Below are 55,449 nucleotides of genomic sequence, written 5' to 3'. Positions count from 1 at the left end.
CCGGCGGCGGGCAAACGCCGTCACGCAGCAATGCACGAACTTTCGTACCCGACAACGTCAGATGACTCTCTTTGTCATGCGGGCAAGTTTTGCTCGATGCCATATTGCCGCATTTCGTGCAGAAGAAGCTGTGCTCGAAATAAAGTGGAATAATGCCAAGTTCATCAGCAGTAAAGGAACGAAGCAGATCCTGCGCTTCATACGTGCCGTAGTAGTCGCCTACACCAGCGTGGTCACGCCCAACGATGAAGTGCGTACAGCCGTAGTTTTTGCGAACCATCGCATGGAAGATCGCTTCGCGGGGACCAGCATAACGCATAGCCGCAGGGAATACGCCAAGGAACGTGCGATCTGCCGGGTAGTAATTCTCCAACAGCGCGATGTAGCTCTTCATGCGCACGTTTGCAGGCACATCATCCGATTTGGTTTCGCCTACAAGGGGGTTCAAGAATAGCGCATCTACGATTTCCATCGCACACTTCTGAATATACTCATGTGCACGGTGTACCGGGTTACGCGTTTGGAAGCCGACAACTGTACGCCAGCCTTTCTCTGCGAAGATCCGTCTAGTCTCAGCCGGATCAAAATAAAATTCATTGAACTTCTCAGGAATCGGACGGTTAAGAACCGTAATCGGTCCACCAACATACGTATTTGGACGGCTGTAGGTTTTCGCTACACCCGGATGCTCGATGTCATCGGTCTTATATACATGAAAAGCTTCATGCTTCAGATCAACGCTGTAAATGCTTTCGATATCGATCACGCCATAAACGATACCATCTTCGCCTACAAGTGCTGCACGCTGCCCAGTGGACAGTTCAGAAGCTTTCGCCTCTTCTACTGCCAGTGTAATTGGGATACTCCATACTGTGCCATCTGCAAGGCGCATACGTTCAACTACGGAGCGATAGTCTTCTTCATTCAAGAATCCGTTAAGCGGCGAGAATGCGCCGACTCCAATCAGATCTAAATCCGAGATAGCCCAAGTGTTTACAATAATGACCGGTAATGCTGCCGCTTCTGCCAGCAGCGCATCGCGCTCAGCTCCGTTTGCGACTCGGTTGATGAGTACGCCGCCATGTGGCTTAATGCTGCTCATGCTCTAAAAGCCCCCTCTTATTTATGCAATCCGCATTCTGTTTTTTCTTGACCCGCCCAGCGGCCTGCACGTGGATCTTCACCAGGCATTACCTGACGTGTGCAGTGCTCGCACCCGATACTCGGATAGTGGTTGTCATGAAGCGGATTGTAGTACACATTGTTCGCACGGATATAATCCCAAACATCTTCAGAAGTCCAATTGGCAATTGGATTGAATTTCACGAGTCCAAACTTCGTATCATATTCAATCTTTTTCGCATTCGCACGTGTAGGTGCTTGGTCACGGCGAATACCTGTAATCCATGCTTCATATTTGGAAAGAATTTGGGTCAACGGCTGAACCTTACGGATATCGCAGCATTGGTTCGCATTGCTTTTCCAAAGCTCTTCGCCATATTGCGCTGCTTGCTCTTCGGGCGTAATCAACGGCTTCACTTCAACAAAATTAAGGTTGTAGATAGCTGCCATTTTGTCGCGGGTTTCGTAAGTTTCTTTAAAATGGAAATCCGTATCTAAGTAGAAAATATCTGTTTTCGGGCTGATTTTTTGCAGCATATCGACAAGTACGACATCTTCCGCACCAAAACTGCAGGCAAAGGTAATGTTCGGGAAAGTTTCAACCGCGAATTTAATAATCTCCTGCGGCGTTGCCGTTTCCAATTCTTCCGCTTTTTGCTTGATTAGTGCTTCCTTTTCAAACAAGTTCATGTTGATGACCTCCATATTCAAATTCCTAGTAAACTAATCTACATTAAATTATACGTCGATTACTCCATTTGTTCAATATTTTTAAATATTCGATGACATGAAAAAAAAGCCTCCTCTGCAAGCAGAGAAGGCTTTTCCTGAAATTCGATATTAACGTTTCGAGAATTGTGGCGCGCGACGTGCCGCTTTAAGACCGTATTTTTTACGCTCTTTCATACGTGGGTCACGAGTCAAGAATCCTGCACGTTTCAAAGCTGGACGGAATTCCGGATCTGCTTTAAGCAGAGCGCGGGAGATACCGTGACGGATAGCGCCGGCTTGACCGGAGATACCGCCGCCGTGTGCGATAACCAAGATATCGTATTTGCTTCCAGTCTCAGTAAGAGCAAGCGGTTGTTTAACGATCAGCTTCAGTGTTTCCAGACCGAAGTAATCATTCAAGTCACGTTTGTTAATAATGATTCGTCCTTCACCCGGCACGAGACGTACACGTGCTACAGAGTGTTTACGACGACCGGTTCCATAGTATTGAACTTGTGCCATGAAACTGTCCTCCCTCTATTTACCCGCGAAGTTCGTAAACTTCTGGATTTTGTGCTTGATGTGGATGTTCTGGTCCGGCATAAACTTTGAGCTTCATCTTCATTTTATCGCCAAGACGATTTTTTGGAAGCATGCCGTAGATAGCTTGCTCCAATACTAGCTCTGGTTTGTTCTTAATCATGTCCTGAGCAGGAGTTACTTTAAGTCCGCCTTGGTACATGGAGTGACGGTAGTACATTTTGTTTTGAAGTTTTTTACCAGTAAGGTGAATTTTCTCCGCGTTGATGACAACTACAAAGTCACCAGTATCAACGTGTGGAGTAAATGTTGGTTTGTGCTTGCCGCGGATCAGGCTAGCAGCTTCGCTCGCTAAGCGACCAAGCGTTTTGCCTTCTGCGTCAATGACAAACCATTTGCGATCAACTTCACTGGACTTTGCCATATAGGTAATGCGCATGGATGTTCCTCCTTGTTCATTCAAACATTGGTTCTAATTTATAATGTTACGGTACCGTTAGAGATGAATGGTGGATCGACCAAGGGTCTTCTCAAAGCCATCATCTGTAACCGGCTCGATTCCATTCAAAAATGCTACTGTTGGTTGGCGATCTCAGTCGGGGCTGTGGGAGAGCCACTAAGAAAGCACAAGTTATATTCTACAACATAGGATTAACAAGTGCAAGCTATTTGTTTAGGCTTTATGCTCTTTGAGCACTGGTAATACTCGTCAATCGTCGTAGGAAACTTCCCAAAGCATCAAACCGTGAGCCATCGCTGTAGGTCCGGCCGCAGTACGGTCCTTAGCCTCCAGAATTCGCTCAAAATCAGATACGGTCAGCTTCCCTTCCCCTACCCATAGTAAGGTGCCCACAATGATTCTCACCATGTTATAGAGAAAGCCATCACCAGTCACAAATAGATCCAATTTCCCTTCACTTTGTTCGATTCTCGCCTCAAGGATCGTTCGAACATGTGAACGCTTCGTAGAACGCTGCGAAGCGAAGGAAGTGAAATCATGCTTGCCTACCACTTTAGACAGAGCTTCCCTCATCTCGGACAAGCGAAGAGGCATGGGATAATGGAACCGGTAATCCCGTTCGAATACATCTGCAAACTTATTGGTGTCGATGGAATAGCGATACGTTTTGCGTTTCGCACTATAGCTTGAATGAAATTCAAGCGGCACTTCATCGGCCTTTAAGATGGCGATGTCATCCGGTAACCGAGAGTTCAAGGCGAGCGCCCAGCGTCCGATCGGAATTGGCGAGGAGGTGACGAAATTAAACACCTGCCCCCTCGCGTGGACACCTGCATCCGTTCTTCCGGATGCCACGATATGCACTTTCTCACCGGTCAACACATGAATCGCTTGCACAAGCACATCCTGCACCGTATTTCCGATGGGCTGCGTTTGAAAGCCATGGTAATGCGTTCCTACATAGCTGACAACCATCCGTATGTTCTTCATCCCATATGGTCCCCCTTAAGCACGGTATCAAGGGCAACAAAAAAAGGTGGCCGCAAGGTCCACCCTTTCCGAAAGAAACTTTCGCGGGCGCCAGTTATGTCGCCAGCCGTTTCTTCTTGCTACGCGCGATCCACCAGTTCCAAGTAAACCATAGGTGCCGCGTCACCGCGACGTGGTCCTAGTTTCAAAATACGCGTATATCCGCCCGGACGTTCCGAGTAACGGGTAGCCAGTTCGGAGAACAATTTTTGAATTGCATCTTGCTCACCAGCTACCAAAGACTCACGGCGAACGAAAGCTGCAACTTGACGACGAGCGTGCAAATCACCACGTTTTGCAAGTGTGATTAGCTTCTCAGCGATTGGACGAAGCTCTTTTGCTTTCGCCTCAGTCGTTTGAATGCGCTCATACAAGAACAAGTCAGTAACGAGATCACGGAACAATGCTTTCCGGGAGCTAGCGTCACGGCTCAATTTAGAATATGCCATCGAATTTCCCCTCCTTAAAACAGTCTAACGATCTTTAGTCTACGCTGCTTTTTATTCTTCCATGCGGAGGCCAAGACCCAGTTCTTCGAGCTTTTCTTGAACTTCTTCCAAAGACTTGCGTCCGAGGTTACGGACCTTCATCATGTCTTCTTCCGTTTTCGTGATCAGCTCTTGGACGGTGTTGATACCTGCACGTTTCAGACAGTTATAAGAACGTACCGAGAGATCGAGTTCTTCGATCGTCATCTCAAGTACTTTCTCTTTCTTGTCTTCTTCTTTTTCAACCATGATCTCAGCATCTTTCGCTTCGTCAGTCAGACCAACGAACAGATCCAGATGCTCAGTCAGAATTTTGGCGCCGAGGCTTACAGCCTCTTCCGGACGAATGCTTCCGTCGGTCCAAACTTCAAGTGTGAGCTTATCGTAGTTAGTCACTTGACCAACACGAGTATTCTCAACCGAGTAGTTTACACGAGTAATCGGTGTGTAGATCGAATCAACAGGAATGACGCCGATTGGTTGGTCTTCCCGTTTATTCCGATCTGCTTGCACATAACCGCGTCCGCGATTAGCAAATACCCGCATGTGGAGCCGTGCACCGGAGGCCAACGTCGCGATATGAAGATCAGGGCTTAAAATCTCGACATCGCTGTCTGCGCGAATATCGCCAGCCGTAACGTTGCCATCGCCTTCCGCGTCAATCTCCAATACCTTCTCTTCGTCGGAATGGATTTTCAGCGAGAGGCCTTTGAGATTCAGGATGATTTCGGTAACGTCCTCCATCACACCTGGAACCGTAGAGAACTCGTGAAGTACACCATCGATTTGAACAGAGGTTACCGCTGCACCAGGCAGCGACGACAACAGGATCCGGCGAAGGGAATTCCCGAGCGTTGCTCCGTATCCACGTTCAAGCGGTTCAACTACGAACCGTCCGTACGTGCCATCCTCGTTTAGTTCTACGGTTTCGATTTTCGGCTTTTCGATCTCAATCACAATAGTACCCTCCCTCAAAACGTCGCTCCGTTACCATTATCGCATAAGTAGTCAAATCATGTAGTATGGCAAACCTTCACAACCATTATTCACAAGTTGTAGTCATTTGATACCACAAAAATTGACTATACGCGACGACGTTTTGGCGGGCGGCATCCGTTGTGCGGAACTGGAGTAACGTCTTTAATAAGGTTAACTTCCAGACCTGCTGCTTGAAGCGAACGGATTGCTGCTTCACGGCCTGCGCCAGGACCTTTAACCATTACTTCGACAGTTTTCATGCCGTGTTCCATTGCCGCTTTTGCTGCAGATTCAGCAGCCATTTGAGCTGCGAACGGCGTGCTCTTACGGGAACCTTTAAAGCCGAGGTTACCCGAGCTTGCCCAAGAAATCGCGTTTCCGTGCGGATCAGTAATCGTAACGATCGTATTATTGAATGTCGAGCGGATATGCGCTACGCCAGTATCAATATTTTTACGGTCACGACGTTTCGTACGAACCACTTTTTTTGGTTTAGCCATTTCGGTTATCCCTCCTTCTTATTTCTTCTTGTTCGCTACAGTCCGGCGAGGACCTTTACGCGTACGAGCATTTGTTTTCGTCCGTTGACCACGAACCGGAAGACCACGACGGTGACGAACACCGCGATAGCAGCCGATCTCGATTAGACGTTTGATGTTAAGCGAAATTTCACGGCGAAGGTCGCCTTCTACTTTAACCGTTTTGTCGATTGTTTCGCGAAGTTGGCTGACTTCATCTTCAGTCAGATCACGAACGCGAGTATTTTCGCTAATACCGGTTGTGCTAAGAATTTTATTAGCAGTCGTTCTGCCAATACCGAAGATGTATGTCAGAGCGATGACAACGCGTTTATCACGCGGTAAGTCTACACCAGCAATACGTGCCATGTATCGTTATCCCTCCTTATCCTTGTTTTTGTTTGTGTTTCGGATTTTCACAAATCACCATAACATTGCCTTTGCGGCGAATGACTTTACATTTCTCGCAAATCGGCTTGACCGATGGTCTAACCTTCATTGTGATTACCTCCCGAATTCTTTCGTCGGCAGGCCTTTAAGGCCTACTTCCGATAGGTAATGCGTCCTCTAGATAAATCATAAGGCGACAATTGAATGACTACTTTATCTCCTGTCAGAATGCGGATAAAATGCATTCTGAGTTTGCCCGATACATGGGCCAGAATTTGGTGTCCATTCTCAAGTTCAACCTTGAACATGGCGTTAGGTAGTGGTTCGATGACCGTACCTTCGACTTCAATGACGTCTTCTTTGGCCATAGTCATTCTCCTTTCCCTTGCACAGCCTTCTGAATAGCATAACGCAGTTTTGCGTTAGTAACACGGCCGGTTTCCCGCATGCTGTCAGCCACTTCATGACTGACGACCGGTTGCATCAGAAGATGCAGTACGTTCTTCTTCTTCGATTGATCGAAGCGCCGCTTGTCTCCGTCAGCTACAAGGACGAAACGTTCATCCAGAACCTGAATGATGACGGCGTATGAGCCTCCGTCTTTTCCTTTAAGGACCTTAACTATACGACCGATCTCCGGCATATGTTCCAATGCACTCAACCTGCCTGCTCCCTGGATAGGGTTAAGATTTCGCAGCCATCCTCTGTGACGGCAACCGTGTGCTCGAAGTGAGCGCACCAGCTGTTATCCTGTGTAACGACTGTCCAATTATCCTCCAGTGTACGCACATATCGCTCACCGATGTTGACCATCGGTTCTATCGCCAGCACCATTCCTGGTTTTAGACGAGGTCCGCGATCGGGTAATCCGAAATTCGGGATTTGCGGTTCTTCGTGCAGATCTGCACCAATGCCATGCCCCACAAAGTCTCGAACAACAGAAAAACCAGCAGCTTCAATCACTTGTTGAATCGCATGCGAGATGGTTAACAAACGAACATCCGGTTTTACGAGCGCGAGTCCTGCAAAGAGCGATTGTTCTGTAATGTCGAGCAGTCGCTGGGACTCTTCACTAATATTGCCTACACCGTAGGTCCAAGCGGAATCGCCATGGTAGCCTTGATACTGTGCACCAATATCTATGCTGATGACGTCGCCATCATTCAGCTTACGTGAACCTGGAATACCGTGTACCAGCTCATTGTTTACAGAAGCGCAGATACTGGCAGGAAATTGATTGTACCCTTTAAAAGAAGGTATTGCGTCCTGACTGCGAATGTACGATTCAGCAATATCGTCCAATTCTTTGGTCGTAATGCCGGGACGAATAGCTTGTTTGAGCAAGCGATGCGTCTCCGATACAATTCGGCCAGCTATTCTCATTACTTGCAATTCCGATTCGGATTTGCAAATGATCATTCTGCTGTTCCCCGCAGGCAGCTAACGATGTCAGCTGTTACTTCGTCGATTTCTTTCTCGCCGTCTACTTCGCACAAAACGGCTTTACTTGTGTAGTACTCAAGTAATGGAGCTGTTTTGGAGATATATTCGTCGAGACGCGTGCCTACTTTTGCTTCCGTATCGTCTGACCGCTGATACAGCTCGCCGCCGCATTTATCACAAACGCCTTCTTGCTTCGGCGGGTTGAACATAACATGGTAAGTGGAGCCGCATGCTTTACAAATGCGACGACCGGTCAGACGCGCAAGCAGTAGACCGCGGTCAACCTTCAAGTTAACAACATGATCGATACTGCGTCCCATTTCAGCCAACATCCCGTCCAGCGCCTCAGCTTGTTGCAGCGTGCGAGGAAATCCATCCAGCAGGAAGCCGCCATTACAGTCCTCGAGTTGGAGACGTTCACGAACGATACCGTTCGTAATTTCATCCGGGACAAGAAGTCCTTGATCCACGAATTCTTTAGCCTTCAAACCAAGAGGTGTGCCTTGCTTCATTGCTAAACGGAAAGCATCGCCAGTGGAAATGTGCGGGACACTGAAAGTGTCCACGATACGTTCCGCCTGTGTGCCTTTGCCGGCGCCCGGAGGGCCCATGAATAAGATGTTCATTAGCGTGTTCCTCGCTTTAAACATAATAGGCTCGGCCGGGTCCCGCCACACAATTAGATGCGCGGAAGCCCGCTTGCGAACCTATTGTTATTTATTGATAAACCCTTTGTAGTGGCGCTTGATCAATTGCGTCTCGATTTGCTTCATCGTATCCAGTGCAACACCGATTACGATTAGCAGCGAGGTTCCGCCGAGCTTCACATCACGAGGCAAATCAGCGAGCGTGCCGAAGAGTACCGGCAAGATCGAGATGAGCGATAGGAAGATCGCTCCGCTGAGTGTGATCCGCGACATGACGCGCGTAATGTAGGAAGATGTCGGTTTACCAGGACGAATGCCCGGGATATAACCGCCATTTTTCTTCATTTGATCGGCCATCTGCACCGGATTGATTTGCACAAACGTGTAGAAGAACGTGAAAGCGATAATCAGTATTACGTACAACACCATGCCAAGCGGCTTGTCGTAGTACATATGAGTTTGAACCCAAGTTGCCCATGCATGCGTCGACCAGAAGTTCGCGATCGTAACCGGGAACATCAGAAGCGATACTGCAAAGATAACCGGGATAACACCTGCACCGTTAACTTTCAGCGGAATGTGGGTAGATTGCCCACCGTACATTTTCCGTCCAACAACGCGCTTAGCGTATTGAACCGGAATTTTGCGAATCCCTTGTTGTACAAAGATAACGCCGACGATAATTGCGATGATCGCAATTACAATCACCACTACCTTAATAATGCTAAGGAAGATGTTGCTTGCATCAACAAACTCCTGCGTGTAGATGGATCGAGCATGTGCAGGTATTCTTGCTACGATACCGGCAAAGATGAGGACCGAGATCCCGTTGCCGATGCCTCTCTCCGTAATCTGCTCACCGAGCCACATGAGGAAGGCTGTTCCTGCCGTTAGAATTATCGCAATCATAATATAATCCGTAACCGTTGCACCAGGAATCATATCGTACTGATATTGCCGGTTAAAACCAATTGCAGTACCAAAACCTTGGACTAGACCGAGGATAATCGTACCGTAACGAGTAATTTGAGCAAGTTTACGTTTCCCATTCTCGCCTTCCTTCGCCCATTCGGCGAATTTAGGGATAACGTCCATCGACAGAAGCTGTACGATGATCGATGAGGTAATGTAAGGCATGATCCCAATCGCGAAGATCGAGAACTGGAACAGTGCCCCACCGGAAAACGTATTAAGCAAACCAAACAATTCAGAACCGGCCTGATCAGTTTGTGTAAATACATCTTTGTTGACACCAGGAACCGGGATAAAAGAACCGATCCGGTAAACCAACAGGATGAACAGCGTGAACAGGATCCGCTTGCGAAGGTCTTCCACTTTCCAAATGTTGGACACGGTCTTGAACAATTAGATCACCTCGGTTTTACCGCCGGCAGCCTGGATTTTCTCTACCGCAGATTGAGAGAACTTGCTTGCTTTTACCGTAAGTTGAACTGTGATTTCGCCATTGCCCAAGATCTTGATTCCGCTCTGTGGGTTTTTAACGATACCTTGCTCAAGCAGAAGCTCAGGTGTTACCTCTGTGCCAGCTGCAAAGCTGTTCAACTCATCGATGTTCACAATCGCATACTCTTTACGGAACGGGTTGTTGAAGCCGCGTTTAGGCAAGCGACGGTACAATGGGTTTTGTCCGCCCTCGAACCCTGGGCGAACGCCACCACCGGAACGAGCATTTTGACCTTTATGACCACGACCGGCTGTCTTACCGTTGCCGCTACCGATACCACGGCCTTTACGGAAGCCTTCTTTACGAGAACCCGGTGCTGGTGAAAGTTCATGCAATTTCATCGTACGTTGCACCTCCTTAATGTTTTACGCTGCTTTCTGTACGAGTTTGCTTCATCAGCAAAACTCGTCTTTGAAAGCATACTGTTGAAGCGGTATATCTTTTACGCCATTAAAGACGATTTATGCTTGTACTTCTTCCACTTTGATCAAGTGGCTGACATGAGTAATCATGCCACGGATAGCCGGGCTGTCGCTGTGGACAACCGATTGACGAATCTTGCGAAGACCAAGCGTAGCAACAGTAGCACGCTGCTTCTCGTTACGACCGATCAGGCTGCGAACGAGGGTGATTTGCAATTTTGCCATCGTATTCTCCTCCTTAGCCCAAAAGCTCTTTCACGGTTTTGCCACGAAGTTTAGCAACGTCCTCGGCACGTTTCAGACGGGAAAGTCCTTCTAGTGTCGCGTTAACCATATTCATGGAGTTTGAAGAACCAAGCGATTTGGTTAGAATGTCGCCAACACCTGCAAGCTCAAGAACGGCACGAACCGGTCCGCCTGCAATTACTCCAGTACCTTCAGATGCTGGTTTAAGCAATACGCGGCCAGCGCCGAAGTGTCCGAGCACTTGATGTGGGATTGTTGTTTTCACAAGTGGTACATGGATCAGGTTTTTCTTAGCATCTTCGATACCTTTGCGGATTGCATCCGGTACCTCGCCAGCTTTACCGATCCCTGCGCCAACATATCCTTTACCGTCACCTACAACTACCAGTGCGCTGAAGCTGAAACGGCGTCCGCCTTTTACTACTTTCGCTACACGGTTGATTTGAACTACTTTTTCAGTTAGTTCCAACGTATTTGGATCGATACGCAAGTCGACTTACCTCCTTCATAAGTATTATCGATTAAAACTCAAGTCCTGCTTCGCGAGCTGCATCAGCCAGTGCTTGAATTCTTCCATGGTACAAGTAACCGCCGCGGTCGAAAACCACTTTGTCTACGCCTTTCGCTTTTGCGCGAGAAGCGATAACTTCACCGATTTTGCGAGCAGCCTCGATGTTACCACCATTTGTGAATTGTTCTGCGATTTCTTTATCAAGCGTGGACGCTGAAGCGACCGTTACGCCTTGAACATCATCAATCAATTGTGCATAGATGTGTTTGGAGGAACGGAATACAGAGAGACGCGGACGCTGCGTAGTTCCGTTGATTTTCTTACGCACACGCAGGTGACGTTTGAGACGTGCTTTGTTTTTATCGCCTTTTGTAATCATTCGTTGTACACTCCTTTCCTTGGGTCCTTATGAAGCTATCCGATTAAGCAGCGCTAAGCGGCTGCTTACTTCTTCTTACCAGCTTTACCTTCTTTACGAAGGATACGCTCGCCTTCATACTTGATACCTTTACCTTTATACGGCTCAGGCTCACGTACGGAGCGAATTTTCGCAGCAGTTGCACCAACGAGTTCTTTATCGATGCCTCTAACAGTGATTTTCGTGTTCGATGGAACATCGAACTCGATTCCGCTCTCAGGAGTGATTTCTACTGGGTGCGAGTAACCAACGTTAAGTACGATTTTCTCGCCAGTTTTGTTTGCACGGTAACCAACGCCTACTAGCTCAAGGTTTTTTGCAAAACCTTCAGTTACACCACTAACCATGTTAGCGATGACGCTGCGAGTTGTACCGTGTAGGGAACGATGCAATTTATTGTCAGAAGGACGCTCTACAGTAATTACGCTGTCAGCTACAACCACTTTCATATCCTTGTGGATTTCGCGGCTCAGTGTACCTTTAGGTCCTTTAACAGTGATCAAGCTGTTGTCCAAGTCGATGTTTACGCCACCTGGAACTTGGATCGGTTTACGGCCAATACGAGACATTGTTACACCTCCAATCGTTGTGACAGTTAATTACCAAACGTAGCAGACGACTTCGCCGCCGGATTTAACCTGACGAGCTTCTTTATCAGTCATAATTCCTTGGGACGTGGAAATGATCGCCATTCCCAGGCCGCCCAATACGCGAGGCACTTCAGTGCTTTTCGTGTAAACGCGTAGACCCGGTTTGCTGATACGTTTCAGCCCCGTAATTACACGCTCTTGGTTCGGGCCGTATTTAAGGAAAATACGGATCATCCCTTGTTTGTTATCTTCAATATACTCGGCATCGCGGATAAAGCCCTCGCGTTTCAAAATTTCAGCGATTTGCTTCTTTACTTTCGAAGCAGGCATTTCTACGGTCTCATGACGCACAACGTTTGCGTTGCGAATGCGTGTAAGCATATCTGCGATCGGATCAGACATAACCATTGTGTAAACCTCCTTCCCGAACTAGGCTGATTACCAGCTTGCTTTTTTAACGCCAGGAATCTGGCCTTTGTATGCTAATTCACGGAAACAAATCCGGCAAATTTTAAACTTTTGCAAAACGGAATGCGGACGGCCGCAACGTTCGCAGCGTGTATAAGCCTGCACTTTGAATTTAGGAGCACGTTGCTGCTTAACCTTCATCGAAGTTTTTGCCACTTGGTATTACACCTCCTGTGGATTACTTCGTAAACGGCATGCCCATTTGGGTCAGCAGTTCACGAGCTTCTTCGTCCGATTTTGCCGTCGTGACGATGACGACGTCCATACCGCGTACTTTGTCAACTTTATCATACTCGATCTCTGGGAAGATCAATTGCTCTTTCAGACCCAGAGTGTAGTTACCACGGCCATCAAACGCTTTGTTCGATACGCCGCGGAAGTCGCGTACGCGTGGAAGTGTGACATTGAACAGTTTATCAAGGAAATAGTACATGCGCTCGCCGCGCAATGTTACTTTAACCCCGATCGGCATGTTCTCGCGAAGTTTGAAACCAGCGATCGATTTCTTGGAGCGAGTTACTACAGGCTTTTGACCAGAGATCAAACGCATGTCTTCAACAGCAACATCGAGAACTTTGGAGTTGGAAACAGCTTCACCAACACCCATGTTGATTACAACTTTCTCGATTTTAGGCACTTGCATTACTGTTGTATAGTTGAACTTCTGCATAAGAGCAGGAGTGATTTCATTCAGGAAACGATCTTTCATTCTTGCTGCCATGTAACGTGGACCTCCTTTCCGTATAGGTCAATTAATCAATTACCTCGCCGGATTTCTTAGCGATCCGGACTTTTTTGCCGTTATCAAGCACTTTATATCCGATCCGAGTTACTTTACCGCTCTTAGGATCGATGTGCATAACATTGGAAACGTGAATCGCCGCTTCTTGCTCGATAATGCCGCCTTGCGGATTAGCTTGCGAAGGACGAGCATGTTTCTTCACCATATTGACGCCTTCGACGAGTACGCGGTTTTGACGCGGATACGCTGCAATAACGCGGCCTTTTTTGCCTTTGTCTTTGCCCGTAATGACCATTACCGTGTCGTCTTTCTTCACGTGCAATTTATTGTTATGAGATTCCAACACTTTCTTCAACCGTGGCATGAGTTACACCTCCTGCGTGCTTGCGCGGAATGCGCAAAGTACTTTTTAGATAACTTCCGGAGCAAGCGATACGATTTTCATGAAGTCGCGGTCGCGAAGTTCGCGAGCAACTGGTCCAAAAATACGTGTGCCGCGCGGGCTTTTGTCTTCTTTTACGATAACCGCTGCGTTCTCATCAAATGCGATGTATGAACCGTCTTTACGGCGAACCGCACGTTTCGTACGCACGATAACCGCTTTAACTACATCACCCTTTTTGACAACGCCACCGGGTGTTGCTTGTTTGACGGAGCAGACGATCAAATCGCCGATATGGCCAACACGACGTCCAGTACCACCGAGCACACGGATGCACATCAGTTCTTTCGCGCCAGAGTTGTCAGCGACAGCCAAACGTGTAAATGGTTGAATCATTTCAACGTCCTCCTTTCGGGAAAATGCTTACTAGGAAGCATTTCTTACAAAATAACAGCAGCTTCAACGATTTCGACTAAACGGAACCGTTTGTCTTTGGATAGCGGGCGAGTTTCCATGACTTTAACGATATCACCAATCTTAGCTTGGTTGTTCTCGTCGTGCGCCTTGAATTTTCTCGTGTATTTAATACGTTTGTGGTACAGATCGTGTTTTTTGTAAGTTTCAATGGCAACAACGATTGTTTTGTCCATTTTATCACTCACGACTTTACCTACTTGAACTTTGCGGGCATTACGTTCGCTCATGTTCATCCTCCTTCCATGCATTCGTTATCGCTCACGGACAATCGCAGTTTAGCTGCTGATTCCGAGTTCTCTTTCACGAAGAACGGTTTTGGCACGAGCTATATCCTTACGTACGTCGCGGATGCGAGTTGGGTTTTCCAGTTGGCCGGTAGCCAATTGAAAACGAAGGTTGAATAGCTCTTCTTTGAATCCAGCGACTTTTTGTTCGAGTTCAACAGAGGTTAGGTTGCGGAAATCATTAGCTTTCATTTGCTTCACCACCCACTTCTTCGCGTTTCACGAACTTCGTTTTAACTGGGAGTTTATGTGCTGCAAGACGCATTGCTTCACGTGCGATCTCTTCAGATACGCCAGCAAGCTCGAACATTATTTTGCCCGGTTTTACGACAGCAACCCATTTTTCTACGTTACCTTTACCGCTACCCATCCGGACTTCAAGAGGCTTTTGCGTAATTGGTTTCGCAGGGAAAATCTTGATCCATACTTTACCGCCACGTTTGATGTAACGAGTCATCGCAATACGCGCTGCTTCGATTTGACGGTTAGTGATCCATGAAGGCTCAAGTGCTTGTAGACCGTATTCGCCGAAGGCTACTTCAGTACCGCCTTTTGCGCGACCTTTCATATGACCACGTTGTTGCTTACGATGTTTGACACGTTTTGGGACCAACATGATTAGTTGCCTCCTTCCTGTGGAGCTTTCTTCTTAGTTGGAAGGATTTCACCGCGATAGATCCATACTTTAACGCCGATACGGCCGTATGTTGTCGCAGCTTCTGCTGTTCCATAGTCAATGTCTGCACGCAGCGTATGAAGTGGAACTGTACCTTCGCTATAACCTTCTTGACGAGCAATCTCAGCGCCGCCCAAACGACCGCTAACGGAAGTTTTGATACCTTTCGCGCCCGAACGGATTGTACGTTGGATGGATTGTTTCATTGCACGGCGGAACGAGATCCGACGCTCAAGTTGTTGTGCAATGCTCTCAGCTACGAGAATCGCATCAAGTTCTGGATGTTTGATCTCAGAGATGTTGATGTGCACTTTTTTGCCTTTAGCGATTTTCGACAGTTCGGAACGAAGGTTTTCAACTTCAGATCCGCCTTTACCGATAACCATACCAGGCTTAGCTGTATGAATTGTAACGTTAACGCGGTTAGCTGCACGCTCGATTTCGAACTTGGAGACAGCCGCATCTTTCAATTTGTTTTTGAGGTACTCACGGATTTTAACATCTTCCATGAGCAATTCGCCGAAGTCTTTGCCTGCGTACCATTTGGATTCCCAATCACGGATAATACCAACACGTAGACCGACCGGGTTTACTTTTTGTCCCACACGTTTTCCCTCCTTATTTTTCGGATACCACCAAAGTAATGTGGCTGGTTCTTTTGTTAATCCGGCTAGCACGACCCATTGCGCGCGGGCGGAAACGTTTCATTGTTGGCCCTTGGTTAACAAATACTTGTGTAATAACAAGTTTGTTCACGTCCAACTGGTAGTTGTGCTCCGCATTAGCAATTGCGGAATTCAGCAGCTTCTCAACGATTGGGGAAGCCGATTTTGGTGTGTGGCGCAGAATCGCGATTGCTTCGCCGACTTGCTTACCACGGATCAAATCAACAACCAGCTGAGCTTTACGAGGTGCAATGCGGACGTGGTTAGCGAACGCTTTAGCTTGTTGCATGGATGAACCTCCTCTCGACCTTTATAACGTAACTATTTAACGATTAACGGCGACCTGTTTTCTTGTCGTCATTACCGTGTCCTTTGTACGAACGCGTTGGCGCGAACTCACCGAGTTTGTGGCCAACCATATCTTCCGTCACATATACCGGCACGTGCTTTTTACCGTCATAAACAGCAAAAGTGTGACCAATGAATTGCGGGAAGATTGTAGAACGGCGAGACCAAGTCTTAACGACTGTCTTCTTCTCTTGCTCGTTCAGAACTTCAACCTTTTTCAGCAAGTAACCGTCAATAAACGGTCCTTTCTTCAAACTGCGACCCATGGATGATCCTCCCTTCACGCTAGCGTTACGCGACGCGGCGCGTCACGCTCATGACGCCGAGGCGCCTATTACTTCGTACGACGACGAATAATGTATTGGCTCGATGCTTTTTTCTTTTTGCGTGTTTTGAAACCGAGTGTCGGTTTGCCCCATGGAGACATTGGAGATTTACGTCCGATTGGCGCACGGCCTTCACCACCACCGTGTGGGTGATCGTTCGGGTTCATTACAACACCACGTACTTCAGGGCGTTTGCCCATCCAACGGGAACGGCCGGCTTTACCGATTTTCACGAGCTCGTGATCTTCGTTACCAACAGAACCGATTGTAGCACGGCATTTTTTCAGAATACGACGTACTTCGCCAGACGTCAAGCGAATTGTGACGTATTGCTCTTCTTTACCAAGAAGTTGAGCATCTGTTCCAGCAGCACGAACCAATTGTCCGCCTTTACCTGGTTTCAGCTCGATGTTGTGGATAACTGTACCTACCGGGATGTTCTCAAGTGGCAACGCGTTACCAATCTTGATGTCTGCATCTACTCCGGAAACGATTTTATCCCCAACTTTAAGACCTTTAGGTGCGATGATGTAGGCTTTCTCGCCATCCACGTAGTGGATAAGTGCGATGTTGGACGTACGGTTCGGATCGTATTCGATCGTCGCTACGTTACCTACGATACCGTCTTTGTTACGTTTGAAGTCGATGATCCGGTATTTACGTTTATGGCCGCCACCGTGATGACGAACCGTAATTTTACCTTGGTTATTACGACCAGCTTTTTTGAAAAGCGGCGCAAGAAGTGATTTCTCCGGTGTGCTTGTGGTGATCTCTTCGAATGTCGAGACGGACATACCACGTCGCGCTGGAGATGTCGGTTTATACTTCTTAACTGGCACTTCGATTCCCTCCTTAACCGATATCTAACGTTCTTTCACGAGAAGCCGGGGGCTTCTTCGCTACTTAAACTGTTTCGAAAAATTCTAGCTCGTTGCTATCTGCGCTCAATTGAACGATCGCTTTTTTCCACTCGGATGTGTATCCGCTGTGTTTACCGTAGCGTTTAGGCTTAGCCGGCATGCGAAGCGTGTTTACGCTCGATACTTTTACTTTAAAGATCGATTGGATCGCAAGTTTGATCTCAGTTTTGTTAGAACGGATATCAACTTCGAATACGTACTTCTTATTCGCCATGAAATCACTTGTTTGTTCAGTAATGATTGGGCGCTTGATAATATCGCGAGGATTTTTCATTACGCAAGCACCTCCTGTACTTTTTCAACTGCTTCTTTAGTGATAATCAGCTTGTCGTATTTCATAACGTCTAGAACATTGATGCCATCGGCTGCAACGAACTTCACATTAGGAATGTTACGAGCTGCAAGTGCTACATTATCTTCGTAGCTAGCTGTCACAACCAGTGCTTTACGAGCCACTTTCAGGTTGTTCAGAATCGCTGCGAATTCTTTAGTCTTCGGTTGCGCGAACGCCAGTTGATCCAGAACGATGATTTCGTTGTCGATCACTTTGGAAGACAAAGCAGATTTGATTGCTAAGCGACGAACTTTCTTAGGAAGTTTGAAGCTATAGCTGCGTGGAGTTGGTCCGAACACAGTACCACCGCCAACCCATTGTGGGGAGCGAATGCTACCTTGACGTGCACGGCCTGTACCTTTTTGTTTCCAAGGTTTACGACCGCCACCGCGTACTTCGGAGCGACCTTTTGTTTTGTGCGTACCTCTGCGTTCAGAAGCTTGCTGCAAAAGAACTGCGCTATGCAATACGTGAACGTTTGGTTCAATTCCGAAAACCGCTTCGGACAATTCAACCTCGCCAACTTGCGAGCCATTCACGCTATAAAGTGCTACTTTCGGCATTTCATGTTCCTCCTTTCTTAGGCGATTATTTCTTCACCGTAGATTTAACTTTTACAAAGCTATTTTTAGGACCCGGAATGGAGCCTTTAACGAGCAATACATTGCGTTCTGCATCGACGCGCACGATTTCAAGGTTTTGGATTGTAACGGTTTCGTTACCCATGTGACCTGGAAGGTGTTTGCCTTTTGGTACGCGGTTCGCTTGGATAGAACCCATCGAACCCGGACCACGGTGGTAACGCGAGCCGTGCGCCATAGGGCCGCGGCTTTGGTTCCAACGTTTGATGTTACCTTGGAAACCTTTACCTTTGGAAGTAGCTGTAACGTCAACGAACTCGCCAGCTGCGAACAGGTCAGCCTTCAATTCCTGGCCAACTTCATATTCAGCGATGTTAATGCCGCGGAATTCACGAACGTAGCGCTTAGGAGCCGTTTCCGCTTTTTTAGCGTGGCCGATTTCTGGCTTAGTAGCTCTCGATTCTTTCTTGTCGGAGAAACCAAGTTGTACGGATACATAACCGTCATTGTCTTGGTCCTTCTTCTGTAAAACAACACAAGGGCCTGCTTCGATAACCGTAACCGGAATTACGTTACCTTCAGGAGTAAACACTTGCGTCATTCCAAGTTTTTTACCTAAGATACCTTTCATGTTGACACCTCATTTCCTTTCCATTTTCAAATATGCATAACTTACAGTTTGATTTCGATATCTACACCGGATGGCAGATCTAAGCGCATCAATGCATCAACCGTTTGCGGCGTTGGGTTAACAATGTCGATCAAACGCTTATGAGTGCGCATTTCGAATTGCTCCCTAGAATCCTTGTACTTGTGTACCGCACGCAGAATGGTGATGATTTGCTTCTCAGTAGGAAGCGGAATCGGCCCAGACACGCCTGCACCGGAACGTTTCGCAGTTTCAACAATCTTCTCTGCGGATTGATCCAGAATTCTATGATCGTATGCTTTCAAGCGAATACGAATCTTTTGCTTAGCCATATAAGTCCCTCCTTCTATCGCCCAATTTAGTATCGGACATACTCCGCAAGAAAACCCGACACGCCCCTCATGGCAAAGGAGCCGTGTGTGTCGGCAACCTCTCGCATCATCGCAACGTCACAGACCAACGCTCACTATTATATCTGAAACGATGGGCGAATGCAACAAAAATGTTGATTTTGTTAAAATGAATCTTTTGGGATGTAAATTCCGTTACGCTGCATGAAATAAGGCTTTCGGCTGCTTTTGAAATTAAGTTTCTTCATTAATAAATAATTCAGCTGTGGAAACTTAATTTCAAAGGCAGCACGTAAACTCTACGGCTCCTATTTCACTCCGCTACACTTCCTGATACCCAGAGATGCATTTCCAAAACCCGTGGTGAAGACATAATAAAAATGGCTTGAATACTCAGAGCCATTTAGGATTAACTGCATTCACTTTGTTCTCTTTGTTTCTGCGCGTCTTTGTCTTCACTTATATTAATGAATATACGCGATTTGCGCAAACATCAAAATTTAGTAATAAAAAAGCCCCCACCGAAGTGAGGGCTTCATGAGCTGCAGCTTGCGCTGCAGTTTCATTATTTTTGGATGGAAGCTACAGCGCCGGCGCCTACAGTACGGCCACCTTCACGGATTGCGAAGCGAGTACCATCTTCCAGAGCGATTGGAGCGATAAGCTCAACCGTTACTGTGATGTTGTCGCCTGGCATAACCATCTCAGTACCTTCAGGCAAGCTGATGATACCAGTTACGTCAGTTGTACGGAAGTAGAACTGTGGACGGTAACCTGTGAAAAAAGGTTTGTGACGTCCGCCCTCTTCTTTAGTCAGAACGTAGATTTGAGCTGTAAAGTTCGTGTGTGGTTTAACGGAACCTGGCTTAGCAAGTACTTGACCACGCTCGATGTCTTTACGGTCTACACCACGAAGCAATGCGCCGATGTTGTCACCAGCTTGTGCGGAATCAAGCAATTTGCGGAACATCTCTACGCCTGTTACAACGCATTTGCGAGTTTCTTCAGCAATACCGATGATTTCAACTTCGTCAGATACTTTAACTACGCCACGCTCAACGCGTCCTGTAGCAACTGTACCACGACCTGTGATTGTGAACACGTCCTCAACTGGCATAAGGAACGGCTTGTCAGTATCACGTTGTGGAGTTGGGATGTAAGTATCAACGTGCTCGAACAGCTCGATGATTTTGTCAGCCCAAGGACCGTCTGGGTTTTGAAGAGCTTCACGAGCAGCGCCACGGATGATTGGAGTATCATCGCCTGGGAACTCATATTCGCTAAGAAGGTCGCGAACTTCCATCTCAACGAGTTCAAGCAACTCATCATCTTCAACCATGTCGCATTTGTTCAGGAATACGACGATGTAAGGTACGCCTACTTGGCGGGAAAGAAGGATGTGCTCACGCGTTTGCGGCATTGGGCCGTCAGCTGCGGATACAACCAGGATTGCTCCGTCCATTTGTGCAGCACCAGTGATCATGTTTTTAACATAGTCGGCGTGACCTGGGCAGTCAACGTGTGCATAGTGACGGTTAGGAGTTTCGTACTCAACGTGAGCTGTGGAGATTGTGATACCGCGCTCGCGCTCTTCTGGAGCTTTGTCGATTTGGTCGAATGCTACAGCAGCACCACCGTATCTTTTCGAAAGAACTGTAGTGATTGCAGCAGTCAAAGTTGTTTTACCATGATCGACGTGACCAATTGTACCAATGTTAACATGCGGTTTATTACGTTCAAATTTAGCCTTAGCCATTGAACTATTCCTCCTTAATAGATAGAAGATTATGTGATCGGCTGTGTGGGAGCTCATTGCCCCCAGCATTCAGCCAAAGTACAACTTATGAGATGCAAGTTGTTAAAGGACTACTAGTTAGCAGCACCTTTGGATTTGGAGATGATCTCTTCCGAGATCGAACGTGGTACTTCTTCATAGTGCGAAAGCTCCATGGAGAACACGCCGCGACCTTGTGTACCGGAACGAAGTGTAGTGGAATAACCGAACATCTCAGCCAGAGGCACCTTAGCACGAACGATCAACGCACCATGGCGTGTGTCCGAACCTTCGATACGACCGCGGCGGGAGCTCAACATACCCATTACGTCGCCCATGTACTCTTCAGGAACGCTAACTTCTACTTTCATGATTGGCTCAAGCAGAATTGGAGAACATTTCTCTTTCGCTGCTTTAAGCGCCATCGATCCAGCAATTTTGAACGCCATCTCCGAGGAGTCAACGTCATGGTAGGAACCGTCTACTACGACTGCTTTGATGTCAACAACCGGGAAGCCGGCAACGACACCATTTTTCATCGATTCTTCGATACCTGCTTGAATTGGAGCAATGAACTCACGTGGAATGGATCCACCCACGGTTTTGTTCTCAAACACAAAGCCTGAGCCTGGCTCAAGCGGGGAGAATTCAACCCAGCAATGTCCGAATTGACCGCGTCCGCCGGATTGACGAACGAATTTACCTTCGACCTTCGCAGCCGTTTTGAACGTCTCACGGTAAGCTACTTGTGGCTTACCAACGTTTGTTTCGACTTTGAACTCACGAAGCATACGGTCAACTAGAATTTCAAGGTGAAGCTCACCCATACCAGCGATGATCGTTTGGCCGGTCTCTTCGTCCGTGTGAGCACGGAACGTAGGATCTTCCTCAGACAGCTTTTGAAGAGCAATACCCATTTTGTCTTGGTCAGCTTTAGTCTTAGGCTCAACCGCGAGCTGGATAACCGGCTCAGGGAAGTTCATCGACTCAAGGATAACCGGATGCTTCTCATCACAAAGCGTATCGCCAGTAGTTGTATCTTTCAAACCTACAGCTGCTGCGATATCACCGGAGTAAACTTCGCTGATTTCTTGACGGCTGTTAGCGTGCATCTGAAGGATACGACCGATCCGCTCACGTTTGCCTTTCGTTGCATTCACAACGTATGAACCGGAGCTAAGTACGCCGGAATATACGCGGAAGAACGTCAGTTTACCTACGTAAGGGTCAGTCATGATTTTGAACGCCAATGCTGCGAAAGGCTGGTCGTCAGCAGACTTGCGGATCGTCTCAGTGCCATCTTCAAGGTGACCCTTGATATCTGGAACGTCGATTGGTGATGGCAAGTAGTCAACAACTGCATCAAGCATCAATTGAACGCCTTTGTTACGGTACGAGGAACCAACGATTACTGGGAAGATCTTAACTTCGCAAACACCTTTGCGAAGTGCGGATTTAATCTCAGCAACACTGATTTCTTCGCCTTCGAGATATTTCATTGTGAGCTCTTCATCAAGCTCAGCAACTTTCTCGATCATTTCCAAGCGAAGTTCTTCAACTTGGTCTTTGTATTCTGCAGGGATTTCAATTTTTTCCGGATCTTTACCAAGATCGTCTTTGTATTTGTAAGCAACTCGTTCAACCAAGTCGATTACACCTACGAAGTCGTTCTCTGCACCGATCGGCAATTGAATTGCCACTGCATTTGCGTTAAGACGCAGGCGCATATCTCTAACTACGTTAAGGAAGTCTGCACCGATAATATCCATTTTGTTGACGTAAGCGATCCGCGGTACGCCGTAACGGTCAGCTTGACGCCAAACAGTTTCGGATTGCGGCTCTACGCCTTCTTTAGCACTGAAAACACCAACGGCCCCGTCCAATACACGCAGGGAACGTTCAACTTCAACAGTGAAGTCAACGTGCCCCGGGGTGTCGATAATATTAATGCGGTGACCATTCCATTGAGCAGTTGTAGCAGCGGAAGTAATCGTGATTCCGCGCTCTTGTTCCTGCTCCATCCAGTCCATCGTTGCTGCACCTTCGTGCACCTCGCCGATTTTGTGGGTACGGCCTGTGTAGAACAGGATCCGCTCTGTAGTGGTAGTTTTACCTGCATCAATATGCGCCATGATCCCGATATTACGCGTATTTTTCAAGGAGAACTCTCTTGCCATAATTCAGTCTCCTTTCGATTGAGCGAATTCTACCAACGATAGTGAGCGAACGCTTTATTCGCTTCAGCCATTTTGTGTGTATCTTCGCGTTTTTTCACGGATGAACCAGTGTTATTGGAAGCATCGATGATTTCAGCCGCCAAACGTTCTTCCATCGTTTTCTCACCGCGGTTACGTGAATAGTTCACGAGCCAACGGAGACCAAGCGCTGTACGACGTTCAGGTTTAACTTCAATTGGTACCTGGTAGTTCGAACCGCCTACACGGCGTGCCTTAACTTCAAGTACTGGCATGATGTTCTTAATTGCTGCTTCAAAAACTTCCATCGGTTCTTTACCCGTACGCTCGTTGATAAGAGTGAACGCATCATACAAAATTGTTTGAGCGACACCGCGTTTACCATCGATCATGATACGGTTGATCAAGCGTGTTACAAGCTTGCTGCTGTACAACGGATCTGGCAATACATCACGTTTTGCTACTGGACCTTTGCGTGGCATGTGGAAGTCCCCCTTTCTTCTAGTTTTTCATTTTAGGATGAGGATAACCGTCACCGGCTATGCCTTATTTTTTAACTTTAGGACGTTTAGTTCCGTATTTGGAACGAGCTTGTTTACGGTTGTTAACACCCGCTGTATCAAGCGCACCGCGAACGATATGGTAACGAACACCCGGAAGATCTTTTACCCGGCCGCCGCGTACCAATACTACGCTATGCTCTTGTAGGTTGTGTCCAATACCGCCGATGTAAGCTGTAACCTCAACGCGGTTAGTCAAACGTACACGCGCATATTTCCGCAAAGCGGAGTTCGGTTTTTTCGGAGTCATCGTACCTACACGTGTACAAACCCCGCGTTTTTGTGGTGAACTCAGGTTTGTTTCTTCACGTTTCAGTGCGTTGAAGCCTCTTTGCAGGGCTGGCGATTTCGATTTAACGACTTTCGCTTCACGGCCTTTGCGAACGAGTTGGTTAATTGTTGGCATGTTGCATCCCCCTTCCTCACTTAGTAAAACATTTCAAGACATATTGGCTATTTAAGCCCACAGATCCAGGCGGTTCATAAAGAAACAAACGAAAGTTTCTACCTTGTTATTCACTCGGTAAAAACATTACTTCTTTATTCGATTTCCGGTATAACCGCTGCCATCGCTGCCCCAACTTCGATCCCGCAGGTTTCCCCAAGGCTTTTCATTGATTCAGACCAGATGATTGGCACTCCCGATGTTTCGCAAAGCCGAACAATACTGTTCTTCAGCCGCGGATCTGTATCTTGTGCTACATAGACTTGAGTGGCTAAGCCTTGCTCAACCATCTTCGTCGTTTGCTTGCTACCTATTACAAACCGCATCACAACCATCCTTCCAAGTCAGTCAAAACTAGAACGATCAAGTTTCGTTAATGACATGCGTAGAGGTTGTGCGATTTGGCACACTACGACATATTAGCATCTAGGCTTGGTGAATGTCAAGCATATCTCTACAAGAATTACAGGAGAAAATGGATTATCGTGACAAGGCATGACGGCGCAAAGAGCGGCAGGCTTACTTCCGTTTACAACGGCTGCAGCCCCGCTCGCTCTTTGTCCACATGCTGCCTTATATCACTTCCCGATTAAGACTCAACCGGTACGCTCTCTGCTTCAACTTGCAGTTCTACCATGCCTGGCTCATCATCCATACCAGCTACATGCACGCTGCGATAACGCTGCATACCTGTACCTGCCGGGATGAGCTTACCAATGATAACATTCTCTTTCAAACCAAGCAACTGGTCGACTTTACCTTTGATAGCGGCATCGGTCAAGACACGAGTTGTCTCTTGGAACGAAGCTGCTGACAAGAAGGAGTCAGTCTCCAGGGATGCTTTGGTAATACCCAGCAATACCGGTTTGGCAACCGCCGGCTCTTTGCCGGAGAGAATTGCTTCGCGGTTAGCCGCTTCGTACTCATGAATATCAACAAAAGCGCCTGGCAACAACGTAGTGTCGCCTGCTTCTACGATACGGATTTTGCGAAGCATTTGCTTCACCATTACCTCGATATGCTTATCGTTGATTTCTACCCCTTGGTTCCGGTAAACGCGTTGAACTTCCTGAAGGATATAGTTCTGTACGCCACGGATACCTTTAATACGGAGCATATCCTTCGGATCGATCGAACCGTCTGTGAGCTCATCGCCGGCTTCGATTTGCTTGCCTTTGACTACGCGGATACGCGAGCCATAGCTGACTGCGTACACTTTGGATTCTGCTTCACCTTGGACTTCGATTTCACGGCGGTCTTTCGTCTCGCGGATGTCTTTAATAACACCATCGATTTCGGAAATGATCGCTTGACCTTTCGGGTTACGTGCTTCGAAAAGCTCTTGGATACGCGGCAAACCTTGCGTAATATCGTCTCCGGCAACACCGCCGGTATGGAAAGTACGCATTGTAAGCTGTGTGCCCGGTTCCCCGATGGACTGAGCAGCGATAATACCAACCGCTTCACCGATCTCAACGAACTTGCCTGTTGCCAAGTTACGTCCGTAGCAAATTTTACATACGCCGTGACGAGCGCGGCAGCTAAGAACGGAACGGATTTGCAGGCTTTCTACTCCAGCAGCGATAACTTCTTCTGCTTTATTGGAATCGATCAACTGGCTGCGGTTAAGAATGACTTCGCCGGTTTGTGGATTACGTACAGTTTCAAAGGAGTAACGGCCTTCAATACGGTCGTAGAGATCTTCGATAACCTCTTTACCGTCTTGAATTTTGCTTACTCTAAAGCCTTTGTCTGTTCCGCAATCATCTTCACGAACGATTACATCTTGTGCAACGTCAACCAGACGACGAGTCAGGTATCCTGAGTCAGCTGTACGCAATGCTGTATCGGCAAGACCTTTACGAGCACCATGCGTCGAGATGAAGTACTCGAGTACGGTTAGGCCTTCACGGAAGTTGGATTTGATTGGCAATTCGATAATCCGACCGGATGGATTCGCCATCAAACCACGCATACCGCCAAGCTGTGTAATCTGCGATTTGTTACCCCGTGCTTTGGAATCCACCATGAGCATGATGGAGTTGTAACGATCCATCGATTTCATGAGAATTTCAGTAATTTGATCTTTGGTTTTGCTCCAAATTTCAATAACGCGGTCATAACGCTCTTCGTTTGTAATCAAACCACGACGGTATTGATTCGAAACGACTTTAACTTTCTCTTCGGACTCTCTCAAGATCTCAACCTTCTCAGGCGGAACAATGACGTCAGAAACCGCAACTGTAATACCCGCACGAGTCGAGTACGTAAAGCCGAGCTCCTTGATCTTATCGAGCATAACCGAAGTTCTAGTTGTATGGTATTGACGGAAGCACTCTGCAATAATCAAGCCGAGATACTCTTTACCTACGCCGCCAATTTGAGCCAAACCATCCATAAACTTAAGCAAATCCGCGCCCTTATCATGGACAAAATATTTATCCGGGGTTCCTTGCAGCAAGTTCACCTTAGTCGGTTCGTTGATGAAAGGGAAATCCGGCGGGTAAATTTCGTTGAAGATGACTTTACCAACCGTGGTGCAAATCAGCGTTTTCTGCTGTGCATCCGTGAAGGACGTTTTCTTCAGAACTTTAACCGGGATAAATATACGTGCATGCAGCGATACGATACCGCGTTGGTATGCAGAGATCGCTTCGTTTACAGTTGCGAATACGGAGCCGCTTCCTTTACCCTCTTTGTTATCCATTGTCAGGTAGAAGCTTCCGAGAACCATATCCTGTGAAGGTGTTACGACCGGTTTGCCGTCTTTCGGGTTCAAAATGTTACCCGAAGCTAGCATGAGCAAACGTGCTTCAGCTTGCGCCTCAGCAGAGAGCGGTACGTGAACAGCCATTTGGTCACCGTCAAAGTCCGCGTTATAAGCGGTACAAACGAGCGGGTGAAGCTTAATTGCGCGACCTTCAACCAAAATCGGTTCGAACGCTTGGATACCCAAACGGTGAAGGGTCGGGGCACGGTTCAGTAGAACCGGGTGCTCCTTGATTACTTCTTCAAGCACATCCCAAACTTCTGGGCTAACGCGTTCAACTTTACGTTTTGCACTCTTAATGTTGTGTGCAAGACCTTTGTTAACGAGTTCCTTCATAACGAACGGCTTGAAGAGCTCAAGCGCCATTTCTTTCGGTAATCCGCATTGGAACATTTTCAAGCTAGGACCTACGACGATAACGGAACGACCGGAATAGTCAACCCGTTTACCGAGCAAGTTCTGACGGAAACGTCCTTGCTTACCTTTAAGCATATGGCTGAGCGACTTAAGCGGACGGTTACCTGGACCCGTTACCGGGCGGCCACGGCGGCCGTTATCGATCAAAGCATCAACCGCTTCTTGAAGCATACGCTTCTCATTCTGCACGATAATATCCGGCGCACCGAGATCAAGCAGACGTTTCAGACGGTTGTTACGGTTAATTACACGACGGTACAAGTCATTAAGATCAGACGTTGCAAAACGTCCACCGTCCAGCTGTACCATTGGACGAAGTTCCGGTGGAATAACCGGCAGCACATCAAGAATCATCCATTCCGGCATATTGCCGGAGTTACGGAATGCTTCGATAACTTCAAGACGTTTGATCGCACGGTTACGACGTTGGCCTTGAGCGGTACGAAGATCTTCTTTCAATGTTTCAAGCTCACGCTCAACATCGATGTCTTGAAGCAATTTCTTAACTGCTTCTGCACCCATGCCTGCATGGAAGCCATAGCCGTATTTCTCACGGTAGCTGCGGTATTCTTTCTCGGACAACAGCTGCTTTTTCTCAAGCGGCGTATCGCCTGGATCCGTAACCACATATGATGCAAAATAGATGATCTCTTCAAGCGAACGAGGCGACATATCAAGCGCCAGCCCCATACGGCTTGGAATTCCTTTGAAGTACCAGATATGGGATACAGGAGCTGCTAGCTCGATATGTCCCATACGCTCACGACGAACTTTCGCACGCGTTACTTCAACACCACAGCGGTCACAAACGACGCCTTTATAACGAACACGTTTGTATTTACCGCAATGACATTCCCAGTCTTTCGTCGGTCCGAAAATCTTTTCGCAGAAAAGACCTTCTTTCTCCGGTTTTAAAGTCCTGTAGTTGATCGTTTCCGGTTTCTTTACTTCTCCGCGGGACCACGATCGGATTTTATCCGGAGATGCCAATCCAATCTTCATATACTCGAAGTTGTTCACGTCCAACAAGGAGCAACCCTCCTTCGTCATGGTTCACTAATATGCTGTATTTAACGCCGTTAACGGCTAAAGGAGCACTGTTCATGCAGCTCCTTTAACCTTACATCCGCCCGTGAAGTTGGATTCGGCATGCTTATGACTTCCGGCAGGAAAGCAACGATTACTCGACGCCTACTTCTGCACCTTCCAAGTTGAGGTTGAGCTTGTCAGTTGCTGCATCATCCTCATCGTCCATCTCTTTCATTTCGATCTCTTCTTCATTCTCAGATAGGATCTTAACGTCCATACCTAAGCTCTGAAGCTCTTTGATCAAAACTTTGAAGGATTCAGGTACGCCCGGTTCCGGAACGTTCTCGCCCTTCACGATAGACTCGTACGTTTTGACGCGGCCGACGACATCATCGGATTTCACGGTCAAAATCTCTTGCAATGTATATGCGGCGCCATAGGCTTCAAGCGCCCAAACTTCCATCTCCCCGAAACGCTGACCGCCGAACTGCGCTTTACCACCCAGCGGCTGCTGAGTAACGAGCGAGTAAGGACCAGTGGAACGAGCATGGATTTTATCATCAACCATGTGCGCCAGTTTAATCATGTACATGACGCCGACTGTTACTTCACGCTCGAACGGCTCACCGGAGCGTCCGTCGTACAGAACCGTCTTACCATTACGCTGCATGCCTGCTTCTTCCATGGAGTCAAACACGTCATACTCACGCGCTCCATCGAATACCGGCGTTGCAGCATGGATGCCAAGACGCTTACAAGCCATACCTAGATGGACTTCGAGCACTTGACCGATGTTCATACGCGAAGGTACACCCAGCGGGTTAAGAACAACCTCTACTGGTGTTCCGTCCGGTAGGAACGGCATATCTTCTTCCGGGAGGATACGGGCGATAACCCCTTTGTTACCATGGCGTCCCGCCATCTTATCCCCTTCAGAGATTTTACGTTTCTGCGCAATGTAGGCACGAACCAATTGGTTAACGCCTGGCGGCAATTCGTCGCCGTTCTCACGAGTAAACACTTTAACGTCTACGACGATACCATCAGTACCGTGAGGTACACGCAAGCTAGTATCACGAACTTCACGCGCTTTCTCACCGAAAATCGCATGCAGCAAACGCTCTTCAGCCGTCAGCTCCGTAACCCCTTTAGGCGTTACTTTACCAACGAGAATGTCTCCTGCGCTAATTTCAGCACCGACACGGATAATACCGCGCTCATCCAAGTTGCGGAGCGCTTCTTCGCCGACGTTCGGAATGTCGCGTGTAATTTCTTCCGGTCCAAGTTTCGTGTCACGCGCTTCTGACTCATATTCTTCAATATGAATGGAAGTGTACACATCCTCTTTAACCAGTTTCTCGCTTAGTAGGATCGCATCCTCATAGTTGTAGCCTTCCCACGTCATGAACGCAACAACAACGTTACGTCCGAGCGCCAATTCGCCCATTTCAGTGGAAGGACCATCCGCAAGGATATCACCTTTCTTCACGATATCGCCTTTACGACATATCGGACGCTGGTTGATACAAGTACCTTGGTTAGAGCGCATGAACTTATGCAGCTTCGATTTCACCAAGTCGCCTGTTACCGGCTTACCGTCAATCATCTCAACGCGGCGCAGCCAGATCTCATTGGCCGACACGCGTTCGATAACGCCATCGTATTTAGCAACGATACATACGCCTGAATCTTTAGCAGACTTATGCTCCATACCTGTTCCGACAAGTGGAGACTTCGGAATAAGAAGCGGAACAGCCTGCCGCTGCATGTTGGATCCCATGAGCGCACGGTTGGAGTCATCGTTCTCAAGGAACGGAATGAGCGCCGTAGCGACGGATACAACCTGTTTAGGCGATACGTCCATATAGTCAACACGTTCAGTAGGCATAGTCAAAATATTGTCAGCCTGCTTGTTGTAACGAACGATAACCGCATCTTCGAGGAACTTACCTTCGCCGGTAAGCTTCGCATTCGCTTGCGCGATAACGTAGTTATCTTCTTCGTCAGCAGTCAGGTAGGCAATTTGCTCCGTAACAATAGCCGTCTTAGGATCAACCCAGCGGTATGGAGCTTCGATAAAGCCATATTCGTTAATACGCGCGAAAGTCGACAAGGAGTTGATCAGACCGATGTTCGGTCCCTCCGGCGTCTCAATCGGACACATACGGCCATAGTGAGAGTTATGAACGTCACGAACCTCAAAGCCCGCGCGCTCACGCGTCAAACCGCCGGGTCCGAGTGCAGACAGACGACGTTTGTGCGTCAGCTCAGCAAGCGGATTGGTTTGGTCCATAAACTGCGAGAGTTGGGATGAACCAAAGAACTCTTTAATCGACGCAATAACAGGACGGATATTGATAAGCGCCTGCGGAGTAATCGCGTTAGCATCCTGGATGGACATACGCTCACGAACAACACGCTCCATACGGGACAAACCGATACGGAACTGGTTCTGAAGCAGCTCGCCAACCGAACGAAGACGACGGTTACCTAGGTGGTCAATATCATCCGTGCTTCCTACGCCGTGCAGCAAATCTATGAAATAATTGATGGAAGCGATTATATCAGCAGGTGTAATATGCTTAACAGCTTTGTCGATAATGCCGTTGGCAATGACCTTAATCACTTTAGTCTCATCAAGCGGGGAGAATACACTCACCGTTTGAAGCGGAATACTATCCGCATCAAGAACGCCATTTGCCACATTGTACGTTTTGAAGCCTACATTGTTCTCCAAATGAGGAATTAGCTCATCCAGCAAACGACGGTCGATCATTTGACCAGCTTCCGCCAGGATTTCCCCTGTCGAAGGATCAAATAACGTTTCCGCAAGCCGTGTGTTGAACAGACGGTTCTTAATGTGCAGCTTCTTATTGATTTTGTAACGACCTACGTTAGCCAAATCATAACGCTTTGGATCAAAGAAGCGCGCAACCAGCAAGCTCTTTGCATTATCAAGCGTAGGCGGCTCACCCGGACGGAGTCTTTCGTAAATCTCGATAAGAGCTTTTTCCGTGGAATCGGTGTTATCCTTATCCAGCGTGTTGCGAATATATTCGTCATGGCCCAGCAATTCTAAAATTTCAGCATCCGTGCCGAATCCAAGAGCGCGAAGAAGCACTGTGACAGGGATCTTCCGAGTGCGGTCAATACGAACATAAATAATGTCCTTCGCATCGGTCTCAAGCTCCAGCCAAGCACCGCGGTTTGGAATCACGGTAGCCGTATAATTTTTCTTGCCGTTTTTGTCCACTTTCGTGCTAAAGTAAACGCTAGGTGAACGAACCAATTGGCTGACGATAACGCGTTCCGCGCCATTAATAATAAATGTGCCCGTCTCGGTCATCAGCGGGAAATCGCCCATGAACACTTCTTGCTCTTTCACTTCGCCGGTTTCCTTGTTAATGAGTCGAACCTTCACACGCAGCGGTGCTGCATAGGTCACGTCGCGTTCTTTCGACTCATCGACAGAGTACTTAGGCTCGCCAAGTGAATAGTCGATGAACTCAAGCATCAAATTACCTGTAAAATCCTGAATCGGCGAAATGTCTTGGAAAAGCTCAAGCAAGTCCTTCTCCAAAAACTTCTCGTACGATTTTTGTTGGATTTCAATCAGGTTCGGAACTTCGAGCACCTCGCGGATGCGGGCATAGCTTCTACGCGTGCGACGCCCATACTGAACAAGTTGTCCTGCCAACTTAACCTCACCCCTCATGTCTGCTTCACAGAAAGTGAACAATGACCTTGTATAAACAAGCTTAAACAGTTCGCTAATCTTACCCGTAAATGTGCGAGCATGACCGCGAACGTTTATCACATTGTTAAAACCAGAATGTGCAGCAGGCAAATTCTGATTCAAATAAAGAAAAGCCCTTATCGAGAAATCGAAAAAAGAGCATGCTTCTGTCAGCCACAACTCTGTGGTACAATAAACCACAAAAGTCTCATATCAAGTAATTTTGACCCAAAATGTAAACATTATACGTCAAATTCGCTGTTTCTATTCATTTAAAATAGCGCTTGACATTTTAGTGGACTAAAGAGATTGTGCCCATTTTAATGCTGACATTTTATAATGATATCACATTAGGAAAGTCAAGTCAACAAAATGTTGTTCTTTTTCCTAGACTTCCTTTTGTGCCCTAAATATGCGATAACCCTTTTCTTTTGTCACTTCTTCCACATTCCCGAAAATCGCTTCGAGCTTTGCCGCCGCAGACGGTGCCCCTTGCTTCTTCTGAATGACCACCCACATCGCCCCGCCCGGCACTAACAGCTTAGCACCTTCTTCAAATATCCGATGGACAACCTCTTTGCCCGCCCGGATCGGCGGATTCGTTATGATGGTGTCGAAGGTTTGACCCATCACTCGTTCATAAATATCACTTTGGAGCGCGGTTGCGTTCAAGACGCCATTTAACTTTAAATTCTCAGTCGCCAGTGCAACTGCGCGCTCATTAATGTCGATCATCGTTACATGCCCCTGTTCAGCCAGCTTCGCTGCCGTAATGCCCATTGGCCCATAACCGCAGCCGACATCAAGCACTTTCGCTTGCTTATCCAGCTGAAGCGCTTCGACAAGAACTCTGCTGCCAAAGTCTATGCCTGTTTTCGAGAAAACGCCTGCATCCGTCATAAAACGCAGTTTATATCCGCGAAGCTCGGTTTCGAGAAGATGCCGATCATGCGCGATACCCGGTGTGCGTGTGTAATAATGGTCTGACATCATATCCCTCCCATCCGGAACAACCTTAAAATTAAGGAAACCCCTTGAAGCCGAAGCTTCAAGGGGTTTCCGCTATAAGCGGTTATTACTTCACTTCTACGGAAGCGCCTGCTTCTTCAAGCTTAGCTTTGATAGCGTCAGCGTCTTCTTTGGAGATTCTTTCTTTAACTGCTTTAGGAGCGCCGTCAACAAGGTCTTTCGCTTCTTTCAGGCCAAGACCTGTGATTTCGCGAACTGCTTTGATAACGTTGATTTTGGAAGCGCCAGCGTTGTTCAAGATTACGTCGAACTCAGTTTGCTCTTCAACTACAACAGCTGCTGCGCCTGCTGCTGCAACTGGTGCTGCAGCTGTTACGCCGAATTCTTCTTCGATTGCTTTAACCAGGTCGTTCAGTTCGAGAACGTTCATGCCTTTAATGGCTTCCAAGATTTGTTCTTTACTCATGAGAGAAACCTCCAATAGTTTTGTTTTTGTTTTATTTCCGAACGTTGTGTCAAGCTAAGCTTGCCACAAACCAATCATCTCTTAATGAATGCTGAGTCAGCCGCAGGCTGCCTCAAACCAATCATTATTAGATGAATGCTGAATCAAGCTAAGCTTGATTCAAGCCAATCATCTCTAAGCTTCTTGTTTCTCTGCAACAGCTTTAACTGCAAGAGCAAAGTTGCGCATTGGAGCTTGAAGCACGCTGAGAAGCATGGATAGCAAACCTTCTTTGGAAGGTAGGTCCGCCAGTGCTTTGATTTCTTCCGCGTTGAAGACTTGACCTTCAACTACTCCACCCTTAAGTTTAAGTGCGTCGTTTTTCTTAGCGAAATCAGCCAAAATCTTAGCTGGAGCAACTGCATCCTCTTTGCTGAAAGCGATAGCCGTAGGGCCAGCCAGAACAGCATCCAATTCAGTCAGTTCCGCTTGTGCAGTTGCACGACGAACTAGGGAGTTTTTCAATACTTGGAACTCGATGTTCGCTTCGCGCAATTGTTTGCGGAGCTCAGTTACTTGCTTCACGTTAAGTCCACGGTAATCAGCAACAACTGTGCAGGAACTCTCGCGAAGTTTAGTCGTGATGTCTGCAACAGCTAGCTCTTTACCTTGAATGATTTTTGCGTTTGCCATAATGTACACCTCCCGTTATGTTGTCAACATCCCGATTAATGCAGCGGAATCCTTCCACGCGATGCATGAGAAAGGCCCCCGCAGACGTAGCGAAGGCCATGATGGTCCGTAAATCACTTCCTGCCAATCGGCGAAAAGCGCACAAACACGTTTATCATAACACCTCGGTAGGAAATTAAGCCGAGCGGGCACCTACTGTCTTCGGTATGCATATTCGATTATCAAATTCTGTTTCTCTTAGCGGAACGAAGCAGCGTTCAAACGAGCGCCAGGACCCATTGTCGAGGAAACAGAAATACCTTTCAGGTAAACCCCTTTAGCTGCAGCCGGTTTTGCACGGTTCAGCGCATCGATCAGTGTTTTCAAGTTTTCGTTCAGCTTCTCGGAGTCGAACGATACTTTACCGATTGGTGCGTGGATTTGACCTGCTCTGTCAAGACGGTATTCAATCTTACCAGCCTTGATTTCTTGAACGGCTTTAGTAACGTCAAACGTTACTGTACCCGCTTTAGGGTTAGGCATAAGGCCTTTACCACCGAGGATACGGCCGAGCTTACCAACTTCAGCCATCATGTCCGGAGTTGCAACGCAAACGTCGAACTCAAACCAGCCTTGTTGGATTTTTGCGATTACGTCAGCATCGCCAACATAATCTGCGCCTGCTGCTTCTGCTTCTTTGGCTTTTTCGCCCTTAGCAAAAACGAGTACGCGTTTTGTTTTACCAGTACCGTGAGGAAGTACAACTACGCCACGAACTGCTTGGTCTTGTTTCTTAGGGTCTACACCCAAACGTACAGCAACTTCAACCGTTTCGTCGAATTTAGCTGTAGCGGCTTTCTTAACGAGTTCAATCGCTTCAGCAGCCTCGTATGTTGCTTCAACATCGATCAGCTTAACAGCTTCAAGATATTTTTTACCGTGTTTAGCCATTAGAATTCTCCTCCTTATGTGGTAGTAACGGAAAATCCTCCCTGCGAAAGGGAGATCCTCCCACCTGAACGAAGCAAAGCTCCGTCAGTCAGACAACGCCATCTGGTGTGTCTTCTGTCAGCCGTTAACGACTAGTCTTCAACTACAACGCCCATGCTGCGCGCAGTACCTTCAACCATGCGCATAGCTGCTTCTACAGAAGCTGCGTTGAGGTCAGGCATTTTTTGTTCAGCGATCTCACGAACGACAGAACGTTTAACCGTCGCAACTTTCTTCTTGTTCGGCTCACCGGAACCTTTAGCAATCTTAGCAGCAACGCGAAGAAGTACTGCAGCCGGCGGCGTTTTCGTTTCGAAAGTAAACGAGCGATCTTCAAAAACAGTGATTACAACTGGGATAATCAAACCAGCTTGATCCGCAGTACGAGCGTTAAACTCTTTACAGAAAGCCATGATGTTAACCCCTGCTTGACCTAGCGCTGGACCGATCGGCGGAGCCGGATTCGCTTTACCCGCTGGAACTTGCAGTTTAACCAACTTGATGACCTTTTTTGCCATGATGAACACCTCCTTGCCGTAATAATCACACGCAAGTCCAAGAAACCGCGATTAGACTTTCTCTACTTGGTTGTAGTCAAGTTCAACCGGCGTTTCTCTTCCGAACATGTTGACATGCACCTTCAGCTTGCTCTTGTCGAGCAGAATTTCTTCCACTGTTCCGACAAAATTAGCGAACGGCCCGACTTTAACACGCACCGTTTCCTTCAAATCGAATTCGATTTTCGGTTTCGGTTCTTCCATGCCCATATGACGCAAAATCTGTTCCACTTCATCAGGCAGAAGCGGCGTAGGTTTTGAACCTGAGCCAGTCGAACCGACAAATCCGGTTACGCCGGGTGTGTTGCGAACGACATACCAGGAATCATCCGTCTGAACCATTTCCACAAGAACATAGCCGGGGTAAACTTTACGCATGACGGTTTTTTTCTTACCGTCCTTGTCCACCACTTCTTCTTCCATAGGAACAAGCACACGGAAGATCTTGTCTTCCATGCCCATAGATTCAACACGTTTCTCCAAGTTCGCTTTTACTTTGTTCTCATACCCTGAATAGGTGTGAACAACATACCATCTTTTCTCCATCGTTTCCATAACAAGCCACCCTTGGCCCCTTCTTAAACAATCAGTTCGACCAATGCGGAAATTCCGATGTCAAGAACCCAGAAGTAAAGTGTCACAGCTATAATCGTAAAGAATACTACGAGTGTATAGCTAGTCAATTCCTTACGGCTTGGCCAGCGGACTTTCTTTAATTCCGCGAAGCTGTCGGTGAAGAAGGAAAAAGTCGACCCGAAGCTTTGCTTCAGCTTAGCTAAAAATGCCACGTCCACCAACCTCCATAATGACCTTATCGAGTTTCGCGATGAGGAGTATGCTCGTTACAATACTTGCAAAACTTCTTCATCTCAATACGGTCGGGGTGATTCCGTTTGTTCTTGCTGGAAGCATAGTTTCTTTGTTTGCAGTTTGTGCAAGCCAACGTAATAATTACCCGCATTGCTGACACCTCCCGAACTTACCATAAATAAATAAAGTGTGAAACGTTGTATGTGAACCCAGCCTGATTTTGATCCCATAATAAAAAAAGACCTATTTAGGGCTACCAAAACACTTTATCACAAGCAATAGGTAGTGTCAACGGGAATCTATTCCTGCACACTTGCTATTCTCGTGCTGCTTGCTCACATATCAGACAGGGCGACAACAACACAAAAAGAGCCGACAACTTCCATTCCGCAGTAAACAGTATGATCAGGACAAGGACAATTCAAACCTCGAAAAGCCCTCCCATTAAAAAAGAGCCGCAGTCGGCTCCCTGGTTTCATCCATTTAGCTACCAATATCACGCAATTCCAAATACCGTTCGAGCTTCCGTTTCACGCGTTGAAGCGCATTATCAATCGATTTCACGTGCCGATCCAAATCAACAGCGATCTCTTGATAGGATCTTCCGTCCAAATAGAGCATAAGCACTTTACGTTCAAGATCACTTAAGATCTCGGACATCTTATCCTCAAGACCGACAAACTCTTCTTGATTGATAATGAGTTCTTCCGGATCCGAAACTCTCGTACCGCAAATGACATCAAGCAGCGTGCGATCCGAATCTTCGTCATAGATTGGCTTGTCCAACGAAACATAAGAATTAAGCGGGATATGCTTCTGACGGGTTGCCGTCTTAATCGCCGTAATGATCTGTCTTGTAATGCACAGTTCAGCAAAGGCTTTGAAAGAAGCTAGCTTATCACCCTTAAAATCTCGAATCGCCTTATAAAGGCCAATCATGCCTTCTTGGACGATATCTTCGCGGTCGGCCCCAATCAAGAAGTAGGAACGCGCTTTGGCACGGACAAAGTTCTTATATTTATTAATTAAATATTCCAGCGCTTCGCTGTCACCCTCGCGAACCGTCTCGACAATGTCTTCGTCCGTTTTGCAGTCATAATCCAGCGTTTTCCATTCTCTGAGGTCGATGCTCACGAACAATCCCTCCGGCTCGAAAGGCGTACAATGCCCAAAACTATCAGTAGCTTAATCTATATACCGGCGCGCAATGTCTTCAAAAACTAGAGCATATAACTTTACTGGAATAAAATTCTAGCACGCACTCTACGTGTAGAAACTTAGACTCAGTATACATTATGTAACCTTCAACAGTCAATGATGATCCCGCTGAAAACATGCTAATTATCTAGCAAAAATGGGAATTCCCACCGATTCCGGAGACATTTTTGTCCTATTAACTCACATGCTAGTAACATATAGTCTAGCGCTTACATTTGGCCTCTGCGCCATTTTTCCAGTTTCATTCGAACATCCGTGCTAATATTCCCATCCAGCTCATTGCGAACCGTTGTTTTCTGCTCGACCTTTCGCTCAATGGCTTTGCGATTTTGCTGAATTTCGATAAGAAGCTCTCGTGCGGATTTCCGAAGAGCGCCTTTGCCGAAAGTGACTGCCTGCTCAGCCATATCAGATGTCGCGACATGAATATTACGGCTTCGAAGCGCTAACTCCGATGCTAGCCGTTCAATACAAGCATCCGCTGTTTCTTTTTCCTTCGTAAACACGACGGTCAGCCTATGCTGTTTGAACGTGGAGCCAACTCCGGGCACTTGATGCGCGTCGAATACTACGATAACCTTCATGCCGGTGAAGCCTTGATAGTCCGCCAGCATTTCCAGAAGCCGATCCCGTGCATCCTCTAAATCCTTATCACCCAAAGCGGACAGAACCGGCCAAGCCCCGATCATATTGTAGCCGTCAACCAGCAGAACGTCATCCCGCCGCTGCATCGCCTACTTGGCGAGGCGCTGCCGCACGACTTCGTACATCAGCACACCTGCTGCAACGGACGCATTTAGTGAATTCAATTGGCCGTTCATCGGAAGCTTGATTAGAAAGTCGCATTTCTCACGAATCAGTCTGCCAATCCCTTTTGCTTCATTGCCAATGACAATAGCAAGCGGCATATCGAACTTCGTAGATGAGGAATAAACATCCTGCTTCGCGCCAACGTCAGCACCCGCTACCCAAATGCCCGCTTCCTTCAGCTTATCGATCGTTTGTGCCATATTCGTAATCCGCGCAACCGGCATGTACTCTACAGCACCGGCGGATGTTTTGGAAACCGTTGCTGTCAGCGAAGCCGAACGCCGCTTCGGAATAATAACACCATGAACGCCGGTACATTCCGCTGTCCGGAGAATGGAGCCCAAGTTATGCGGATCTTCAATTTCATCAAGCAGCAAGAAGAATGGCATTTCGCCGCTCTCTTTAACCCGTGCCAGAAGTTCCTCTATTTCGTAATAACGGTAAGCGGCTGCTTGGGCAACGACACCTTGATGCGGAACGCCTTCGACCATTTGGTCCAGCTTCCGTTTGTCAACGATCTGTACGACAAGCCCCGCTTTCTTCGCTTCCAGCATAATGGGCTGAGCTGCTTTCTGCGCCTGCTCGGCCACCCAAATTTTGTTGATTTCGCGTCCGGAGCGCAGTGCTTCCATTACGGGATGCTTGCCTGCGATCCATTCCTGTGTATCTTCTTCAACCTCGCGCATCATTAACCTCCTTAAATATGTCTCTTCTAGCGCTTCTATTCGTCAAAAGCGATTGCCATCAGCTCACGGAGCCGGCTCACTTTCTTGCCATAATACAAATACCCCATTAAACACTCCAGCGCCGTCGCCTGTTGGTAGTCGGCCGGATCCGCATTCTTCGGCGAAGTGCCTGACTTGGCGTTACGTCCCCGCCGTACAACATCCGCTTCTTCCTCCGTCAGAATCGGCTGCCATTTCTCCAGCAGTATACGCTGCGCTTTAGCCGAAACGAACTGCGTCGCCTGACGGTGAAGATGATGCAGCTTCTGATTAGGCTGCGATATGAGATATTGACGTACAATCATCTCGAACACCGCATCGCCAATATAAGCCAATACGATGGGATTCATTAAATGGACCGGTTTGTTCGGGGAGTGAAACCACAACCCGTCTTCTAGGCTCAAACCGATCCCGCCGCTTCCTCCGACATCCATACTTCCGTTGTCCATCATTTCCGCCGCCACCGGATACCTTGCGGCGTATCCTCAAGCACAATCCCGAGCGCGGACAGCTGGTCGCGAATTTCATCGGCCCGCTTCCAATCCTTATTTGTCCGAGCCTCCGTTCGCTGCACGATGAGTGCATCAATGTCGGCATCGAGCAATTCTTCTTCCGCTTCCAGCAGTCCCAATACACGGTCAAAATCTTGGAATGCTGCGAGCAGCAGTTCAAGCTCCTCTGCCGAAACAACCGCACGCTGCAGAAGCAGATTTGCTTCGCTAACCAGCTCGAACATTGCGGTAATCGCATCCGGCGTGTTGAAGTCATCGTCCATCTTCGCATTAAACTGTTCGCGAATCGCAGCGATTCGTTCTTTAAGCTGTTCAAGCGCCGCACCGTCCGGTTCGCTCACGGCAACAGAAAGACGGTGCTTCACATTCGAAACGGAGTTCAAGATCCGCTCAACGCTGTTCTCTGCTTGCGCAATCGTCTCATCGCTGAAATTAAGCGGGCTTCTATAATGGGCCGACAACATAAAGTAGCGGATTACAGCTGGTTTAATGCGAGTAAGCATCTCCTGCACCGTGATCCCGTTGCCGAGTGACTTGGACATTTTCTCATTGTTGATGTTGATGTAGCCATTATGCATCCAATAGTTCGCGAGCGGCTTACCTGTTACGGACTCTGACTGTGCAATTTCACATTCGTGGTGCGGGAACTGCAGATCATGGCCACCGCCGTGAATATCCAGCGTATCGCCTAGATATTTGCGCGCCATCGCGGAGCACTCAATATGCCAGCCCGGGCGTCCTGCTCCCCATGGGCTATCCCATTTGATTTCTCCAGGCTTCGCGGCTTTCCATAGTACAAAGTCTTGACCGCTTTCTTTACGCTCATCCACGCCAATCCGAATTCCCAGCTGCAGCTCATCCATATTCTGATGGGACAGCTTGCCGTAGTCGGGGAAGGTGCTCGTGCGGAAGAATACATCGCCGCCGTTCTCATACGCATGGCCGCCATCCACGAGCGCCGCAATGAAAGCAATGATCTCATCCATATGATCGGTAACACGCGGATTAAGCGTAGCCTGGTGGATACCGAGTCCCTTGATGTTCTCATTAAACGCATGAATAAACCGCTCTGCCACTTCAGGAACTGTGGTGCCCAACTGCTCGGCTTTACGAATCAGCTTATCGTCCACATCCGTAAAGTTCACAACGTAATTGACTTCGTAAGCAGCCGACTCCAAATAACGACGCACGACATCGAAGAAAATCGCCGGACGGGCATTCCCGATATGAATGTAATCATAAACCGTTGGTCCGCACACGTACATTTTGACTTTGCCGGGCTCCAGCGATTGAAAGATTTCCTTCTCACGTGTCAGTGTATTATATATACGCAAGCTCATTATCTCGTTTCTCCTCCAGCAACTGGCTGTTTGCGTCTTTCTCGCTCCAGCTCTACTCTTAATTCAGACACTTCTTTCTGCATCGCCCGCAGCATCTCAATGACGGGATCCGGAAGCTGGGTATGATCAAGACGATCACCTACTCGTGTGCCATTGCGTTTAATGACTCTGCCAGGGATCCCGACTACTGTGCTGTTCGACGGAACTTCCCGCAGCACGACGGAATTGGCACCTATATTCACATTGTCTCCAACCTTGAAGGAGCCTAGAACCTTAGCCCCTGAAGCGATAACGACATTGTTACCGATGGTCGGATGGCGTTTCCCTCTTTCCTTACCGGTCCCGCCGAGCGTAACCCCTTGATAAATGACCACATTATTGCCGATTTCGCAGGTCTCCCCGATGACGACACCCATGCCGTGGTCAATAAACAGCTTTTCTCCGATTGTCGCACCCGGATGGATTTCAATGCCTGTAAAAAATCGGCTCGTCTGCGAGATGACGCGGGCAAGTGTATACCACCTGCGTTTGAAGAGCGCATGTGCGATTCGGTGCGACCATATCGCATGAAGACCTGAATAAGTGAACACGACTTCCAGCTTATTGCGGGCAGCAGGATCATTCTCTAGTATGGTCTCAATATCAGACGCCAAGCTTCGAAACATCGAAATTCCCCCTCTCCGGTATCGACAATAATACAAAAAGCCCCCGCAGCCCAAAGGCTGCAGAGGCGTGTTAACGCGGTCCCACTCTGCATCGGAACGATTGTATTTCTTACTATCGCCCGTCTTATATAGTCCGTAACGAGGACCTATCGTCATCACCCACCCTGCCGATAACGGCAGCTCGGAGATGCGGCTCCCAGGCGCAACGTTTATTCCCAAGAATAAGCGACTCACACCCAGTCATTCGAACACCGCTATACGAACTGTATCTGCGGCTCCGTTTGAAGGTCGCCCTCTCTGGTAATCTTGTACTGAATAAACAATCCTGTTCAAAGCCTTATCGTTCCTAAATTAATTCAAGTATAGCCGAGGACTCCCCAACTGGCAAGTAGTCAAACGCCCATCATGCGCAGTCTATGGAAGATTTCAATAGGCCACAGACACTGTTTAGCCCAGTCGGCCCTGCAAACGCTGTTCAACCTTTGTTTGACCCAGTAAAGCAATCGTCTGATTCAAATCCGGCCCATGCGTTTGCCCCGTCAGAGCGGCACGAATCGGCATGAAGAGCTGTTTGCCCTTGAAGCCTGTTGCTTGCTGGACCGCTTTGATGGCTGCTTTGATTCCATCTACATCAAAGGCTTCCAACGCTTTCACTTGCTCCAAGAAGGCTTGCAAAACAACCGGCACCTGCTCCTCCGCCAGGACTGTCTTTGCTTCATCCTCATCTGCCGCTTCCGGCAAGAAGAAGAGTTCGGTAAGCGGTACAATATCCGCTGCAAACCGCAGCTTATCCTGGTAGAGGGCAACCAGATCGCGTGCCCAATCATGCTGGCTTGCGCTGAGCGCCTCAGGCAGGCGTCCCGCTTCTTGAAGATGCGGAATACACAGCTCCACAATGCGTGGAACGTCTGATTTCTTCATGTACTCATTATTCATCCAGCTCAGCTTGTTCGTATCGAACACGGCAGGGCTTTTGCTTAAGCGGTTAGCTGTAAAGACCGAAACTAACTCCTCGCGCGTGAACATCTCCTGCTCGCCTTCAGGTGACCAGCCAAGCAAGGTAATAAAGTTGAACATGGCTTCAGGCAAATAACCAAGCTTATCGTATTGCTCGATAAACTGGATAATGGACTCATCGCGTTTGCTCAGCTTCTTACGGTTCTCATTGACGATCAGCGTCATATGACCGAATACCGGCGGCTCCCAACCGAATGCTTCATAAATCATCAGCTGACGCGGTGTGTTGGAGATATGATCCTCACCACGCAGGACATGGCTGATCGCCATCAGATGGTCATCCAATGCAACAGCGAAATTGTACGTTGGAATGCCGTCCTTCTTCACGATTACGAAATCACCGATACCGTCGGCTTCGAAAGTGATTTGACCTTTCACCAGATCGTTAAACGTATAGGTCCGGTTCTCCGGTACACGGAAACGAATGCTTGGAATGCGCCCTTCCGCTTCGAAAGCTGTACGCTGCTCATCCGTCAAGCTGCGGTGCTTGCCGGAATAACGAGGCATTTCGCCGCGTGCTGTCTGCTCTTCCCGCTCCTGCTCCAGCTCTTCCTCCGTGCAGTAACACTTGTAAGCAAGACCCTTGTCGAGCAGCTCTTGCCAATACACGCGGTACAGATCAAGACGCTCCGTTTGGCGGTATGGACCATATCCTCCGCCAACGTCGATGCTTTCATCCCAATCGATCCCGAGCCACTTCAAATAGGTGAGCTGGTTTTCTTCGCCGCCCGCCACATTGCGTTTCACGTCGGTATCTTCGATCCGTATAATGAATTTGCCGCCTAAATTACGCGCAAACAGATAGTTGAATAAGGCCGTTCTGGCGTTGCCGATATGTAAATGACCTGTAGGTGACGGTGCATACCGTACCCTGATTTGTTCTGACATCTTGTTTAACTCCTCCCGGGCAAACTATTGTATTGCAGAATCATAGCACAACTTTTACAAGGCAGACAACCGATTGCGCGGCGATCCCTTCGCCGCGTCCGGCGAATCCAAGCTGCTCCGTCGTGGTTGCTTTCACATTCACTTGCGAGAGCTCCTCTGCTTCCAGCGCCCCAGCAATAATTTCAACCATCTGCGGGATGTAAGGCAGCATTTTGGGACGTTGGGCAATGATCGTCGAATCGATATTGCCAAGCTTATAACCGCGCTCTTTCACCAATCCCCAAATATGCTGAAGCAGCTTCAAGCTGTCGGCATCCTTAAACGCCGGATCGGTATCCGGAAAATGCTTCCCGATATCGCCAAGGCCCAGCGCCCCCAGCACAGCATCGCTGATCGCATGCAGCAGCACATCGGCATCGGAATGCCCCAGAAGCCCGCGCTCATGAGGAATTGTAACGCCTCCAATGATACAAGGCCTTCCCTCCACCAATTGATGCACATCAAACCCTTGTCCTACTCGAATCATGAATCCGAACCCCTCTCCCGCTCTCGGTTTGCCAACAGAAATTCCGCGTAAGGCAAATCCTCCGGTGTTGTAATCTTAATATTCGTATAATCGCCTTCGGCAACAGATACCGTCACGCCTAATCGTTCCACGGTCATCGCGTCATCGGTGCCGAGAAACTGATCCGCAGCCGCTTGATCAAGCGCCTGCTGCAGCAAGGAACGACGAAAAGCCTGCGGCGTTTGAATCGCCCACAAGCTTCGCCGATCCGGAGTCGCCGTAATGGCGCCGGTTTCATTCACTTGCTTAATTGTATCTTTAACAGGTACGGCAAGCACAGCTGCTTCCGTCTGAAGAGCTTTACGCATACATGACCGCACTGCAAGCTCGGTCACAAACGGCCGGACGCCGTCATGAACCATGACCCAATCGACCGATTCGCTAAGAGCCGCAAGCCCAAGATGAACCGAATGCTGACGCTCGCTTCCGCCCGCTGCCACCTGCTTCACTTTGTGAAGGCCAAATTCCGTTACGAATTCCCGGCAACGGTCCACATCCTGCTGACCGACGATAAGCGCCACTTCCGCAATGTCATCCATGGCTTGAAATCGTTCCAGGGTATGAACCAGAATAGGCTTGTCCCGCAAGAGCAAATATTGTTTGCTCTCCGCTGTTCCCATTCTGGTTCCGCGGCCCGCCGCCACAACGACGACGCCCCATTTTGCACCTGCTGCTTCCATGCCTTCCAACCGCCCCGCGTGTATACTTCATACTCAGCTAAATGCTGCATGTCCAATCTTCCGATGGAGTACACGCAAACCAATTAGCCTAGCACCTATCATACCGCGTTACAGCGCTTTTTCCAACAATTTCGGCTTCGCGAAAATCATTCGGCCCGCAGAGGTTTGCAGCACGCTCGTCACGAGCACCTCCATCGTTGTTCCGATGTAGTCTCTGCCGCCTTCTACAACGATCATCGTGCCGTCATCCAGATACGCGACCCCTTGGCCATGTTCTTTGCCATCTTTGATGACTTGAACGACAATTTCTTCGCCTGGGAGAACGACCGGCTTCACTGCATTGGCAAGGTCATTAATATTTAACACCGATACGCCTTGCAGCTCGCACACTTTGTTCAGGTTGAAGTCATTCGTGACGACTTTGCCATGCAGCACTTTCGCCAGCTTCACGAGCTTGCTGTCCACTTCGCCCTCTTCGGCTTCACCTTCGTAGATCAGCACTTTCACATCGAGCTCTTTTTGAATCTTGTTCAAAATATCGAGCCCTCTGCGCCCTCTGTTACGTTTGAGCAAATCCGACGAATCCGCAATGTGCTGCAGCTCTTCAAGCACAAACTCCGGAATGACCAGTGTGCCTTCAATAAAACCGGTTTTGCAAATGTCTGCAATTCGGCCATCGATGATCACACTCGTATCCAGAATTTTATGCTCCTCATAGCTGCTTTCCTCTTCCACTCGAGCCGCGTTGCTGCGACGCTCGAACAGTCCTCTCAGGCTTTCAGCAAATTCCTCCCGTTTGTTTAACCCGATCCGCAGTCCTGCATACCCTAAGAACAACGTCAGTAGTAGAGGAATGAATAGGCCTGCTCCCGATAAACCGGATAAAACCGGATACAATAGCGCTGACAGTGCAAGCCCGCCAATTAGTCCGCTGCCGCCCGCTACCAGTTCTCCTGTCGGAATGGCCGACGCCCGCTCCGCTCCTTGCCGCATCCATTTCAGGATGGAGCCTGCCAATACCGTTGCTGCTGCAAGGCCGCATAACGCGCCAATGCCGACGTTCATGTAATAGCTTCCTGAATGCTGCATAAGACCGGTTGACGATTCCGCCCAGCTCACACTGCCGTTTAGGGAGCTGTTCATTTGAGCGCCCAGAAATCCGCCGAACAATAGACCAATCAGTTGAATCATTCGTTTCATCATATAAATCCACCTCCATTACAATTATGTTCCAATTATGGTTACGTTAATCGCCTACCCGAGCGAAAGCATTAGAATTTATTAACCTGGCACGAAAAGAGGACAAAAAGTAGAAATCCATTTTGAAATGCACCGCGGGGAGGCTTATAATAAAAGAAAGCAATCCATTCCTGAAATGAGGTGGAATCGATGAACGCACCAACACTGGAGCAATTTCAGCAGCAGGTCTCTGAACTGCTGTTGCGACATCGCAGCCTGCTAGACGTCATGTCGAAGTATGGCCAGTCCGGCGCTTCCGTTAATCGGGCAGTTGCCAAATCCGTTACGGAATGCGGATGTATCGAGTTAAATGCACGGAAGCAGCAGTTTGCGGATGACTTTAACCTCGAGCAAGCCAAAACAAAGCTGCATCATCACATTTCAGGTGAACTCTGCGAACACTGCAAAGAAGCGATTCAGAACGAGCTCGGACGAAACTTGTTCTACATGTCTGCGATGGCGAATTTGCTCGACATTCAACTCGAAGACGTCATTGAACGCGAATCCGATAAATGCAGTACGCTCGGCTTATTCAATCTTACTTAGTCTTTACCCATCGGTTAGCATAATCAGCGGTAAACGCAAGAAAGACCGCCTTGTACATCCCCTTAGGGGACAGACAAGGCGGTCTTTCTTATTAGCGGCTTATGCGCTATGTTCGCTGTGAACCGCTTCTTCTTGGCGCTGGCTTTCCATTAAACGCTTGCGTTTCCTGCTTGGGAGACGGCGATCAACGTTTTTTTTTAGGCCGTACAGCGCGTAGAGAACCAGCGGAACGAATAGGATCTTCGATAGATGATGCGGGAACAAGATACCGAGCACCACGGAGACCGCCACAATAATCGGTACGACCCAAATCGCATTCTTCGGAATGCCGAGCTTCTTAAAGTTCGGGTAACGAACGGTACTTACCATCAGGAACGACAGGACAAGTGTGCTTGCCATCAAGACGGATACAGCAATATCTTGGTGGAACAACGCCAATGTGGCAAGTACGCCGCCAGCGGCCGGAATCGGCAAGCCGATGAAATAGCCGGGCATACCGGAGATGACGTTGAATCTCGCAAGTCTCAATGCTCCGCAAATCGGGAACAAAGCTGTAATAATCCAAGCCGGAGCCGGAGTGAGTTCTTGGAAAGCAACACTATACATAATAAAAGCAGGTGCAACTCCAAAAGAAATTACATCCGACAGTGAATCTAATTCTTTACCAAATTCGCTTTGAGCGTTAAGTGCGCGGGCGACTCGGCCGTCCACGCCATCCATCAGCATTGCGATAATAACCATCATCGCAGCTACCTCAGGCTTCGCATTCTCAGGAAATATGAGAATAATGGCGACAATACCCAGGAATAAATTCGCCACTGTAAAAAGACTCGGTATTGACTTCGTAATCATTTGCTCCACCTCATCTTTACTATGCCCTAAAACCGCAATTTGCAGTATAGCAGGCAAACTGAGAAAATAACTTCCACCAGAAGTTTAAGGGGTGCAATACGGCTAATTGTCAGTTGTAACCAGCGTCCGTCTGCATTCCCTCATTGTATGGGATTTAAATTTGTCTGTCAATGAACATCTGCTCTTGGATCCGCTTTAAGCCTTCCTTGATCGCACGTGCCCTGACCTCGCCAATGCCGTCCACCGAGTCCAATTCCTCAATCGTTGCCATCAAGATATGAGGCAGATATCCGAATCGTTCCACAAGGTTGTTCATGATAACTTGCGGCAGTCTCGGAATCCGGCTTAACAGACGATAACCGCGCGGAGCAACCATTTCTTCTGATGCTGCGCTTAGTCCGCTATAGCCGAGCAATTTCATAATTTGCCCCAGCTCCAGCAGCTCTTCGGAATTCAGCTTGCGGATGCTTGCACGGATTTCGCGAATACGGTCCTCGTTCGGATCCTTCACATAATCCTTCAGCAAGAACCAGGCTTCCTCTTCAACGCCGCCGACAAGCTCTTCCATTTGCATGCTGATGAGACGGCCTTCCGTACCGAGCTCATTGACATAACGTTTAATTTCCATTTTGACACGGATGACCATCTCTACCCGCTTGATAACATGGGCAACCTCCTGCAAGGTGACCATTTCTTCAAACTCCAGTGCGGATAGATTCGTAAACGACTGGTTCAGCACCACTTTGTATTTTTCAAGCGTTTGAATCGCCTGATTGGCTTTGGTCAGGATTACGCCCATTTCCTTGAGGGAATACCTAAACTGGCCTTGATAAAGTGTAATAACATTTCGCCGCTGCGAGATGGATACAACCAGCTTGCCGGTTTGCTTCGCCACGCGCTCCGCAGTACGGTGCCGAATTCCTGTCTCACTGGAGGAGATGGAACTGTCAGGAATCAGCTGGGTATTGGCATATAGAATACGTTTGCGATCTTCGCTTAGTATAATGGCGCCATCCATTTTGGCCAGCTCGTATAAATAGTTCGGGGAAAAATCGCAATTGATGGAGAAGCCGCCGTCTACGACTTCCATCACTTCCGGACTGTAGCCGACGACGATGAGCGCCCCGGTCTTAGCTCGCAGCACATTATCGAGGCCTTCCCGGAACGCCATGCCCGGTGCGACCATCTGGAGCAGCTGATTGACCATTTCTGCTTGGTTTGACTCTTTCATCATTTCTCCCCCCTCTATCCGAATGCCTTGGACAGCGCATCTGCAACCGTCTCAACACCGATGATTTCTATGCCGGCAGGCGGGGTCCAGCCCTTCAAACTCTTCTGAGGCATAATGACCCGCTTAAATCCCAGTTTCTGTGCTTCTTTTACTCGCTGTTCGGCGCGGGATACGCCCCGCACTTCTCCCGTTAATCCAATTTCTCCGAAGAATACGTCGAACGGTCTAGTCGGCGCATCGCGGAAGCTCGATGCAATACTGACTGCAGCTGCCAGATCTACAGCAGGCTCATCGAGCCGGATGCCCCCGGCTACATTGAGGTAAACATCCTGCGTTTGCAAGAACATGCCCATTCGTTTCTCCAGCACCGCAACAATCAAGGTCATCCTGTTGTGGTCAATACCCGTTGCCATCCTGCGCGGCGAGGGGAAGTTCGTTGACGCGACAAGCGCCTGAAGCTCGACAAGCACCGGCCTTGTACCTTCCATGCTAGCCACGACGGTGGAACCGGATACCCCAAGCGGACGTTCCGATAAGAACAGCTCGGACGGATTACTGACCTCGCGCAGCCCTTCCTCGACCATTTCAAAAATTCCGATTTCATTGGTAGAACCGAACCGATTCTTAACGGCCCTAAGCAATCGGTACGAATGATGCCGTTCGCCTTCAAAGTAGAGCACACAGTCAACCATATGCTCGAGCATTCGCGGACCTGCAATGGCGCCTTCCTTCGTAACGTGGCCAACCAATACGGTTGCAATGCCCTTGATCTTCGCAACCCGCATGAAGTGAGCCGTACATTCCCGTACTTGCGAAACACTGCCCGGCGCAGATTCTACTCTGGGGTCATACACCGTCTGAATGGAATCGATGACGAGAAAATCCGGCTGAACCGATTCAATCGCATCATTGATCTGCTCCATGTTCGTTTCGCAGAGTACATACAACGTATCAGACAGCGCGCCAAGACGGTCGGCCCGCAATCGTGTCTGACGTACAGATTCCTCTCCTGAAATATAGAGCACAGTCAGCTTCTTCGATGCCAGCGCATGGGAAGTTTGCAGCAGCAATGTCGATTTGCCGATACCCGGATCCCCACCGACCAGAATAAGCGAGCCCGGCACAACGCCTCCGCCCAGCACGCGATTGAGTTCCTGATTGGTTGTCTCGATCCGTTTTTCCTGACCACTTTCTATATGTATGATGGGACGCGGCTTTTCTTTCGTCTGAATGAGCGTCGAGCCCATTCCTTGCGTCTTGACAACCGTTTCCTTCTCTTCCACCATCGTATTCCACTGCCCGCAGCCCGGGCATTTCCCCATCCATTTGGGTGACTCTGTTCCGCATTCGGTGCATGCGAACTTAACTTTAAGTTTTGCCATGTGCAGCTCCTTATGCAAAAGACGTATCATTCAAAGTTTACCATTTAAAGCCCGCCGATAACAATTCTTATCCGCAGCTGATCTCATTGTTTCACAAAAAAACCCTTTACTCCTCCGCCTTAGGCAGTAGAGTAAAGGGTTTTGTGTGATTTTATTTCGTCGCAGGCTCTTCCGCGGCAGGAACGTGGTTGCTGTCACGGTGTGTAACCGTAAGCTCTCCGTCCTTCTCGTCGATGATCAAATGATGACCCTTCGCGATTTTGCCGAGCAGCAGATCCTCTGACAGACGATCCTCGATATGCTTCTGGATCGCTCTGCGCAGCGGACGCGCGCCGTACTGCGGATCGAAGCCTTCTTTCGCCAGGAATTCTTTCGCCGTATCCGTCAGCTCGAAGTCGACTTCCTGCTCGCGCAGACGTTTGCGAAGCTCTTCGGACATCAGCGTCACGATTTGAGCGATATGCTCCTTCTCGAGAGAATGGAACACGATCGTTTCATCGATCCGGTTCAGGAACTCAGGGCGGAAGCTCTTCTTCAGCTCTGCCAATACCTTATCTTTCATGATGTTAAAGTCGCGCCCCGCATCCTGTGCGGCCGTAAAGCCGAGGGAGGAATTGCGTTTGATTTGATCAGCGCCTACGTTGGACGTCATGATAATAAGGGTGTTGCGGAAGTCGACTACGCGGCCTTTGGAGTCCGTGAGACGACCGTCTTCAAGCACTTGAAGCAGAATATTAAACACTTCCGGATGTGCTTTCTCGATTTCATCAAGCAGCACGACCGAATATGGCTTGCGGCGAACCTTCTCGGTCAATTGACCGCCTTCTTCATAGCCGACATATCCCGGAGGTGCGCCGACCAATCTGGAAGTGGAGTGTTTCTCCATGTATTCCGACATGTCGATGCGGATGACCGCATTCTCATCGCCGAACATCGCTTCAGCAAGGGCACGTGCCAATTCGGTTTTACCAACCCCGGTAGGGCCGAGGAAGATGAAGGAGCCCATTGGGCGCTTCGGATCTTTCAGACCTGCACGCGCTCTGCGGATGGCACGAGATACGGCTTTCACCGCTTCGCTTTGTCCGATAACACGGTCATGAAGAATATCTTCCATCTTGAGCAGGCGCTGTGTTTCTTCCTCAGCAAGTTTGGAAACCGGAATACCGGTCCAGCTTGCAACGATCTGAGCGATATCGTCAGGCGTTACTTCGGAATCCGTACGGCCTTGTTTTTCTTTCCACAGGTTCTTCGTCACATCGAGCTCTTCACGGATCTTCTGCTCGGTGTCGCGAAGCGCTGCTGCTTTCTCAAACTCTTGGCTTTGAACCGCGGAATCCTTCTCCTTACGGATGTCCTCCAGGCGATTCTCCAGTTGTTTGAGGTTAGGCGGTACGGTGTACGATTTCAAGCGTACTTTGGAGCTCGCTTCATCGATAAGGTCGATCGCCTTATCCGGGAGGAAACGATCTGTGATGTAGCGATCGGACAGCTTAACGGCTTGCTCGATAGCTTCATCTGTAATTTTCACGCGGTGATGCGCTTCGTAACGATCACGCAAGCCGTGAAGGATTTGAATCGCTTCCTCCGGCGACGGCTGATCCACCGTAATCGGTTGGAAACGGCGCTCCAGAGCAGCATCTTTCTCGATATATTTGCGATATTCGTCAAGGGTTGTTGCACCGATACATTGCAGCTCGCCGCGTGCTAGAGCAGGCTTAAGAATGTTCGATGCATCAATTGCACCTTCCGCTCCCCCCGCACCGATCAGCGTATGCAGCTCATCGATGAACAGGACGATGTTGCCGGCTTGACGAATTTCGTCCATGATTTTCTTCAAACGGTCCTCGAACTCACCGCGATACTTCGTACCTGCAACGACAGAGCCCATATCGAGCGTCATGACGCGTTTATCGCGAAGGGTTTCCGGAATTTCGCCCGCGATAATTTTCTGAGCCAAACCTTCCGCGATAGCCGTCTTACCAACGCCCGGCTCACCGATCAGAACAGGATTGTTCTTCGTTCTGCGGCTCAGCACTTGAATAACGCGTTCGATTTCCTTGCTCCGGCCGATAACCGGATCCAAATTACCGTCTTTGGCATAGGCCGTCAAATCACGAGCCAGACCATCCAGTGTTGGCGTGCTTACATTTGTCGGTGCCCCGTGATTGCTTGAAACGGCTTCACTGCTGCCCAGAAGCTGCAGCACTTGCTGGCGTGCTTTATTTAAACTGATGCCAAGGTTGTTCAGCACGCGGGCCGCAACGCCTTCCCCTTCACGGATGAGACCGAGCAAGATATGCTCTGTGCCCACATACGTATGACCAAGCTTACGTGCTTCATCCATCGAAAGCTCGATTACCTTCTTGGCACGTGGTGTGTACGCAATATTGGTAGGTTGTTCTTGACCGCGTCCGATCAGCGTCTCCACTTCATCTTGAATTTTCTCAAGGCTGAGGCCAAGACCGATCAGTGCTTTCGCTGCGATTCCTTCCCCTTCTCGGTTCAGCCCGAGCAAAATATGCTCCGTGCCGATATTGTTATGACCGAGACGAACCGCTTCTTCCTGCGCCAGTGCGAGCACCTTCTGTGCCCGTTCGGTAAATCTTCCAAACATCATGTTCATACACCCCCATGATCGGATTCACTTTGTAAATGACTTCGTATAAGTTCCGCTCGCCGAATATCCCGCTGTTCAGGCGTCATTTTCTCATGGAACACCTGTTGGAGGAATCCCGGCTGCGTTAATACCATCATTTCATTCATTACCTGCGGTGAGACATTTCGAATCAATCCCAAATCGATGCCTAAACGGACATCGGACAGCCTTTGCGAAGCTTCCTTGGTATCCATGATCATCGCATGCGACAGAATTCCATAGGACCGATAAACCCGATCCTCCAGACGGACGCGCGATTCTTCCAGCAAACGCTGGCGAGCTGCCCGTTCGTGCTCAATAATTTGCCGAGCCACACTGTGCAGGTTCTCGATGATTTCCCCTTCGGATTGACCAAGCGTAATTTGATTCGAAATTTGAAATAAGTTTCCGAGCGCTTCGCTGCCTTCGCCGTAAATCCCCCGAACTGCCAGCCCCACTTGAGTGACGGCCGATAAAATGCGGTTGATCTGCTGCGAAAGCACAAGCCCCGGAAGATGCATCATGACCGATGAGCGAATTCCTGTTCCAACGTTAGTCGGACAGCTTGTTAAATATCCCCTGCGCTCGTCATATGCATAATTGGTCACTTCTTCAAAAATATCGTCAATGCGATTCGCCAGTCCCCATGCTTCCTTAACCTGAAAACCGGGATACAGACATTGAATGCGCAAATGATCCTCTTCATTCACCATAATACTAACGGATTCATTCTCGCTTAGCAGTACTGCGCCGCTGCGTGACTCGTTGGCCAAATTCGGACTAATGAGATGCTTCTCGACAAGTACTCTGCGCTCAAGCTCGTTTAGCTGGGAGAGCTTGATGGTTTCGAATTCGCCGAGCTCGCTCAGTTGGCCCGTTACAGCCACACTTGTAAGCTGTTCCATCACTTCGTTTGCCTGCTCTGATGTGGCAAGCATCGGAAACGGATGACTCGATAAATTGCGAGCAATTCGGATGCGGCTGCTGATAACAACATCTGTATCAGGACCATTTCCCTTCATCCAGTCGCTCAGCGCTTCATCTACATAACGCTTCGACATCCTTCAGAATCACCTTCCTAACCGTGCCTAAACATCGGCTATATTGCGCTCCAGTTCCCGAATCCGATCCCGGATTTGGGCTGCGTCCTCGAACTCTTCCTGTTCGATACGCATGTGCAAATCCCTTCTCAGCTGTTCAATTTCACGCTTCACCTGGATTTGAACACCTGTTCGCTTTGGAATTTTACCTACGTGAGTTGTATTGCCATGCACCCGTTTAAAAATAGGGTCCAGTTTGCTGCCAAATTGGATATAACAATTGCTGCAGCCGAATCGGCCCATCTTACTAAATTGTGTATAGGTCAGTCCGCAGTGCTCACAGCGCAGCTGCTGCTGTGGCTTGGCGCCAAGTGTATTCATGCTCCCGGCAGGCTCGAAGTCGAGCAAACCGGATAGCAAGCTGTGGATAGAGAATCCGTTTGCCGTACCCGGAATTCCTTCTCCCCGCTCTCGCGCGCATGTTTCACAGATATGAAACTCTGTCTTCTCGCCATTCACAATTTTCGTAAAATGAAGCGTAGCCGGCTTCTTGTCACATTCCTGACAAAGCATTCCGCACTATCCCTCCTCATACAAGGCTTGCGCAGCTTACTTAACGAGCAGTGTGATCAACATCGCCCTCAACAGCCTAGCCCGAATTTCATCCCGCAGCGGCAGCTTTACAGCGATGGAATCACGGGATATCGCGGCGCGAAGTAAATTGGCTTCCCGCCTGGATATGAGCTTCCCTTCCTCCAGCTGATATACGATGCCTTCTGCCGTGTCCTGATCCACTTGCTCGCCGATGGTTTGGGCAAGATGCTCTTGAAGGGCCGACAGCGTGGGCAGCTCTACACGTTGAATGCGGATATAACCGCCTCCGCCACGTTTGCTTTCCACAAAATAGCCTTTCTCCAGCGTGAACCTTGTACTGATTACGTAATTGATTTGCGACGGCACACATGAGAAGCGGTCCGCCAGATCATTACGCTGAAGCTCTACAGCACCACCGGGGCTTTCTTTAAGCATATGCTTGAGGTACTGCTCGATGAGATCGGAAATGTTGCGCATTTCGCCAACCTCCCTAAGTTGCCCATACATCTACTCGGCGACTTGTATAGCCAAGAAAACTAAATCGTCAAAGTTTTTAGTCAAATTGACTTTGACTTTCTTTGACTTTAACTTTATTATACGCAAAATTGCCAAAAGGTCAAGCGGATTGCCACCACTGCGTATCCTTACTAGCTTGGGCGGATCGCGCCTATTTATACGTTGCCCGTTCGCTTATCCACAACAATCGAGGGATGATCTGAATAACAATATATGTGCACGATACGCAAAAAGATTTATCAACATGTAAATAACCTTTTTCCGTTCATGCACACCATACACAGCTTTATACACAGTAGTGGACAAACAACAAAAAACCGACCATATCAGATATGGTCGGTTCATCGTGCTTGGCAACGTCCTACTCTCCCAGGACCCTGCGGTCCAAGTACCATCGGCGCTGGAGGGCTTAACGGTCGTGTTCGGGATGGGTACGCGTGGTTCC

General features: G+C 48.5%; 69 protein-coding genes, 1 rRNA gene and 1 other annotated feature (1 of these 71 only partly in view). Of the genes, 1 reads left to right on the top strand and 69 read right to left on the bottom strand.

What is annotated here, in order from left to right:
• The 61 genes from sat to AC6ESO_RS29015 all read right to left on the bottom strand — a co-directional run.
• Positions 1-1,102, bottom strand: partial view of a sulfate adenylyltransferase gene (gene sat / locus AC6ESO_RS29315; RefSeq protein WP_497094438.1) — the 5' portion only. Its footprint begins 65 nt before the window's first position; 1,102 of the gene's 1,167 nt are visible here — the first part of the coding sequence; it begins with the start codon at positions 1,100-1,102; its stop codon lies off the left edge, out of view.
• 17 nt (positions 1,103-1,119) lie between these two features.
• Positions 1,120-1,812, bottom strand: coding sequence for a phosphoadenylyl-sulfate reductase (locus tag AC6ESO_RS29310; RefSeq protein ID WP_497094437.1), 693 nt, complete (start codon positions 1,810-1,812; stop codon positions 1,120-1,122).
• Between the two features lie 150 nt (positions 1,813-1,962).
• Complete coding sequence (gene rpsI, locus AC6ESO_RS29305; RefSeq protein ID WP_258385872.1) at positions 1,963-2,355, bottom strand: 30S ribosomal protein S9; 393 nt, start codon at positions 2,353-2,355, stop codon at positions 1,963-1,965.
• Between the two features lie 19 nt (positions 2,356-2,374).
• Positions 2,375-2,812, bottom strand: coding sequence for a 50S ribosomal protein L13 (rplM, locus tag AC6ESO_RS29300; protein ID WP_090986290.1), 438 nt, complete (start codon positions 2,810-2,812; stop codon positions 2,375-2,377).
• A gap of 270 nt (positions 2,813-3,082) precedes the next feature.
• Positions 3,083-3,823, bottom strand: a complete 741-nt coding sequence (gene truA, locus AC6ESO_RS29295; RefSeq protein ID WP_494822184.1) for a tRNA pseudouridine(38-40) synthase TruA — start codon at positions 3,821-3,823, stop codon at positions 3,083-3,085.
• Positions 3,824-3,942: 119 nt separating this feature from the next.
• Positions 3,943-4,311: a 50S ribosomal protein L17 gene (rplQ, locus tag AC6ESO_RS29290; protein ID WP_090583277.1), complete on the bottom strand. Its 369-nt coding sequence runs from the start codon at positions 4,309-4,311 to the stop codon at positions 3,943-3,945.
• Between the two features lie 51 nt (positions 4,312-4,362).
• Positions 4,363-5,307, bottom strand: a complete 945-nt coding sequence (locus tag AC6ESO_RS29285; RefSeq protein ID WP_090986294.1) for a DNA-directed RNA polymerase subunit alpha — start codon at positions 5,305-5,307, stop codon at positions 4,363-4,365.
• A 125-nt stretch (positions 5,308-5,432) separates the two neighbouring features.
• Positions 5,433-5,828: a 30S ribosomal protein S11 gene (rpsK, locus tag AC6ESO_RS29280; protein WP_090986296.1), complete on the bottom strand. Its 396-nt coding sequence runs from the start codon at positions 5,826-5,828 to the stop codon at positions 5,433-5,435.
• Positions 5,829-5,846: 18 nt separating this feature from the next.
• Entirely contained in the window at positions 5,847-6,215 is a 369-nt protein-coding gene (gene rpsM / locus AC6ESO_RS29275) for a 30S ribosomal protein S13 (protein WP_091225571.1), read from the bottom strand.
• Between the two features lie 16 nt (positions 6,216-6,231).
• Positions 6,232-6,345: a 50S ribosomal protein L36 gene (rpmJ, locus tag AC6ESO_RS29270; RefSeq protein WP_003333770.1), complete on the bottom strand. Its 114-nt coding sequence runs from the start codon at positions 6,343-6,345 to the stop codon at positions 6,232-6,234.
• 43 nt (positions 6,346-6,388) lie between these two features.
• A complete protein-coding gene (infA, locus tag AC6ESO_RS29265; RefSeq protein ID WP_015847200.1) occupies positions 6,389-6,604 on the bottom strand; it encodes a translation initiation factor IF-1 in 216 nt (71 codons plus the stop codon).
• Positions 6,605-6,606: 2 nt separating this feature from the next.
• Entirely contained in the window at positions 6,607-6,879 is a 273-nt protein-coding gene (locus tag AC6ESO_RS29260) for a KOW domain-containing RNA-binding protein (protein WP_090986392.1), read from the bottom strand.
• 14 nt (positions 6,880-6,893) lie between these two features.
• Positions 6,894-7,655: a type I methionyl aminopeptidase gene (map, locus tag AC6ESO_RS29255; protein ID WP_497094436.1), complete on the bottom strand. Its 762-nt coding sequence runs from the start codon at positions 7,653-7,655 to the stop codon at positions 6,894-6,896.
• The gene (locus AC6ESO_RS29250; RefSeq protein WP_090986302.1) at positions 7,652-8,305 is read right to left on the bottom strand and encodes an adenylate kinase; all 654 of its coding nucleotides are present in this window, start codon (positions 8,303-8,305) and stop codon (positions 7,652-7,654) included. Before AC6ESO_RS29250 ends, map begins: the two co-directional genes overlap by 4 nt.
• Before the next feature lie 87 nt (positions 8,306-8,392).
• Positions 8,393-9,691: a preprotein translocase subunit SecY gene (gene secY, locus AC6ESO_RS29245; RefSeq protein ID WP_494822182.1), complete on the bottom strand. Its 1,299-nt coding sequence runs from the start codon at positions 9,689-9,691 to the stop codon at positions 8,393-8,395.
• Positions 9,692-10,132 (bottom strand): 50S ribosomal protein L15, encoded by a 441-nt coding sequence (gene rplO, locus AC6ESO_RS29240; RefSeq protein WP_090986306.1) that lies wholly within the window; start codon positions 10,130-10,132, stop codon positions 9,692-9,694.
• Positions 10,133-10,252: 120 nt separating this feature from the next.
• Positions 10,253-10,438 carry a 50S ribosomal protein L30 gene (gene rpmD, locus AC6ESO_RS29235; RefSeq protein ID WP_090583259.1) on the bottom strand — a complete coding sequence of 62 codons (186 nt, stop codon included), beginning with the start codon at positions 10,436-10,438 and terminating at the stop codon, positions 10,253-10,255.
• Positions 10,439-10,451: 13 nt separating this feature from the next.
• The gene (gene rpsE, locus AC6ESO_RS29230; protein WP_090986309.1) at positions 10,452-10,949 is read right to left on the bottom strand and encodes a 30S ribosomal protein S5; all 498 of its coding nucleotides are present in this window, start codon (positions 10,947-10,949) and stop codon (positions 10,452-10,454) included.
• 31 nt (positions 10,950-10,980) lie between these two features.
• Positions 10,981-11,349 carry a 50S ribosomal protein L18 gene (gene rplR, locus AC6ESO_RS29225; RefSeq protein ID WP_494822181.1) on the bottom strand — a complete coding sequence of 123 codons (369 nt, stop codon included), beginning with the start codon at positions 11,347-11,349 and terminating at the stop codon, positions 10,981-10,983.
• Positions 11,350-11,414: 65 nt separating this feature from the next.
• Complete coding sequence (rplF, locus tag AC6ESO_RS29220; protein ID WP_090986312.1) at positions 11,415-11,957, bottom strand: 50S ribosomal protein L6; 543 nt, start codon at positions 11,955-11,957, stop codon at positions 11,415-11,417.
• A 30-nt stretch (positions 11,958-11,987) separates the two neighbouring features.
• Positions 11,988-12,386 (bottom strand): 30S ribosomal protein S8, encoded by a 399-nt coding sequence (gene rpsH / locus AC6ESO_RS29215; RefSeq protein ID WP_090986314.1) that lies wholly within the window; start codon positions 12,384-12,386, stop codon positions 11,988-11,990.
• A 30-nt stretch (positions 12,387-12,416) separates the two neighbouring features.
• Complete coding sequence (locus tag AC6ESO_RS29210; RefSeq protein ID WP_090583249.1) at positions 12,417-12,602, bottom strand: type Z 30S ribosomal protein S14; 186 nt, start codon at positions 12,600-12,602, stop codon at positions 12,417-12,419.
• Positions 12,603-12,624: 22 nt separating this feature from the next.
• Entirely contained in the window at positions 12,625-13,167 is a 543-nt protein-coding gene (rplE, locus tag AC6ESO_RS29205; RefSeq protein WP_090986316.1) for a 50S ribosomal protein L5, read from the bottom strand.
• 31 nt (positions 13,168-13,198) lie between these two features.
• Positions 13,199-13,552 carry a 50S ribosomal protein L24 gene (gene rplX / locus AC6ESO_RS29200; protein WP_091225566.1) on the bottom strand — a complete coding sequence of 118 codons (354 nt, stop codon included), beginning with the start codon at positions 13,550-13,552 and terminating at the stop codon, positions 13,199-13,201.
• 45 nt (positions 13,553-13,597) lie between these two features.
• Positions 13,598-13,966 carry a 50S ribosomal protein L14 gene (gene rplN / locus AC6ESO_RS29195; RefSeq protein WP_090583243.1) on the bottom strand — a complete coding sequence of 123 codons (369 nt, stop codon included), beginning with the start codon at positions 13,964-13,966 and terminating at the stop codon, positions 13,598-13,600.
• A 44-nt stretch (positions 13,967-14,010) separates the two neighbouring features.
• Entirely contained in the window at positions 14,011-14,274 is a 264-nt protein-coding gene (gene rpsQ, locus AC6ESO_RS29190; RefSeq protein ID WP_090986321.1) for a 30S ribosomal protein S17, read from the bottom strand.
• A gap of 48 nt (positions 14,275-14,322) precedes the next feature.
• Positions 14,323-14,523: a 50S ribosomal protein L29 gene (gene rpmC, locus AC6ESO_RS29185; protein ID WP_090583239.1), complete on the bottom strand. Its 201-nt coding sequence runs from the start codon at positions 14,521-14,523 to the stop codon at positions 14,323-14,325.
• Positions 14,513-14,947 (bottom strand): 50S ribosomal protein L16, encoded by a 435-nt coding sequence (rplP, locus tag AC6ESO_RS29180; RefSeq protein ID WP_090986323.1) that lies wholly within the window; start codon positions 14,945-14,947, stop codon positions 14,513-14,515. The genes rpmC and rplP overlap by 11 nt, the downstream gene beginning before the upstream one ends.
• Positions 14,948-14,949: 2 nt before the next feature.
• Positions 14,950-15,612, bottom strand: coding sequence for a 30S ribosomal protein S3 (gene rpsC, locus AC6ESO_RS29175; RefSeq protein WP_091225565.1), 663 nt, complete (start codon positions 15,610-15,612; stop codon positions 14,950-14,952).
• 13 nt (positions 15,613-15,625) lie between these two features.
• Positions 15,626-15,961 carry a 50S ribosomal protein L22 gene (rplV, locus tag AC6ESO_RS29170; protein WP_090986326.1) on the bottom strand — a complete coding sequence of 112 codons (336 nt, stop codon included), beginning with the start codon at positions 15,959-15,961 and terminating at the stop codon, positions 15,626-15,628.
• Between the two features lie 43 nt (positions 15,962-16,004).
• On the bottom strand, positions 16,005-16,286 hold the full coding sequence (gene rpsS, locus AC6ESO_RS29165) for a 30S ribosomal protein S19 (RefSeq protein ID WP_091225564.1): 282 nt from the start codon (positions 16,284-16,286) through the stop codon (positions 16,005-16,007).
• 68 nt (positions 16,287-16,354) lie between these two features.
• Positions 16,355-17,185: a 50S ribosomal protein L2 gene (gene rplB / locus AC6ESO_RS29160; RefSeq protein ID WP_494822180.1), complete on the bottom strand. Its 831-nt coding sequence runs from the start codon at positions 17,183-17,185 to the stop codon at positions 16,355-16,357.
• Between the two features lie 64 nt (positions 17,186-17,249).
• The gene (gene rplW / locus AC6ESO_RS29155; protein WP_090986332.1) at positions 17,250-17,540 is read right to left on the bottom strand and encodes a 50S ribosomal protein L23; all 291 of its coding nucleotides are present in this window, start codon (positions 17,538-17,540) and stop codon (positions 17,250-17,252) included.
• The gene (rplD, locus tag AC6ESO_RS29150; RefSeq protein WP_494822179.1) at positions 17,540-18,163 is read right to left on the bottom strand and encodes a 50S ribosomal protein L4; all 624 of its coding nucleotides are present in this window, start codon (positions 18,161-18,163) and stop codon (positions 17,540-17,542) included. Before rplD ends, rplW begins: the two co-directional genes overlap by 1 nt.
• 25 nt (positions 18,164-18,188) lie before the next feature.
• Entirely contained in the window at positions 18,189-18,812 is a 624-nt protein-coding gene (gene rplC / locus AC6ESO_RS29145) for a 50S ribosomal protein L3 (protein ID WP_494822178.1), read from the bottom strand.
• Positions 18,813-18,853: 41 nt separating this feature from the next.
• The gene (rpsJ, locus tag AC6ESO_RS29140) at positions 18,854-19,162 is read right to left on the bottom strand and encodes a 30S ribosomal protein S10 (RefSeq protein ID WP_005544556.1); all 309 of its coding nucleotides are present in this window, start codon (positions 19,160-19,162) and stop codon (positions 18,854-18,856) included.
• Between the two features lie 583 nt (positions 19,163-19,745).
• Positions 19,746-20,936, bottom strand: a complete 1,191-nt coding sequence (tuf, locus tag AC6ESO_RS29135; RefSeq protein WP_090986338.1) for an elongation factor Tu — start codon at positions 20,934-20,936, stop codon at positions 19,746-19,748.
• A 113-nt stretch (positions 20,937-21,049) separates the two neighbouring features.
• Complete coding sequence (gene fusA / locus AC6ESO_RS29130; RefSeq protein ID WP_494822177.1) at positions 21,050-23,131, bottom strand: elongation factor G; 2,082 nt, start codon at positions 23,129-23,131, stop codon at positions 21,050-21,052.
• A gap of 29 nt (positions 23,132-23,160) precedes the next feature.
• Positions 23,161-23,631 (bottom strand): 30S ribosomal protein S7, encoded by a 471-nt coding sequence (gene rpsG / locus AC6ESO_RS29125; RefSeq protein WP_090986341.1) that lies wholly within the window; start codon positions 23,629-23,631, stop codon positions 23,161-23,163.
• A gap of 64 nt (positions 23,632-23,695) precedes the next feature.
• Positions 23,696-24,115, bottom strand: a complete 420-nt coding sequence (gene rpsL, locus AC6ESO_RS29120; protein WP_090583216.1) for a 30S ribosomal protein S12 — start codon at positions 24,113-24,115, stop codon at positions 23,696-23,698.
• Positions 24,116-24,249: 134 nt separating this feature from the next.
• Positions 24,250-24,480 (bottom strand): ribosomal L7Ae/L30e/S12e/Gadd45 family protein, encoded by a 231-nt coding sequence (locus AC6ESO_RS29115; protein WP_091225556.1) that lies wholly within the window; start codon positions 24,478-24,480, stop codon positions 24,250-24,252.
• 263 nt (positions 24,481-24,743) lie between these two features.
• Positions 24,744-28,370: a DNA-directed RNA polymerase subunit beta' gene (gene rpoC / locus AC6ESO_RS29110; RefSeq protein WP_497094435.1), complete on the bottom strand. Its 3,627-nt coding sequence runs from the start codon at positions 28,368-28,370 to the stop codon at positions 24,744-24,746.
• A gap of 151 nt (positions 28,371-28,521) precedes the next feature.
• On the bottom strand, positions 28,522-32,085 hold the full coding sequence (rpoB, locus tag AC6ESO_RS29105) for a DNA-directed RNA polymerase subunit beta (protein ID WP_494822176.1): 3,564 nt from the start codon (positions 32,083-32,085) through the stop codon (positions 28,522-28,524).
• 408 nt (positions 32,086-32,493) lie between these two features.
• Complete coding sequence (locus AC6ESO_RS29100) at positions 32,494-33,096, bottom strand: class I SAM-dependent methyltransferase (protein WP_497094434.1); 603 nt, start codon at positions 33,094-33,096, stop codon at positions 32,494-32,496.
• 85 nt (positions 33,097-33,181) lie between these two features.
• Positions 33,182-33,541, bottom strand: a complete 360-nt coding sequence (gene rplL / locus AC6ESO_RS29095; protein ID WP_494822174.1) for a 50S ribosomal protein L7/L12 — start codon at positions 33,539-33,541, stop codon at positions 33,182-33,184.
• Positions 33,542-33,715: 174 nt separating this feature from the next.
• Positions 33,716-34,213 (bottom strand): 50S ribosomal protein L10, encoded by a 498-nt coding sequence (gene rplJ / locus AC6ESO_RS29090; protein ID WP_475784670.1) that lies wholly within the window; start codon positions 34,211-34,213, stop codon positions 33,716-33,718.
• Positions 34,214-34,272: 59 nt separating this feature from the next.
• Positions 34,273-34,436: a sequence feature (ribosomal protein L10 leader region), on the bottom strand.
• A gap of 14 nt (positions 34,437-34,450) precedes the next feature.
• On the bottom strand, positions 34,451-35,143 hold the full coding sequence (gene rplA / locus AC6ESO_RS29085; protein WP_210663954.1) for a 50S ribosomal protein L1: 693 nt from the start codon (positions 35,141-35,143) through the stop codon (positions 34,451-34,453).
• A gap of 131 nt (positions 35,144-35,274) precedes the next feature.
• Positions 35,275-35,700 carry a 50S ribosomal protein L11 gene (gene rplK, locus AC6ESO_RS29080; protein ID WP_090986357.1) on the bottom strand — a complete coding sequence of 142 codons (426 nt, stop codon included), beginning with the start codon at positions 35,698-35,700 and terminating at the stop codon, positions 35,275-35,277.
• Between the two features lie 51 nt (positions 35,701-35,751).
• The gene (nusG, locus tag AC6ESO_RS29075) at positions 35,752-36,285 is read right to left on the bottom strand and encodes a transcription termination/antitermination protein NusG (RefSeq protein ID WP_090986393.1); all 534 of its coding nucleotides are present in this window, start codon (positions 36,283-36,285) and stop codon (positions 35,752-35,754) included.
• A gap of 32 nt (positions 36,286-36,317) precedes the next feature.
• Positions 36,318-36,527 (bottom strand): preprotein translocase subunit SecE, encoded by a 210-nt coding sequence (secE, locus tag AC6ESO_RS29070; RefSeq protein WP_494822173.1) that lies wholly within the window; start codon positions 36,525-36,527, stop codon positions 36,318-36,320.
• 23 nt (positions 36,528-36,550) lie between these two features.
• Positions 36,551-36,700, bottom strand: a complete 150-nt coding sequence (gene rpmG / locus AC6ESO_RS29065; protein ID WP_090583192.1) for a 50S ribosomal protein L33 — start codon at positions 36,698-36,700, stop codon at positions 36,551-36,553.
• 332 nt (positions 36,701-37,032) lie between these two features.
• Positions 37,033-37,683 (bottom strand): RNA polymerase sporulation sigma factor SigH, encoded by a 651-nt coding sequence (gene sigH / locus AC6ESO_RS29060; protein ID WP_090986361.1) that lies wholly within the window; start codon positions 37,681-37,683, stop codon positions 37,033-37,035.
• Between the two features lie 293 nt (positions 37,684-37,976).
• Positions 37,977-38,498, bottom strand: coding sequence for an NYN domain-containing protein (locus tag AC6ESO_RS29055; RefSeq protein ID WP_494822171.1), 522 nt, complete (start codon positions 38,496-38,498; stop codon positions 37,977-37,979).
• Positions 38,499-38,501: 3 nt separating this feature from the next.
• The gene (gene rlmB, locus AC6ESO_RS29050) at positions 38,502-39,266 is read right to left on the bottom strand and encodes a 23S rRNA (guanosine(2251)-2'-O)-methyltransferase RlmB (protein ID WP_497094433.1); all 765 of its coding nucleotides are present in this window, start codon (positions 39,264-39,266) and stop codon (positions 38,502-38,504) included.
• 32 nt (positions 39,267-39,298) lie between these two features.
• A complete protein-coding gene (locus tag AC6ESO_RS29045) occupies positions 39,299-39,751 on the bottom strand; it encodes a Mini-ribonuclease 3 (RefSeq protein WP_497094443.1) in 453 nt (150 codons plus the stop codon).
• On the bottom strand, positions 39,751-41,154 hold the full coding sequence (gene cysS / locus AC6ESO_RS29040) for a cysteine--tRNA ligase (RefSeq protein WP_497094432.1): 1,404 nt from the start codon (positions 41,152-41,154) through the stop codon (positions 39,751-39,753). The genes AC6ESO_RS29045 and cysS overlap by 1 nt, the downstream gene beginning before the upstream one ends.
• Positions 41,154-41,819: a serine O-acetyltransferase EpsC gene (gene epsC / locus AC6ESO_RS29035; RefSeq protein ID WP_494822168.1), complete on the bottom strand. Its 666-nt coding sequence runs from the start codon at positions 41,817-41,819 to the stop codon at positions 41,154-41,156. The genes cysS and epsC overlap by 1 nt, the downstream gene beginning before the upstream one ends.
• A gap of 447 nt (positions 41,820-42,266) precedes the next feature.
• Complete coding sequence (gltX, locus tag AC6ESO_RS29030) at positions 42,267-43,724, bottom strand: glutamate--tRNA ligase (protein ID WP_497094431.1); 1,458 nt, start codon at positions 43,722-43,724, stop codon at positions 42,267-42,269.
• A 40-nt stretch (positions 43,725-43,764) separates the two neighbouring features.
• On the bottom strand, positions 43,765-44,250 hold the full coding sequence (ispF, locus tag AC6ESO_RS29025; protein WP_497094430.1) for a 2-C-methyl-D-erythritol 2,4-cyclodiphosphate synthase: 486 nt from the start codon (positions 44,248-44,250) through the stop codon (positions 43,765-43,767).
• Positions 44,247-44,969, bottom strand: a complete 723-nt coding sequence (gene ispD, locus AC6ESO_RS29020) for a 2-C-methyl-D-erythritol 4-phosphate cytidylyltransferase (protein WP_497094429.1) — start codon at positions 44,967-44,969, stop codon at positions 44,247-44,249. The genes ispF and ispD overlap by 4 nt, the downstream gene beginning before the upstream one ends.
• A 108-nt stretch (positions 44,970-45,077) precedes the next feature.
• Positions 45,078-46,172, bottom strand: a complete 1,095-nt coding sequence (locus AC6ESO_RS29015; RefSeq protein ID WP_494822163.1) for a PIN domain-containing protein — start codon at positions 46,170-46,172, stop codon at positions 45,078-45,080.
• A gap of 186 nt (positions 46,173-46,358) precedes the next feature.
• Here AC6ESO_RS29015 and AC6ESO_RS29010 point away from each other — a divergent pair, with 186 nt between their 5' ends.
• Complete coding sequence (locus tag AC6ESO_RS29010; protein ID WP_494822162.1) at positions 46,359-46,754, top strand: nucleoside triphosphate pyrophosphohydrolase family protein; 396 nt, start codon at positions 46,359-46,361, stop codon at positions 46,752-46,754.
• A gap of 99 nt (positions 46,755-46,853) precedes the next feature.
• On the opposite strand, the gene pssA is transcribed toward AC6ESO_RS29010, so the two are convergent.
• From pssA to rrf, 8 genes are all read right to left on the bottom strand, one after another.
• A complete protein-coding gene (gene pssA / locus AC6ESO_RS29005) occupies positions 46,854-47,606 on the bottom strand; it encodes a CDP-diacylglycerol--serine O-phosphatidyltransferase (protein WP_494822161.1) in 753 nt (250 codons plus the stop codon).
• 154 nt (positions 47,607-47,760) lie between these two features.
• Positions 47,761-48,837, bottom strand: coding sequence for a DNA integrity scanning diadenylate cyclase DisA (gene disA, locus AC6ESO_RS29000; protein WP_494822192.1), 1,077 nt, complete (start codon positions 48,835-48,837; stop codon positions 47,761-47,763).
• 14 nt (positions 48,838-48,851) lie between these two features.
• Positions 48,852-50,219 carry a DNA repair protein RadA gene (gene radA, locus AC6ESO_RS28995; protein WP_494822160.1) on the bottom strand — a complete coding sequence of 456 codons (1,368 nt, stop codon included), beginning with the start codon at positions 50,217-50,219 and terminating at the stop codon, positions 48,852-48,854.
• 151 nt (positions 50,220-50,370) lie between these two features.
• The gene (gene clpC, locus AC6ESO_RS28990; protein WP_497094428.1) at positions 50,371-52,836 is read right to left on the bottom strand and encodes an ATP-dependent protease ATP-binding subunit ClpC; all 2,466 of its coding nucleotides are present in this window, start codon (positions 52,834-52,836) and stop codon (positions 50,371-50,373) included.
• A gap of 2 nt (positions 52,837-52,838) precedes the next feature.
• Positions 52,839-53,915, bottom strand: coding sequence for a protein-arginine kinase McsB (gene mcsB, locus AC6ESO_RS28985; RefSeq protein WP_497094427.1), 1,077 nt, complete (start codon positions 53,913-53,915; stop codon positions 52,839-52,841).
• 27 nt (positions 53,916-53,942) lie between these two features.
• Positions 53,943-54,467, bottom strand: a complete 525-nt coding sequence (mcsA, locus tag AC6ESO_RS28980) for a protein-arginine kinase activator protein McsA (RefSeq protein ID WP_494822157.1) — start codon at positions 54,465-54,467, stop codon at positions 53,943-53,945.
• 36 nt (positions 54,468-54,503) lie between these two features.
• On the bottom strand, positions 54,504-54,965 hold the full coding sequence (locus AC6ESO_RS28975) for a CtsR family transcriptional regulator (protein ID WP_497094426.1): 462 nt from the start codon (positions 54,963-54,965) through the stop codon (positions 54,504-54,506).
• Between the two features lie 387 nt (positions 54,966-55,352).
• Positions 55,353-55,449 (bottom strand): 5S ribosomal RNA (rrf, locus tag AC6ESO_RS28970); the annotation flags it as partial.

The sequence above is a fragment of the Paenibacillus rhizoryzae genome, assembly GCF_059686995.1.
Note: the sequence above shows the minus strand (reverse complement) of the source record. Positions and strands in the feature narration are given on the sequence as shown.

What these genes read in the sequence shown, in the direction of transcription:
- AC6ESO_RS29310 (WP_497094437.1), bottom strand. Translation starts at nt 1,812, where the DNA reads ATGAACTTGTTTGAAAAGGAAGCACTAATCAAGCAAAAAGCGGAAGAA.
- rpsI (WP_258385872.1), bottom strand. Translation starts at nt 2,355, where the DNA reads ATGGCACAAGTTCAATACTATGGAACCGGTCGTCGTAAACACTCTGTA.
- rplM (WP_090986290.1), bottom strand. Translation starts at nt 2,812, where the DNA reads ATGCGCATTACCTATATGGCAAAGTCCAGTGAAGTTGATCGCAAATGG.
- truA (WP_494822184.1), bottom strand. Translation starts at nt 3,823, where the DNA reads ATGAAGAACATACGGATGGTTGTCAGCTATGTAGGAACGCATTACCAT.
- rplQ (WP_090583277.1), bottom strand. Translation starts at nt 4,311, where the DNA reads ATGGCATATTCTAAATTGAGCCGTGACGCTAGCTCCCGGAAAGCATTG.
- rpsK (WP_090986296.1), bottom strand. Translation starts at nt 5,828, where the DNA reads ATGGCTAAACCAAAAAAAGTGGTTCGTACGAAACGTCGTGACCGTAAA.
- rpsM (WP_091225571.1), bottom strand. Translation starts at nt 6,215, where the DNA reads ATGGCACGTATTGCTGGTGTAGACTTACCGCGTGATAAACGCGTTGTC.
- rpmJ (WP_003333770.1), bottom strand. Translation starts at nt 6,345, where the DNA reads ATGAAGGTTAGACCATCGGTCAAGCCGATTTGCGAGAAATGTAAAGTC.
- infA (WP_015847200.1), bottom strand. Translation starts at nt 6,604, where the DNA reads ATGGCCAAAGAAGACGTCATTGAAGTCGAAGGTACGGTCATCGAACCA.
- AC6ESO_RS29260 (WP_090986392.1), bottom strand. Translation starts at nt 6,879, where the DNA reads ATGCCGGAGATCGGTCGTATAGTTAAGGTCCTTAAAGGAAAAGACGGA.
- map (WP_497094436.1), bottom strand. Translation starts at nt 7,655, where the DNA reads ATGATCATTTGCAAATCCGAATCGGAATTGCAAGTAATGAGAATAGCT.
- AC6ESO_RS29250 (WP_090986302.1), bottom strand. Translation starts at nt 8,305, where the DNA reads ATGAACATCTTATTCATGGGCCCTCCGGGCGCCGGCAAAGGCACACAG.
- rplO (WP_090986306.1), bottom strand. Translation starts at nt 10,132, where the DNA reads ATGAAATTGCATGAACTTTCACCAGCACCGGGTTCTCGTAAAGAAGGC.
- rpmD (WP_090583259.1), bottom strand. Translation starts at nt 10,438, where the DNA reads ATGGCAAAATTGCAAATCACCCTCGTTCGCAGCCTGATCGGTCGTAAC.
- rplR (WP_494822181.1), bottom strand. Translation starts at nt 11,349, where the DNA reads ATGATTACAAAAGGCGATAAAAACAAAGCACGTCTCAAACGTCACCTG.
- rplF (WP_090986312.1), bottom strand. Translation starts at nt 11,957, where the DNA reads ATGTCTCGTATTGGCCGTAAACCGATCCAAGTTCCAGGTGGCGTAAAC.
- rpsH (WP_090986314.1), bottom strand. Translation starts at nt 12,386, where the DNA reads ATGGTTATGTCTGATCCGATCGCAGATATGCTTACACGCATTCGCAAC.
- rplE (WP_090986316.1), bottom strand. Translation starts at nt 13,167, where the DNA reads ATGGCAGCAAGAATGAAAGATCGTTTCCTGAATGAAATCACTCCTGCT.
- rplX (WP_091225566.1), bottom strand. Translation starts at nt 13,552, where the DNA reads ATGCCACGGTTGAAGAAAGTGTTGGAATCTCATAACAATAAATTGCAC.
- rplN (WP_090583243.1), bottom strand. Translation starts at nt 13,966, where the DNA reads ATGATTCAACCATTTACACGTTTGGCTGTCGCTGACAACTCTGGCGCG.
- rpsQ (WP_090986321.1), bottom strand. Translation starts at nt 14,274, where the DNA reads ATGAGCGAACGTAATGCCCGCAAAGTTCAAGTAGGTAAAGTCGTGAGT.
- rpmC (WP_090583239.1), bottom strand. Translation starts at nt 14,523, where the DNA reads ATGAAAGCTAATGATTTCCGCAACCTAACCTCTGTTGAACTCGAACAA.
- rplP (WP_090986323.1), bottom strand. Translation starts at nt 14,947, where the DNA reads ATGTTGGTCCCAAAACGTGTCAAACATCGTAAGCAACAACGTGGTCAT.
- rplV (WP_090986326.1), bottom strand. Translation starts at nt 15,961, where the DNA reads ATGCAACAAGCTAAAGCGTTCGCTAACCACGTCCGCATTGCACCTCGT.
- rpsS (WP_091225564.1), bottom strand. Translation starts at nt 16,286, where the DNA reads ATGGGTCGCAGTTTGAAGAAAGGACCGTTTATTGACGGTTACTTGCTG.
- rplW (WP_090986332.1), bottom strand. Translation starts at nt 17,540, where the DNA reads ATGAAAAATCCTCGCGATATTATCAAGCGCCCAATCATTACTGAACAA.
- rplD (WP_494822179.1), bottom strand. Translation starts at nt 18,163, where the DNA reads ATGCCGAAAGTAGCACTTTATAGCGTGAATGGCTCGCAAGTTGGCGAG.
- rplC (WP_494822178.1), bottom strand. Translation starts at nt 18,812, where the DNA reads ATGAAAGGTATCTTAGGTAAAAAACTTGGAATGACGCAAGTGTTTACT.
- rpsJ (WP_005544556.1), bottom strand. Translation starts at nt 19,162, where the DNA reads ATGGCTAAGCAAAAGATTCGTATTCGCTTGAAAGCATACGATCATAGA.
- tuf (WP_090986338.1), bottom strand. Translation starts at nt 20,936, where the DNA reads ATGGCTAAGGCTAAATTTGAACGTAATAAACCGCATGTTAACATTGGT.
- fusA (WP_494822177.1), bottom strand. Translation starts at nt 23,131, where the DNA reads ATGGCAAGAGAGTTCTCCTTGAAAAATACGCGTAATATCGGGATCATG.
- rpsG (WP_090986341.1), bottom strand. Translation starts at nt 23,631, where the DNA reads ATGCCACGCAAAGGTCCAGTAGCAAAACGTGATGTATTGCCAGATCCG.
- rpsL (WP_090583216.1), bottom strand. Translation starts at nt 24,115, where the DNA reads ATGCCAACAATTAACCAACTCGTTCGCAAAGGCCGTGAAGCGAAAGTC.
- AC6ESO_RS29115 (WP_091225556.1), bottom strand. Translation starts at nt 24,480, where the DNA reads ATGCGGTTTGTAATAGGTAGCAAGCAAACGACGAAGATGGTTGAGCAA.
- rpoB (WP_494822176.1), bottom strand. Translation starts at nt 32,085, where the DNA reads ATGAGGGGTGAGGTTAAGTTGGCAGGACAACTTGTTCAGTATGGGCGT.
- AC6ESO_RS29100 (WP_497094434.1), bottom strand. Translation starts at nt 33,096, where the DNA reads ATGTCAGACCATTATTACACACGCACACCGGGTATCGCGCATGATCGG.
- rplL (WP_494822174.1), bottom strand. Translation starts at nt 33,541, where the DNA reads ATGAGTAAAGAACAAATCTTGGAAGCCATTAAAGGCATGAACGTTCTC.
- rplJ (WP_475784670.1), bottom strand. Translation starts at nt 34,213, where the DNA reads ATGGCAAACGCAAAAATCATTCAAGGTAAAGAGCTAGCTGTTGCAGAC.
- rplA (WP_210663954.1), bottom strand. Translation starts at nt 35,143, where the DNA reads ATGGCTAAACACGGTAAAAAATATCTTGAAGCTGTTAAGCTGATCGAT.
- rplK (WP_090986357.1), bottom strand. Translation starts at nt 35,700, where the DNA reads ATGGCAAAAAAGGTCATCAAGTTGGTTAAACTGCAAGTTCCAGCGGGT.
- nusG (WP_090986393.1), bottom strand. Translation starts at nt 36,285, where the DNA reads ATGGAGAAAAGATGGTATGTTGTTCACACCTATTCAGGGTATGAGAAC.
- rpmG (WP_090583192.1), bottom strand. Translation starts at nt 36,700, where the DNA reads ATGCGGGTAATTATTACGTTGGCTTGCACAAACTGCAAACAAAGAAAC.
- AC6ESO_RS29055 (WP_494822171.1), bottom strand. Translation starts at nt 38,498, where the DNA reads ATGCAGCGGCGGGATGACGTTCTGCTGGTTGACGGCTACAATATGATC.
- rlmB (WP_497094433.1), bottom strand. Translation starts at nt 39,266, where the DNA reads ATGATGCGCGAGGTTGAAGAAGATACACAGGAATGGATCGCAGGCAAG.
- AC6ESO_RS29045 (WP_497094443.1), bottom strand. Translation starts at nt 39,751, where the DNA reads ATGGACAACGGAAGTATGGATGTCGGAGGAAGCGGCGGGATCGGTTTG.
- cysS (WP_497094432.1), bottom strand. Translation starts at nt 41,154, where the DNA reads ATGAGCTTGCGTATATATAATACACTGACACGTGAGAAGGAAATCTTT.
- epsC (WP_494822168.1), bottom strand. Translation starts at nt 41,819, where the DNA reads ATGTTTCGAAGCTTGGCGTCTGATATTGAGACCATACTAGAGAATGAT.
- gltX (WP_497094431.1), bottom strand. Translation starts at nt 43,724, where the DNA reads ATGTCAGAACAAATCAGGGTACGGTATGCACCGTCACCTACAGGTCAT.
- ispF (WP_497094430.1), bottom strand. Translation starts at nt 44,250, where the DNA reads ATGATTCGAGTAGGACAAGGGTTTGATGTGCATCAATTGGTGGAGGGA.
- ispD (WP_497094429.1), bottom strand. Translation starts at nt 44,969, where the DNA reads ATGGAAGCAGCAGGTGCAAAATGGGGCGTCGTCGTTGTGGCGGCGGGC.
- AC6ESO_RS29015 (WP_494822163.1), bottom strand. Translation starts at nt 46,172, where the DNA reads ATGATGAAACGAATGATTCAACTGATTGGTCTATTGTTCGGCGGATTT.
- AC6ESO_RS29010 (WP_494822162.1), top strand. Translation starts at nt 46,359, where the DNA reads ATGAACGCACCAACACTGGAGCAATTTCAGCAGCAGGTCTCTGAACTG.
- pssA (WP_494822161.1), bottom strand. Translation starts at nt 47,606, where the DNA reads ATGATTACGAAGTCAATACCGAGTCTTTTTACAGTGGCGAATTTATTC.
- disA (WP_494822192.1), bottom strand. Translation starts at nt 48,837, where the DNA reads ATGAAAGAGTCAAACCAAGCAGAAATGGTCAATCAGCTGCTCCAGATG.
- radA (WP_494822160.1), bottom strand. Translation starts at nt 50,219, where the DNA reads ATGGCAAAACTTAAAGTTAAGTTCGCATGCACCGAATGCGGAACAGAG.
- clpC (WP_497094428.1), bottom strand. Translation starts at nt 52,836, where the DNA reads ATGATGTTTGGAAGATTTACCGAACGGGCACAGAAGGTGCTCGCACTG.
- mcsB (WP_497094427.1), bottom strand. Translation starts at nt 53,915, where the DNA reads ATGTCGAAGCGTTATGTAGATGAAGCGCTGAGCGACTGGATGAAGGGA.
- mcsA (WP_494822157.1), bottom strand. Translation starts at nt 54,467, where the DNA reads ATGCTTTGTCAGGAATGTGACAAGAAGCCGGCTACGCTTCATTTTACG.
- AC6ESO_RS28975 (WP_497094426.1), bottom strand. Translation starts at nt 54,965, where the DNA reads ATGCGCAACATTTCCGATCTCATCGAGCAGTACCTCAAGCATATGCTT.